General features: G+C 67.9%; 59 protein-coding genes (2 of these 59 cut by a window edge). 32 read left to right on the top strand and 27 right to left on the bottom strand.

Going from position 1 to position 55,197, the window contains the following annotated elements; translation table 11 throughout:
• The 3 genes from C5B90_RS09640 to C5B90_RS09630 all read left to right on the top strand — a co-directional run.
• A protein-coding gene (locus tag C5B90_RS09640; protein WP_115882478.1) for a hypothetical protein crosses the window boundary here: on the top strand, positions 1-77 show its 3' end. 832 nt of this gene lie to the left of the window's left edge; the window shows 77 of its 909 coding nt (coding positions 833-909); its start codon lies beyond the left edge, outside the window; it ends in the stop codon at positions 75-77.
• A gap of 15 nt (positions 78-92) precedes the next feature.
• Positions 93-617, top strand: a complete 525-nt coding sequence (locus C5B90_RS09635; protein ID WP_115881051.1) for a hypothetical protein — start codon at positions 93-95, stop codon at positions 615-617.
• Between the two features lie 89 nt (positions 618-706).
• Entirely contained in the window at positions 707-1,036 is a 330-nt protein-coding gene (locus C5B90_RS09630; RefSeq protein WP_004042747.1) for a transcription factor S, read from the top strand.
• 50 nt (positions 1,037-1,086) lie between these two features.
• Here the strand turns inward: C5B90_RS09630 and C5B90_RS09625 are convergent, their stop codons facing one another.
• Entirely contained in the window at positions 1,087-2,178 is a 1,092-nt protein-coding gene (locus tag C5B90_RS09625) for a hypothetical protein (protein ID WP_115881049.1), read from the bottom strand.
• 81 nt (positions 2,179-2,259) lie between these two features.
• Positions 2,260-2,898 (bottom strand): dienelactone hydrolase family protein, encoded by a 639-nt coding sequence (locus C5B90_RS09620; protein ID WP_115881047.1) that lies wholly within the window; start codon positions 2,896-2,898, stop codon positions 2,260-2,262.
• Between the two features lie 54 nt (positions 2,899-2,952).
• Here C5B90_RS09620 and C5B90_RS09615 point away from each other — a divergent pair, with 54 nt between their 5' ends.
• Both C5B90_RS09615 and C5B90_RS09610 read left to right on the top strand, forming a co-directional pair.
• Positions 2,953-3,780 (top strand): PspA/IM30 family protein, encoded by an 828-nt coding sequence (locus C5B90_RS09615; RefSeq protein ID WP_115881045.1) that lies wholly within the window; start codon positions 2,953-2,955, stop codon positions 3,778-3,780.
• Between the two features lie 135 nt (positions 3,781-3,915).
• Positions 3,916-5,004: a hypothetical protein gene (locus C5B90_RS09610; protein ID WP_115881043.1), complete on the top strand. Its 1,089-nt coding sequence runs from the start codon at positions 3,916-3,918 to the stop codon at positions 5,002-5,004.
• 53 nt (positions 5,005-5,057) lie between these two features.
• Here C5B90_RS09610 and C5B90_RS09605 read toward each other — a convergent pair whose 3' ends face one another.
• The 6 genes from C5B90_RS09605 to C5B90_RS09580 form a co-directional block, all read right to left on the bottom strand.
• Positions 5,058-6,095, bottom strand: coding sequence for a dipeptide epimerase (locus C5B90_RS09605; RefSeq protein WP_115881041.1), 1,038 nt, complete (start codon positions 6,093-6,095; stop codon positions 5,058-5,060).
• Entirely contained in the window at positions 6,096-7,121 is a 1,026-nt protein-coding gene (locus tag C5B90_RS09600) for a DUF1611 domain-containing protein (RefSeq protein ID WP_115881039.1), read from the bottom strand. It lies immediately after the preceding gene.
• Between the two features lie 138 nt (positions 7,122-7,259).
• Positions 7,260-8,192 carry a Vms1/Ankzf1 family peptidyl-tRNA hydrolase gene (locus tag C5B90_RS09595; RefSeq protein WP_115881037.1) on the bottom strand — a complete coding sequence of 311 codons (933 nt, stop codon included), beginning with the start codon at positions 8,190-8,192 and terminating at the stop codon, positions 7,260-7,262.
• 87 nt (positions 8,193-8,279) lie between these two features.
• Positions 8,280-8,687 carry a DUF5802 family protein gene (locus C5B90_RS09590; protein WP_115881035.1) on the bottom strand — a complete coding sequence of 136 codons (408 nt, stop codon included), beginning with the start codon at positions 8,685-8,687 and terminating at the stop codon, positions 8,280-8,282.
• Positions 8,688-8,889: 202 nt separating this feature from the next.
• Complete coding sequence (locus C5B90_RS09585; RefSeq protein ID WP_115881033.1) at positions 8,890-9,210, bottom strand: hypothetical protein; 321 nt, start codon at positions 9,208-9,210, stop codon at positions 8,890-8,892.
• Positions 9,200-10,240: a zinc-binding dehydrogenase gene (locus C5B90_RS09580; protein WP_115881031.1), complete on the bottom strand. Its 1,041-nt coding sequence runs from the start codon at positions 10,238-10,240 to the stop codon at positions 9,200-9,202. The genes C5B90_RS09585 and C5B90_RS09580 overlap by 11 nt, the downstream gene beginning before the upstream one ends.
• A gap of 236 nt (positions 10,241-10,476) precedes the next feature.
• Between C5B90_RS09580 and C5B90_RS09575 the strand changes: the two genes are divergently transcribed.
• From C5B90_RS09575 to ilvD, 3 genes are all read left to right on the top strand, one after another.
• On the top strand, positions 10,477-11,280 hold the full coding sequence (locus C5B90_RS09575; protein ID WP_115881029.1) for a winged helix-turn-helix domain-containing protein: 804 nt from the start codon (positions 10,477-10,479) through the stop codon (positions 11,278-11,280).
• Between the two features lie 95 nt (positions 11,281-11,375).
• Positions 11,376-11,990, top strand: a complete 615-nt coding sequence (locus C5B90_RS09570) for a molybdenum cofactor biosynthesis protein B (protein WP_115881027.1) — start codon at positions 11,376-11,378, stop codon at positions 11,988-11,990.
• Between the two features lie 96 nt (positions 11,991-12,086).
• Positions 12,087-13,841: a dihydroxy-acid dehydratase gene (gene ilvD, locus C5B90_RS09565; RefSeq protein WP_115881025.1), complete on the top strand. Its 1,755-nt coding sequence runs from the start codon at positions 12,087-12,089 to the stop codon at positions 13,839-13,841.
• Positions 13,842-13,898: 57 nt separating this feature from the next.
• Here the strand turns inward: ilvD and C5B90_RS09560 are convergent, their stop codons facing one another.
• The 3 genes from C5B90_RS09560 to C5B90_RS09550 all read right to left on the bottom strand — a co-directional run bounded on the left by C5B90_RS09560 (position 13,899) and on the right by C5B90_RS09550 (position 15,501).
• On the bottom strand, positions 13,899-14,159 hold the full coding sequence (locus C5B90_RS09560) for a hypothetical protein (protein WP_115881023.1): 261 nt from the start codon (positions 14,157-14,159) through the stop codon (positions 13,899-13,901).
• Positions 14,160-14,258: 99 nt separating this feature from the next.
• Complete coding sequence (locus C5B90_RS09555) at positions 14,259-15,218, bottom strand: D-2-hydroxyacid dehydrogenase (protein WP_115881021.1); 960 nt, start codon at positions 15,216-15,218, stop codon at positions 14,259-14,261.
• 55 nt (positions 15,219-15,273) lie between these two features.
• The gene (locus C5B90_RS09550) at positions 15,274-15,501 is read right to left on the bottom strand and encodes a hypothetical protein (protein WP_058569091.1); all 228 of its coding nucleotides are present in this window, start codon (positions 15,499-15,501) and stop codon (positions 15,274-15,276) included.
• A gap of 324 nt (positions 15,502-15,825) precedes the next feature.
• Here C5B90_RS09550 and C5B90_RS09545 point away from each other — a divergent pair, with 324 nt between their 5' ends.
• The 3 genes from C5B90_RS09545 to C5B90_RS09535 all read left to right on the top strand — a co-directional run bounded on the left by C5B90_RS09545 (position 15,826) and on the right by C5B90_RS09535 (position 19,674).
• Entirely contained in the window at positions 15,826-17,211 is a 1,386-nt protein-coding gene (locus C5B90_RS09545) for an NAD(P)/FAD-dependent oxidoreductase (protein WP_115881019.1), read from the top strand.
• 42 nt (positions 17,212-17,253) lie between these two features.
• Positions 17,254-17,697 carry a Tat pathway signal protein gene (locus tag C5B90_RS09540; protein ID WP_115881017.1) on the top strand — a complete coding sequence of 148 codons (444 nt, stop codon included), beginning with the start codon at positions 17,254-17,256 and terminating at the stop codon, positions 17,695-17,697.
• Positions 17,698-17,991: 294 nt separating this feature from the next.
• A complete protein-coding gene (locus C5B90_RS09535; RefSeq protein WP_115881015.1) occupies positions 17,992-19,674 on the top strand; it encodes an NAD-binding protein in 1,683 nt (560 codons plus the stop codon).
• A 198-nt stretch (positions 19,675-19,872) separates the two neighbouring features.
• Here C5B90_RS09535 and C5B90_RS09530 read toward each other — a convergent pair whose 3' ends face one another.
• Positions 19,873-21,498 carry a lipopolysaccharide biosynthesis protein gene (locus C5B90_RS09530; protein WP_199517471.1) on the bottom strand — a complete coding sequence of 542 codons (1,626 nt, stop codon included), beginning with the start codon at positions 21,496-21,498 and terminating at the stop codon, positions 19,873-19,875.
• A gap of 145 nt (positions 21,499-21,643) precedes the next feature.
• Positions 21,644-23,002 (bottom strand): NRAMP family divalent metal transporter, encoded by a 1,359-nt coding sequence (locus tag C5B90_RS09525; protein ID WP_115881013.1) that lies wholly within the window; start codon positions 23,000-23,002, stop codon positions 21,644-21,646.
• A gap of 149 nt (positions 23,003-23,151) precedes the next feature.
• Between C5B90_RS09525 and C5B90_RS09520 the strand changes: the two genes are divergently transcribed.
• On the top strand, positions 23,152-25,020 hold the full coding sequence (locus C5B90_RS09520; RefSeq protein ID WP_115882474.1) for a PAS domain S-box protein: 1,869 nt from the start codon (positions 23,152-23,154) through the stop codon (positions 25,018-25,020).
• On the opposite strand, the gene C5B90_RS09515 is transcribed toward C5B90_RS09520, so the two are convergent.
• The 3 genes from C5B90_RS09515 to C5B90_RS09505 all read right to left on the bottom strand — a co-directional run bounded on the left by C5B90_RS09515 (position 24,981) and on the right by C5B90_RS09505 (position 27,624).
• On the bottom strand, positions 24,981-25,352 hold the full coding sequence (locus tag C5B90_RS09515; RefSeq protein ID WP_115881011.1) for a tautomerase family protein: 372 nt from the start codon (positions 25,350-25,352) through the stop codon (positions 24,981-24,983). The two genes, C5B90_RS09520 and C5B90_RS09515, sit on opposite strands and share 40 nt — an antisense overlap.
• Before the next feature lie 17 nt (positions 25,353-25,369).
• Positions 25,370-26,482 carry an alanine--glyoxylate aminotransferase family protein gene (locus C5B90_RS09510; RefSeq protein ID WP_115882472.1) on the bottom strand — a complete coding sequence of 371 codons (1,113 nt, stop codon included), beginning with the start codon at positions 26,480-26,482 and terminating at the stop codon, positions 25,370-25,372.
• A 152-nt stretch (positions 26,483-26,634) separates the two neighbouring features.
• Positions 26,635-27,624 carry a VOC family protein gene (locus C5B90_RS09505; protein ID WP_115881009.1) on the bottom strand — a complete coding sequence of 330 codons (990 nt, stop codon included), beginning with the start codon at positions 27,622-27,624 and terminating at the stop codon, positions 26,635-26,637.
• A gap of 144 nt (positions 27,625-27,768) precedes the next feature.
• Here C5B90_RS09505 and C5B90_RS09500 point away from each other — a divergent pair, with 144 nt between their 5' ends.
• Together C5B90_RS09500 and C5B90_RS09495 are read left to right on the top strand one after the other, a co-directional pair.
• Entirely contained in the window at positions 27,769-28,653 is an 885-nt protein-coding gene (locus C5B90_RS09500) for an aldo/keto reductase (protein ID WP_115881007.1), read from the top strand.
• A 39-nt stretch (positions 28,654-28,692) separates the two neighbouring features.
• Entirely contained in the window at positions 28,693-29,439 is a 747-nt protein-coding gene (locus C5B90_RS09495) for a class I SAM-dependent methyltransferase (protein WP_115881005.1), read from the top strand.
• A gap of 9 nt (positions 29,440-29,448) precedes the next feature.
• Here the strand turns inward: C5B90_RS09495 and C5B90_RS09490 are convergent, their stop codons facing one another.
• The 4 genes from C5B90_RS09490 to thiE form a co-directional block, all read right to left on the bottom strand.
• Positions 29,449-30,246: an HpcH/HpaI aldolase/citrate lyase family protein gene (locus C5B90_RS09490; protein ID WP_115881003.1), complete on the bottom strand. Its 798-nt coding sequence runs from the start codon at positions 30,244-30,246 to the stop codon at positions 29,449-29,451.
• 75 nt (positions 30,247-30,321) lie between these two features.
• Entirely contained in the window at positions 30,322-31,179 is an 858-nt protein-coding gene (gene thiD / locus C5B90_RS09485) for a bifunctional hydroxymethylpyrimidine kinase/phosphomethylpyrimidine kinase (protein WP_115881001.1), read from the bottom strand.
• Positions 31,180-32,076: a hydroxyethylthiazole kinase gene (gene thiM, locus C5B90_RS09480; RefSeq protein ID WP_199517470.1), complete on the bottom strand. Its 897-nt coding sequence runs from the start codon at positions 32,074-32,076 to the stop codon at positions 31,180-31,182.
• Entirely contained in the window at positions 32,073-32,705 is a 633-nt protein-coding gene (gene thiE, locus C5B90_RS09475; RefSeq protein WP_199517503.1) for a thiamine phosphate synthase, read from the bottom strand. Before thiE ends, thiM begins: the two co-directional genes overlap by 4 nt.
• Before the next feature lie 148 nt (positions 32,706-32,853).
• Between thiE and C5B90_RS09470 the strand changes: the two genes are divergently transcribed.
• From C5B90_RS09470 to C5B90_RS09395, 16 genes are all read left to right on the top strand, one after another.
• Positions 32,854-33,429, top strand: a complete 576-nt coding sequence (locus C5B90_RS09470) for a flavodoxin domain-containing protein (RefSeq protein WP_115882468.1) — start codon at positions 32,854-32,856, stop codon at positions 33,427-33,429.
• Positions 33,430-33,459: 30 nt separating this feature from the next.
• Positions 33,460-34,272: a hypothetical protein gene (locus C5B90_RS09465; protein ID WP_115882466.1), complete on the top strand. Its 813-nt coding sequence runs from the start codon at positions 33,460-33,462 to the stop codon at positions 34,270-34,272.
• 134 nt (positions 34,273-34,406) lie between these two features.
• Positions 34,407-37,589, top strand: coding sequence for an FAD-binding and (Fe-S)-binding domain-containing protein (locus C5B90_RS09460; protein ID WP_115880997.1), 3,183 nt, complete (start codon positions 34,407-34,409; stop codon positions 37,587-37,589).
• Between the two features lie 179 nt (positions 37,590-37,768).
• Complete coding sequence (locus C5B90_RS09455; protein WP_199517502.1) at positions 37,769-38,905, top strand: alanine--glyoxylate aminotransferase family protein; 1,137 nt, start codon at positions 37,769-37,771, stop codon at positions 38,903-38,905.
• Positions 38,906-39,032: 127 nt separating this feature from the next.
• Positions 39,033-39,305, top strand: coding sequence for a hypothetical protein (locus C5B90_RS09450; protein ID WP_115880993.1), 273 nt, complete (start codon positions 39,033-39,035; stop codon positions 39,303-39,305).
• A 70-nt stretch (positions 39,306-39,375) separates the two neighbouring features.
• Positions 39,376-39,975, top strand: coding sequence for a hypothetical protein (locus C5B90_RS09445; RefSeq protein WP_115880991.1), 600 nt, complete (start codon positions 39,376-39,378; stop codon positions 39,973-39,975).
• Positions 39,976-40,062: 87 nt separating this feature from the next.
• Positions 40,063-41,343 carry a histidinol dehydrogenase gene (gene hisD, locus C5B90_RS09440; protein ID WP_394337543.1) on the top strand — a complete coding sequence of 427 codons (1,281 nt, stop codon included), beginning with the start codon at positions 40,063-40,065 and terminating at the stop codon, positions 41,341-41,343.
• 120 nt (positions 41,344-41,463) lie between these two features.
• Entirely contained in the window at positions 41,464-41,829 is a 366-nt protein-coding gene (locus C5B90_RS09435) for an iron-sulfur cluster assembly accessory protein (protein WP_058828359.1), read from the top strand.
• A 39-nt stretch (positions 41,830-41,868) separates the two neighbouring features.
• Entirely contained in the window at positions 41,869-42,117 is a 249-nt protein-coding gene (locus C5B90_RS09430) for a DUF5816 domain-containing protein (protein ID WP_004042840.1), read from the top strand.
• Positions 42,118-42,204: 87 nt separating this feature from the next.
• Complete coding sequence (locus tag C5B90_RS09425; RefSeq protein WP_013035460.1) at positions 42,205-42,549, top strand: hypothetical protein; 345 nt, start codon at positions 42,205-42,207, stop codon at positions 42,547-42,549.
• Positions 42,550-42,605: 56 nt separating this feature from the next.
• Complete coding sequence (locus tag C5B90_RS09420) at positions 42,606-43,319, top strand: hypothetical protein (protein WP_115880987.1); 714 nt, start codon at positions 42,606-42,608, stop codon at positions 43,317-43,319.
• Entirely contained in the window at positions 43,316-43,975 is a 660-nt protein-coding gene (locus C5B90_RS09415) for a hypothetical protein (protein ID WP_115880985.1), read from the top strand. The genes C5B90_RS09420 and C5B90_RS09415 overlap by 4 nt, the downstream gene beginning before the upstream one ends.
• Before the next feature lie 101 nt (positions 43,976-44,076).
• On the top strand, positions 44,077-44,886 hold the full coding sequence (locus C5B90_RS09410; RefSeq protein ID WP_115880983.1) for a winged helix-turn-helix domain-containing protein: 810 nt from the start codon (positions 44,077-44,079) through the stop codon (positions 44,884-44,886).
• 119 nt (positions 44,887-45,005) lie between these two features.
• Positions 45,006-45,218, top strand: coding sequence for a dodecin (locus tag C5B90_RS09405; RefSeq protein ID WP_115880981.1), 213 nt, complete (start codon positions 45,006-45,008; stop codon positions 45,216-45,218).
• Between the two features lie 118 nt (positions 45,219-45,336).
• On the top strand, positions 45,337-46,716 hold the full coding sequence (locus C5B90_RS09400) for a bifunctional UDP-sugar hydrolase/5'-nucleotidase (protein ID WP_115880979.1): 1,380 nt from the start codon (positions 45,337-45,339) through the stop codon (positions 46,714-46,716).
• Positions 46,717-46,808: 92 nt separating this feature from the next.
• A complete protein-coding gene (locus tag C5B90_RS09395) occupies positions 46,809-47,216 on the top strand; it encodes a universal stress protein (RefSeq protein ID WP_004974696.1) in 408 nt (135 codons plus the stop codon).
• A 92-nt stretch (positions 47,217-47,308) separates the two neighbouring features.
• Here the strand turns inward: C5B90_RS09395 and C5B90_RS09390 are convergent, their stop codons facing one another.
• Positions 47,309-48,448 carry a mechanosensitive ion channel family protein gene (locus C5B90_RS09390; protein WP_115880977.1) on the bottom strand — a complete coding sequence of 380 codons (1,140 nt, stop codon included), beginning with the start codon at positions 48,446-48,448 and terminating at the stop codon, positions 47,309-47,311.
• Positions 48,449-48,541: 93 nt separating this feature from the next.
• On the opposite strand from C5B90_RS09390, the gene C5B90_RS09385 reads away from it, so the two are divergent.
• Both C5B90_RS09385 and trmB read left to right on the top strand, forming a co-directional pair.
• The gene (locus C5B90_RS09385) at positions 48,542-49,282 is read left to right on the top strand and encodes a proteasome assembly chaperone family protein (RefSeq protein WP_115880975.1); all 741 of its coding nucleotides are present in this window, start codon (positions 48,542-48,544) and stop codon (positions 49,280-49,282) included.
• Between the two features lie 133 nt (positions 49,283-49,415).
• Positions 49,416-50,477: an HTH-type sugar sensing transcriptional regulator TrmB gene (gene trmB, locus C5B90_RS09380; protein ID WP_004974690.1), complete on the top strand. Its 1,062-nt coding sequence runs from the start codon at positions 49,416-49,418 to the stop codon at positions 50,475-50,477.
• A 60-nt stretch (positions 50,478-50,537) separates the two neighbouring features.
• Here the strand turns inward: trmB and C5B90_RS09375 are convergent, their stop codons facing one another.
• The 6 genes from C5B90_RS09375 to C5B90_RS09350 all read right to left on the bottom strand — a co-directional run.
• A complete protein-coding gene (locus tag C5B90_RS09375) occupies positions 50,538-51,338 on the bottom strand; it encodes a hypothetical protein (RefSeq protein WP_115880973.1) in 801 nt (266 codons plus the stop codon).
• Between the two features lie 42 nt (positions 51,339-51,380).
• A complete protein-coding gene (locus tag C5B90_RS09370) occupies positions 51,381-52,475 on the bottom strand; it encodes a Gfo/Idh/MocA family protein (RefSeq protein ID WP_115880971.1) in 1,095 nt (364 codons plus the stop codon).
• 154 nt (positions 52,476-52,629) lie between these two features.
• Positions 52,630-52,833, bottom strand: a complete 204-nt coding sequence (locus C5B90_RS09365; RefSeq protein ID WP_115880969.1) for a hypothetical protein — start codon at positions 52,831-52,833, stop codon at positions 52,630-52,632.
• Positions 52,834-52,934: 101 nt separating this feature from the next.
• Positions 52,935-54,122, bottom strand: coding sequence for an ABC transporter ATP-binding protein (locus C5B90_RS09360; protein WP_115880967.1), 1,188 nt, complete (start codon positions 54,120-54,122; stop codon positions 52,935-52,937).
• Positions 54,123-54,124: 2 nt separating this feature from the next.
• Positions 54,125-55,084, bottom strand: coding sequence for a carbohydrate ABC transporter permease (locus C5B90_RS09355; protein WP_115880965.1), 960 nt, complete (start codon positions 55,082-55,084; stop codon positions 54,125-54,127).
• A gap of 1 nt (position 55,085) precedes the next feature.
• Positions 55,086-55,197, bottom strand: the 3' portion of a protein-coding gene (locus C5B90_RS09350; protein ID WP_115882464.1) for a carbohydrate ABC transporter permease. Its footprint extends 836 nt past the window's final position; the window shows 112 of its 948 coding nt (coding positions 837-948); the start codon falls outside the window, past its right edge; it ends in the stop codon at positions 55,086-55,088.

Genomic DNA, 55,197 nt, shown 5'->3' with positions numbered 1-55,197 from the left:
GCGACCGATACGCCTCCCGGGAAGAGGAGTCGGCTCAGCAGGGTGCCGCGGCGGGAAGCGAACACGGCGACGACTGAGGACTCACGAGGACGATGACCGACGACAATTCAACAGATGACGCGGCGAGGGACGACCCGTTCGCCCCCGGAGACCACGACGACCCGGCAGCCGACAGCGCCGACGCCGCCCGCGCCCCGGACGGAAGCCGCGACGGGCGAAGCGACGACGCCGACTCGGCCCCGCTTTCGGACCTCGCGGGGCGCGTGGCCGAGCGCCGCGCCCGCTCGCGCGTCACCGACCGCGACGAGACGGACGAGCTCTTCGAGTCAGTTGAGGTCGGCGAACTCGACCGCGAGGACGTGTGGACGGCGCTCGTCGAAGGCGGGGACGAAGAGCGGGCGGCGGGCGTCGGCGTCGGAGCCGAGGCCACCCCCGTCGACGACGCCGACGGCGTTTCCGACCACGTCGTCCCCAAGACCGAGTTCTGCCAGCGCTGCGAGCACTTCGGCGAGCCCCCGAAACTCGCGTGCCACCACGAGGGGACGACCATCGTCGAACTCGAAGACAGCGACCACTTCCGGGTGCGGAACTGCCCGATGGTCGAGAAGGACGACTGACGGGGCGGCGCGGCGGGTCGGTTCTGATTTTCCCTCTCCCGACGGCTCGGAGTGACAGCTTCTTTGCCCTCGGTCCGCTACCGGCGGGTATGCAGTTCTGCGACGAGTGCGGTTCGATGATGGTGAGCCAGAACGGCGCGATGACCTGCACGAACGACGACTGCGGGGGGACCGCCGAGCGCGACGAGGAACTCGCGGCGGAGTTCGTCTCCACCGAGGCGCAGTCGGGCGACGAACTCATCGAGACCGAAGAGGGCGCGGAGTTCGAGGGCAAGCCGACCGCGAAAGACGTTCATTGTGATGACTGCGGCCACACGAAAGCGTGGTACACCATCAAGCAGACCGGGTCGGCCGACGAACCGCCAACGCGCTTCTTTAAATGTCAGGAATGTGGGTATCGGTGGCGGGAGTACAACTAAGAGACTGACAAGCCCTATTTACCGTTCTCACTAACTCCCTCAGAGCCGAATCAGCCCTCTCCCACGCCTAGCTCCTCGGCCGTCACCGCGCCCGGACCCTCCTCACGCTCGTCTTCCGAATCTTTCGCGAGCGCGTAGCCGTAAGGCACGAGCAACAGGCTCCCGAACCAGCCGACGACGAGTCCCAGAGCGCCGAAAATCGTCCCGACGATGCCGATTGCGACGGCGTCGGCCGCGACGACGACGACAGCGAGCGCGACGCTCCAGCCGACGAGCGACTTCCACGACCCGCGGCGGATGCAGAAGCCGGCGAACAGGCCGAAGGCGGTTACAGCGCCGATGCCGGGAAGCAGGGCGTAGCGCATGCCGAACGACCCCGTGTTGGTGAGCGTCGTCGCCAGCCACATCGCGACGAGCGTGCCGGGGACGACAGCAAGCGCGGTTCTGCGGTCCAACGGGCGAGCGCGCGGGTGAATCCGGAACGCGCCGAGGAGGCCGAGGCCCGCGATAGTGTACGCCCAGCCAAGGGGATTGAACAGGAACCCACCGATAACGGCGAGGAAGTTCCCGATAACCTCGCCCTCGTTCGTGGGATAGACGAGGTAGTGGGTATCGCCGCGCTCGTAGAGCCCCGGCACGACGAACGTACTGTTGGTGACGGTTCCCTCGTCGATGGCCTCACGCACGTCGGCGCTGGCGTTCGCGGCGGGCGACGACGCCGCGGCAGCGACCGTCTGCCAGTCGGTCGGGTCGAGTTCGATGGTCGCGCCGACGGGGTCGCCCGAGACGTTCAGCGAGAACCGATAGTACCGGCCGTCGTAGACCGCGAACTCGGCGTCTTCGTTCACGTCCGAGAGGGTCATGTACGCCTCGGGTTCGATATCGCCGTCGTACCGGCCGTTCCGGGCAGCGGTGGCGACCGGCTCTCGGAGTTGCGGCGTCCGGTTCACCGTCTTGTCGAGGTTGACCACGTCGGCGTCGTGGGAGGCGACGAGACCGGGCGGCGAGTCTGCTGTCACCGCGTCGGCTTCGTACGTCGATTCGAGCGTCGAGGTGGAGGTGGCGACGGCGAACGACTGGCTCAGCGCGACGCCGACGAGGAGGAGGGCGACGACGGCGACGAGTCGCTTGCGGGGGACCATGCAGGCGGCTTCGGAGCCGAGGCAAAAATGTCGTTCGGTCGATGAATCTCGGGCAGACGGTGCCGGGGACGACCCCGTTGCTCACTCGACGCCGAGGTTCGGGAGGAGGAAGTCGGCGACGGCGGCCGCGACCTTCGCCTCCTGCCCGACGAAGAAGTGGTCGGCCGCGAACTCGACGACCGGTTGGTGGTACTCGCGGGCGCGCTTGACGACGGGTTCCCAGTCGGCGATGTCGTCGCGAGTGCCGTAGACGACCTGCACGGGGACGGGGATGCGGTCGAAGGCAGCGACTGCATCGAGGTCGTCGGCGAGTCGCCCGGCGGGGCCGAGCGCGGAGACGGCGTCCACGGCCGCGCCCTCGGCGGCCGCGAGGAGCGCCATCGCGCCGCCGAACGAGAAGCCGAACAGGCCCACGCGGTCGTAGCGCCCCCCGGCCCACTCGACCGCCCGGAGGGTGTCGGCGCGCTCGCCGTAGCCCTCGTCCCACGGGCCGTAATCGAAGCGGAGGCAGTCCGCGCCGCGGGCGGTGAGCGCGTCGCTGACGGCGACGAGACGGCCGTCGCCGCGGTGGCCTTGGTGTTGTGGGTGGGGCGGGCAGGCGACGACGACGGCGTCGGTTCGGGTCGCTGGGTCGTTCGTGCCGTCCGGGTCGTTCTCGCGGGCGCGGTCGAGGGTCGCCCGCACGTCGCGCCCCCCGGGGACGAGAATCGTCTCGGTCATAGAGACAGGTTGCGCTGGTGAGGTTTTAAGCCGAACGTCGCGTAGTAATTGGGTATGGGAATTCTCTCTCGCACGTCGTACGTCATCCGGTCGAAGATAAACGCCCTCCTCAACCGTGCGGAGGACCCGACCGAGACGCTCGACTACTCCTACGAGAAGATGCGCGACGAGCTACAGCAGGTCAAACAGGGTATCGCCGACCTGACCACCCAGAAGAAGCGACTGGAGATTCAGAAGCGCCGCCTCGAAGAGAACGTCGAAAAGCACAACGACCAGGCCCGCGAGGCCGTCCAGCAGGACCGCGAGGACCTCGCCCGCAAGGCGCTCGAAAAGAAGCAGGCCAAGATGAACCAAATCGAGGAGTTGGAGACGCAGATCGCCAGCCTGCAGGAGACGCAGGACCAACTCGTCAACAAGAAGGATGAACTCCAGAGCCGCATCGAGGAGTTCCGCACCAAAAAGGAGACCATGAAGGCCCGCTACGAGGCCGCCGAGGCGTCGAGCCGCGTCTCCGAGGCGATGACCGGCGTCGGCGACGAGATGGCCGACGTGGGGCGCGCGCTCGAGCGTGCCGAAGAACGCACCGACGACATGGAGGCCCGCTCCGCCGCGATGGACGAACTCATGGACTCCGGCGCGTTCGACGACGCCCTCTCGGACAAGGACTCCATCGAGCGCGAACTCGAAGCCGGACGCACCAACGCCGAGGTCGACACGGAGCTTGAGACGCTCAAAGCCGAGATGGGCAAGTCCTCTGGGTCGTCGTCGAGCGAGAGCGCGGACGACGCCGACGTGGACGTCGAGACCGACGTGGCCGACGAGGAGGTCGAAGCCGAACTGGAAGAACTGAAGAACGAAGACGACTCTTCGTCCTCCTCCTAAGCGCGCCCGCCGTCTCAATCTCTCTCGCCGCCTCAACCGCCCCGTCTCCCTACCGCCTCCGCCATCCTGCGATTCGGCCGTCCCTGCGATTAATCGCCAGTACGCACTTGAACCCGCCGCGCGATAGCTTCGGTCATGTCGAACACCGGCGGCCCGTCGGCCGGCGAGCCCGACGACACGATGCGGGAGCGCGGGACGACGAGCCGCGCGAAACTACGCGCCCTCCTCGACGCGGACCGCCGCGTCGTCGCCGCGGCCCCGCTCGTCGTCGTCTTCTGTAGCGTCGTCGTTCTCGGCCAACTCGACCCGACGCCGCTCCGGGTCGCCGTCGAGTCCTCGGACCCCATCGAGACGCTCGCGCAGGGCCTTCTCACCGCGATTATCACGGGCGTCACGCTCGTCGTCACCATCAACCAGCTCGTGCTCTCGCGCGAACTCGGCCCGCTGGGCGACCAGCGCGACCGGATGGAGGGGTCGATGCGCTTCCGCGAGGACGTGGCCGACCTGCTGGACGCGCCGGTCGCGCCGCCGGAGCCCTCGGCGTTCCTGCGCGCGCTGGCCGAGGGTATCGCGTCGCGGGCGCGGGCGGTCGAAGACACGCTTGATGCGGACGGCGACGCGAGCGAGAGCGGCGACGCAGACACGAACGACGCCGACCCGACGACCCGCGTCCGCGAGTTCGCCGAGGAGGTCGAGTCCAACGCCGAGGCGGTCGCCGAGCGGCTGGAGGGCCGGCAGTTCGGGACGTTCGAGGTGCTGTCGGCGGCGCTGGACCTGAACTACTCGTGGAAAATCTATCAGGCGGCGCGGCTCCGCCGCGTCCACGACGCCGACCTCTCGTCGGAGACGAAGACGGCGCTGTCGGAACTTCGCGACGCGCTCGAACTGTTCGGCCCCGCCCGCGAACACGTCAAGACGCTGTACTTCCGGTGGGAACTGGTCGACCTCTCGCGGATGATGTTCTACGCGGCGGTCCCCGCGCTCGTGGCGAGCATCGGCGCGATTCTCTTTCTCGACGACCCGACCACGATTACGGGCGCGACGCTCGGCGTCTCGAACCTGCTTCTCACCGTGGCGTTCGTGGTGGCCGTCTCGCTCGCGCCGTTCGCCGTGCTCGCGGCCGCAGTCCTGCGAATTTCGACGGTCGCCAAGCGGACGCTCTCTATCGGGCCGTTCGTGCTCCGGTCGGAGACCCGCGAAGACGACCTCGACTGGGAGTCCTGAGAGAGTCGGAGGTTCCGCGACGGCGTCGTGGCGTCACCGCGTCCGCGTCCGCATCACCGACGCTGCGCGCCGGTTCCCGGGCGGTCGAGGGCTTCGAGGTCGATTTCGCCGTTCGGCATCGGGACGCCCTCGTAGGGGTCATCCGCGAGGAGGAGCGAGCCGTCGAGGTCGGCGTAGTCGAGCAGCGGCGCGAGGTGACAACCCGCCGCGATGGCGGCGTTCGTCTCTATCATGCACCCGAGCATGACCTCCAGCCCGTGGGCGCGGGCGGCGTGGATGGCGCGTTTCGCCTCCGTGAGGCCGCCGCACTTCATCAGTTTGAGGTTCGCGATATCGACGCGGTCGGCGATGCGCGGGATGTCGTCGGCCGTGATGCAGGACTCGTCGGCCGCGATGGGGAGCGCGCCGTGGTCGTAGACGAACTTCAGCCCCTCGTAGTCCTCAGCGGGGACCGGCTGTTCGACGAACTCGACGCCGTGGTCGGCGAGGAACTCGGTCATCTCGACGGCCTCGCGGGGCGTCCACGCCTCGTTGGCGTCGACTCGGATGGTCACCCCGGGGGCCTCGTCGCGAACGGCCTCGATAATCGCCCTGTCGCGGTCGGTGCCGAGTTTGACCTTGAGCACGTCGTAGCCCGCCTCGTAGGCCTCTGCGGTCTTCTCGCGCATCGTGTCGAGGTCGTCGAGACCGACGGTGTACGACGAGGTGGGCGTCCGCGACGGGTCGAGCCCCCAGAGGCGGTACAGCGGGACGCCGAGGCGCTTGGCCGCGAGGTCGTGGAGGGCGATGCTCACGGCGGTCCGCGCGGCCGGGTTGCGGCGGACCGTCTCGGCCATCTCGCGCTCGATGCGGTCGATGGCGTGGGCGTCGCCGACCGCCTCGACCACCGAGAGCAGGTCCGGAAGCACGGCCTCGACGGTGTCGGCGGTCTCGCCGTAGTGCGACGACGGGGCGGCCGCGCCGACGCCCGTCATGCCGCCTTCGTCCTCGATTCGGACGACGACGTTCTCGGCCTCGGTCTGGACGCCGCGGGCGATGCCGAACGGCTCCGCGAGCGGCATCGAGACGCGCTCGAACTCGGTCGCGAGCATCTAGAACACCTCGTCGACGAGGTCGGCCGAGCCGAACCGGACGGGGTCGACCGCGGGGACGCCGAGTTCGTCGGCGAAGGCGTCGACGGCCTCGGCCGCCTCCACGTCGTCGTCGACGTGGGAGGTGTTGAGCATCCCGGCGACCACGTCGGCTTCGTGGACCGGGTCGGCGAGATTCTCGTACAGCGAGACGTACTCCGAGAGGTCGGGCAGGGCGAACTCCTCGTAGCCGTGAATCGCCTCGCGGGTGGCCTCGTGACAGAGGACGAGCTTGTCGGCCATCGAGCCGTGGAGGATGCCGCAGGTGACCGCGGAGTACGCCGGGTGGACGATGCTCCCCTGGCCCTCGACGAACAGTACGTCGTGTTCGTCGCCTTTCTCCAGAATCATCTCCTCGACCGCGCCGGCGGTGAAGTCGCTCACGACGCGGTCGACGGGGTTGCCCCAGCCCGCAATCATGATGCCGGTCTGGCCGGTCGGGATGAAGCCCGCGTCGATGCCGCGCTCGCGGGCGGCCTCGACGAGTTCGAGCGTCGCGGTCATCTTGCCGACCGAGCAGTCGGTGCCGACCGTGAGGACGACTTCGGCGTCCACGTCGGCGGACTTGCCCTGCGCGACGCCGAGGTCGTCGTGGGGCTTGCGAACGTCGTTGATGTCGCAGCCGTGTTCGTCGGCGAGTCGGACGAACTCCTCGTCTTCGGTGAGGAAGTAGTGAAGGCCGGAGATGAGGTCACAGCCGCGTTCGAGGGCGGTGCGAACGTCGTCGCGCCACGTCTCGTCGAACGCGCCGCCGATGGGCGAGATGCCGATGAGGAGGGCGTCGGCGTCGGGCGCGTCGGCCATCGAGGCGACGACGGGCACGTCGGGGAGGTCGCGGCGGTGGTCGGCCGCGGAGGTGCCGGGGTTGTCGCGGTCGAGGACGGCCACCACGTCGTAGTCGGCGTACTTCAGGACGCCCGTGGCGGTCTTCGCGCGGTCGGGGAACTTCTCGTGTGCGAGGACGACGACTCGCTGTGGGTCGTTCATACAGGATGTCACTACGTGCCACCCTAAAAGGTGGGGCGATTCGGCGGCGACTGCCGGGTCATATCGCCGAGTTGTCTGCGAGTATTCGAGGACAGCTGGGAGAACGGCCGGGAGAATGGCCGCGGCGTCGTCACCGACTCAGAGCCGGTAGAGCCGCGTGGTCCAGAACTCTCTGGACGCCTCCGTGAGCGCCGCTTCGGGGTCGCCGCTGGCGTCGACGGTCGCGGTCAGCGCGGCCCGCTCGCGGAACTCGCCGAGGACGGTTCGCTCGCCGAGGACGACGAGGTCGGCGTCGCCGTCGGCGGCTCCCGTGCCCGCGCCAGAGTCGCCGCCGAGGAACTCGTCGAGCGCCTCGTGACAGCGGTCGATGTGGTCGTCGATTTGGCCCTCGCGGATGCGCTCGAACCGCCCCTGCGAGAACCCGCCTTTGGAGTGGGCGGACTTCACGTCGCTCTCGAAGCCCTCGACGAATTCGAGGTCGCCGTCCTCGTAGCGACCGAGGGCGAACAGGTCGCCGCGGACGAGGGCGACCACGGTGGTCTCGGTCGGGTGGAACCACGTCGGGTCGAGGTCGAAGCCGTCGCTCCAAGCGTCGAAGCCGTCGGGTTGGCGCGGGGGTGAGAGCGCGACGCTCACCAGACCGGCGTCGTCGGTGAGCGCGACGCAGGGCGCGCCCCGGCGGACGAGCGGGGCGCGGTCGCCGAACGCGGACTCGGCGGCCGAGGGAAGCGAGCGGTCGTCGGAGACGGCGGCGGTGAGCGCGCCCTCCGCGTCGGTCGAAAGCGAGTTCAGCCGGGACAGCACCTCGCGGAGGCGGTCGCCGCGGAGGTCCTCGGTCCCGCGGAAGTCGAGGGAGTCGTCGTCGCCTGAGAGGCGCTCCACGCGGTCTTCGAGTTCGGTGATGCGGTCTTCGAGGCGGTTGACCTCCTTCTCGGCCTCCTGTCGCGCGCGGGCAGCCTCCTTTCGGCGCTCGGACTCGCCCTCCAGACGCCCAGCTAGCGCGTCGCGTTCGTCTTCTAACTCGGCGATGCGCGCTTTGAGCTCGGCTCGACCCAACAACTCGTCCAGCATACACGGACGCGTGCGGGCCGACCACTTGAGCGTTCGGACGCGAGGCGGACGGCGCGGGAACCCGCTCGCCGCGACGACGGCCGGGCCTCAGGCCAGCCTGTCGTCGGGTCGGTCCGGGCCGGGACCGTCGGTCTCACCGGGACCGCCGGGGACGAGGTCGTCGAGGTCGTAGCCGGCGTACCGGAGCAACTCGGCGGCCCGCGGGGCGTCGGCGAGAAGCACCGGTCTGTCGTCCGGGAGCGCGTCTGCGTCCACGGCGTCTCGGGGAAGCGCGAGCGTTCCGGAGGGGACGCCGTCGTCGCCGACGACCGGGAAGTGGGCCGTATCGAGTTTCATCACGAGTGGGTAGTCGACTCGTTCGACGCCGCGGCCGTCGGTGTAGACGCACTCGTTGAGTCGCTCGTGTTCCGTTCGGTGAATCGCCGCCTCGGTCCCGTCGTACGGTTCGACGTACAATCGGCCGAGGAAGTAACTGCTGGAAAAGCGTTCGAACATCTGTGCGTGTGAATGTCAACCACGAAACGGGATAAGCCTTGTCGGAACCATTTATATCGGCACGCAATTCCACCGCTGAGAACCGGCGGCTGGGTGCGACACCGCCAGACGAGAGCGCGGCTCGGATGCGAGAGAATCGGGGGTGAAAACAGGCGTCGCGGTTCGGCCGGCCCGAGAGAACGGTCTCGACGGGTCGGTCGACTCAGCCGTCGCCGCGGGTCGCCGCAGTCATCGACCAGACGGCGACGAGGCCGAGCGCGAGCGCCGGGAGCATCGGCAGGGCCAGCATGGCCGCGAGGTACGGCAGGCCGGCCATCGCCGGGAGCGACGGCACGAGGTACACCGCGCCGGGGATGACGAGGAAACAGAGCGCGACGACGCCGACGAGCACCCAGCCGCGGTCACCGAAACCGGTCGCCTCCGGCTCCGAGCTATCGCCGCCGACGGCGACGCCGTCCGGCCGGTGGACGTAGGTGTCGGACTCGGCGGTCGCGTCGTCCCGAGTCGTGGTGTCAGAGCTCACTATCTGGGATTACGACCACCTTGCCAAAGCCCTGTCGCTCCTCGATGAGTTCGTGCGCGCGGTCGATTTCGCTCATGGGGAGCGTCTCGCGGATGCGGGGTTCGAAGGTGCCGTCCCACACGAGGTCGAGCACTTCGTCGGCCTCGCCGGGCGTCGCCATCGTCGAGCCGATGACCGAAAGTTGGTTCCAGAAGATGTAGTTGAGGCCCGCGCCCGGGTCGGGGCCGGTGGTCGCCCCGCAGGTGACGACGCGGCCGCCCTTGACGAGGCTCTTGAGCGACTGCTTGTAGGTGGCCTCGCCGATGTGGTCGACCACCATATCGACGCCGCGGCCGTCGGTGAGTTTGCGAATCTCCTTCGAGAAGTCGTCCTCCTCGTAGTTGATGACGTGGTCCGCGCCGCACTCCTTCGCGTACTCCAGTTTCTCGTCGGTGGAGGCGGTCGCGTACACTTCCGCGCCCGCGTAGTCGGCGATTTGGACGGCCGCGTGGCCGACGCCGCCGGACGCGCCGAGGACGAGCACCTTCTCGCCGGGGCGCAGTTCGCCGCGGTCGACGAGCATCCGCCACGCGGTCTGGAAGACGAGCGACGCGGAACCGGCGACCTCCCACGGCACGTCCTCGGGGACGGGCACGAGGTTCTCCTCGGGTATCGCCGCGAACTCGGCGTGGACGCCGCGAGTGTGCTCGCCGATGATGCGGAAGTCCGGTGCGAGCGTCGGGTCGCCCTTCCGGGAGAACTCGTCGCCGCCGTCGGCGAGGCCCGCAATGAGCGCGACGTGGTCGCCCGCCTCGAACCGGGTCACGCGCTCGCCGACCTCGGTGACGACGCCGGCCATGTCGCTGCCGGGGATGTGCGGCATCTCCAACTCGACGCCCGGGAGCCCCCGTCGCGTCCAGATGTCGAGGTGGTTGAGCGAAGCCGCCTTCACGTCGACGAGAACCTCGTCGGGGCCGACCTCCGGGTCCGGGAAGTCGCCGTATTCGAGGACGTCTCGGTCGCCGTGCTCCGTGAATTGGACCGCTTTCATCTCGACCTCACCGACGGAGGGTAGGAACTAAAGTGTGAGTTTACGCCAATCGTCTTTCCTCTTTTTCGACATACAACGAACTCCGCAGGTTCCAAAACCTATCGGTGCGAAGATATATACGACGCAGGGTTCCCAACACAGTCGGGTTTGGTAGTCGCGCACGCCGACGGATGCTCGGCGGGCCGAACGGTCGGGGCCGACGGTCGTCGGGTCCTGCTCGAAGGAGAATCACGTACGTGAACAGAGACGAGACTTCAGCACAGCTCTCGCGCCTGGTCGTGAGGCGGTCGTCGTTCGTCCGGTCGCTCGCGGAGCGACCGCGAGACAAGCGCGAACTCGCCGACGACCTCGACACGTCGCGGTCGACGGTCGACCGCGTCGTCCGCGAACTGCTCGACGCCGGGCTCGCCGAGCGCAGCGACGGCCAGTACCGACTGACGTGCGTCGGCCGGCGCGCGCTCGACGCGTACGACGAGTGTCTCGACTCGCTCCGCGGCGTTCACGCGGCTCGTGATCTCCTGTCGATGCTGCCCGCCGACGCGCCCTTGGACCCCGCGTTCCTCACGGGCGCGACGGTCCACACGTCGACGCCGAACATTCCGGACAGCGCGATTCAGGAGCTGTTTTCGAGCATCGAGCACGCGGAGCGAGTCTACGGCGTCGCCCCGGTCGCACTCGTCGGTCAGCTCCGGCCGTTCTACGAGACGGCGACCGCCGGCGGGACGGTCGTCGAGATGATTATCGCCGACGAGTTGTTCGACCGGCTCGTCGCCGTTCCCACGTCCCGGGCGGTCATCGAAGACCAACTCCGACACGAGTCGGTGACGCTCTACCGAGGAGAGGTACCGTTCCGGTTCGGCCTCTGGGTGACGGAATCGGAGGCGGGCATCGTCATCTACACCGACACCGGTGTCGGCGGGGTCGCCCGCAACGACACCGAAGCCGCCGTCGAGTGGGCCAACGAGCAGTTCGAGACGCTCCGCGAGAACGCGGAACGCCTGACGCTCGACTCGCTCGACGAGGTCACAGACGGCGAGTGAACCGCACCGCTCGGCGGTGAACCGTCCGGCCGCCGCGAGCCAACGACCGCCGGGGCGACGCGGGAACTTTATCGCCGGACGACGAAGCCGCGGCCGTGAGCGACCACGACCATCATCACGGTGAGGGAGACCACAACCACGGCGAGCACGACAACGGCCACCATCACGGTGAGGGAGACCACGACCACCATCACGGCGACCACGACCACGACCATCACCACCACGACATCGACGACCTCGACGCGGCGGTGCTGACGATTTCGTCCACCCGCGACGTCGACGACGACCCCGCCGGCGACGCGATAGCGGAACTGCTCCGCGAGGCCGGACATTCGGTGTCGGTTCGGCGGGTCGTCGACGACGACTACGACGAGATTCAGACCGCGGTCGCGCGGATGGCCGACCGCGGCGACGTCGACGTGACGGTTACGACCGGCGGGACGGGCGTCACGCCCGACGACCGGACCGTGGAGGCGACGGCGCAGTTGTTCGGGAAGACGCTCCCCGGCTTCGGCGAACTGTTCCGGCGGCTCTCGTACGACGAAATCGGCACCAAGGTCGTCGGCACCCGCGCGACCGCCGGCGTCGTCGACGGGATGCCGACGTTCTGCCTTCCGGGCAACGAGAACGCCGCCCGCCTCGGGACCGCGGAGATAATCGTCCCCGAAGCGCCGCATCTCACCGGGCTGGCGCGGCGCGACGCGGAGTAGGAAAAGCCCCTCAGAACCGTGGTTCGTCGGGCGAATCCGACTGCAACGTCTGCCCAGTCGCGGCCATTTAAGTTCGCGCACACGCTCCGAAGAGGTATGAGCCAGCAGTCCCCACGCGAGGAGGACCCGGACGACGTGTTCTCCAGCGGTAAGGACCCGAATCTCCGCAGCACGGAGGTCACAGAGGGTCCCGACAAGGCCCCGCACCGTGCGATGTTCCGCGCCATGGGCTTCGACGACGAGGACTTCTCGTCGCCGATGGTCGGCGTGCCGAACCCCGCCGCCGACATCACCCCGTGTAACGTCCACCTCGACGACGTTGCCGACGCCGCCATCGAGGGCATCGACGCCGCGGGCGGGATGCCCATCGAGTTCGGGACCGTCACCATCTCCGACGCCATCTCCATGGGGACAGAGGGCATGAAGGCCTCGCTCATCTCCCGCGAGGTCATCGCCGACTCGGTCGAACTCGTCTCCTTCGGCGAGCGCATGGACGCGCTCGTCACCGTCGCCGGCTGTGACAAGAACCTCCCCGGGATGATGATGGCCGCCATCCGGACCGACCTCCCGTCGGTGTTCCTCTACGGCGGCTCCATCATGCCCGGCCAGCACGAGGGACGCGAGGTGACCGTCCAGAACGTCTTCGAGGGCGTCGGCACCTACGCCGAAGGCGACATGAGCGCCGAGGAACTCGACGACCTCGAACGCCACGCCTGCCCCGGCGCGGGCTCCTGCGGCGGGATGTTCACCGCCAACACGATGGCCTCTATCTCCGAGGCGCTCGGACTGGCCCCGCTCGGGTCCGCGTCCGCGCCCGCCGAGTCCGACGAGCGCTACGAGAACGCCCGCCGCGCCGGCGAGGTCGTCCTCGACTGCGTGGAGAACGACCGCCGCCCCTCCGACATCCTCTCCAAGAAGTCCTTCGAGAACGCCATCACGCTCCAAGTCGCTACCGGCGGCTCGACCAACGCCGTGCTCCACCTGCTCGCGCTGGCCGCCGAGGCCGGCGTCGACCTCGACATCGAGGAGTTCGACGAGATTTCCCGGCGCACGCCGAAAATCGCCAATCTCCAGCCCGGCGGCACGCGCGTCATGAACGACCTCCACGAAATCGGCGGCATCCCGGTCGTCATCCGTCGTCTCGTCGAGGCCGGCTTGTTCCACGGCGACGCGATGACCGTCACCGGCCGCACCATCGCCGAGGAACTCGACCACCTCGACCTCCCGGACGACGACGGCCTCGAAGCGGACTTCCTCTACACGGTCGACGAGCCGTATCAGGAGGAGGGCGCAATCAAGATTCTCACCGGCAACCTCGCGCCCGACGGCGCGGTCCTGAAGGTCACCGGTGACGACGCCTTCCACCACACCGGCCCCGCCCGCGTCTTCGAGAACGAAGAGGACGCGATGCGCTACGTGCAGGAGGGCCACATCGAGGAAGGCGACGTCATTGCTATCCGCAACGAGGGTCCGCGCGGCGGCCCCGGCATGCGCGAGATGCTCGGCGTCACCGCCGCCGTCGTCGGACAGGGCCACGAGGACGACGTGGCGCTCCTCACCGACGGTCGGTTCTCCGGCGCGACGCGCGGCCCGATGGTCGGCCACGTCGCCCCCGAGGCGACCGAGGGCGGTCCCATCGGCCTCCTCGAAGACGGCGACGAGGTGACCGTCGACATCCCGAACCGCGAACTCTCCGTGGACCTCTCTGACGAGGAACTCGAAGCGCGGAAGGAAGACTGGGAACCCAAGCCGCCGGCGTACACCTCCGGCGTGCTGGCGAAGTACGCCCGCGACTTCGGCTCCGCCGCGAACGGCGCGGTGACGAACCCGGCGCTCACGCGCGACGAATAGAGACGAAGAGACGAGTCGTCGCGGCGTCTCCCGCGACGCGGACGCCGTCGTCCGTCGTCAAAACAGGTGCACGCCGGACGCCCGGTACAGGGCGAGTACCCCGATTCCGAGCGCGGTTCCGACCGGAATCAGCAGAATCACTTTTCGCGGCTGTTCGGTGAACCCGTAGACGCACAAGCCGAACGGGACGGAGACCAACACGTCTACCGTCCACGCCGGGAGAGCGGGCGAGAGCCCCGACCACGGAACCAAAAAGAGGAGTCCAGCGCCGCCGAAAAAGGCAAGGATTCGGTTCCACCGCCACGATGCAAACTGCACGGCGTAACCGACAGTCGCAACCGAATTGACAGTTTCGATGCGGAACCCGGTCGCGGCGTCACCGATTCCGCACTCGCGGAGCCGCCGGTTCGACTCGGGTTAGACCACGCGGTTCCGCAGGTCGTCGTCGCCGGCGTCCAGTTTGTCGAGGTTCTCGGCGATGATGTCGGCCATGCGCTCCCAGTACTTCGGGGTGTGGCCGGCGTTGTGGGGCGTGATGAGGACGTTCTCGAAGTCCCAAAGCGGGTGGTCCGAGGGGAGCGGTTCGGGGTCGGTCACGTCGAGTGCCGCCCCACGGATGCCGTTGCTCCGGAGTTGGGAGACGAGCGCGTCGGTGTCGACGACCGGGCCGCGGCCGACGTTGACGAGGACGGTGTCGGGGGCCATCGAGGCGAACGCGTCGGCGTCGACGAGGCCGCGGGTGGCGTCGGTCAGCGGGCACGCGATGACGACGTAGTCGGCGCGGGCGAAGGCGTCGTGGAGGCCCTGTTCGTCGTCGAAGCCGACGACCTCGTCGGTCGGGCCGCCCTTCTCCGGCGAGTAGCGCACGCCGACGGTCTCGACGCCGAACGGGTCGAGTCGGTCGACGATTGCCTCGCCGAGCGCGCCGAGGCCGACGACGGCGACCGTCGAACCCTGTAGTTCGACAGTCGGGTACGACTGCCAGACGTTCGCTTCTTTCTGTCGCTCCGCGACGTGGAAGCGGCGGGCGAAGTAGAGGAGGCTCCCGAGGACCTGTTCAGCGATGTTCGGGCCGTGGACGCCGGAGGCGTTGGTGACGGCCACGTCGCGGGCCTCGAACGCCTCGATGGGAAGGTGACCCGTGCCGGCGAACACGCAGGCGAACAGGTCGAGGTTCTCGGCGGCTTCGAGGTCGTCTTCGGTCGCGTCGAACCCGGTCGCGACTTGGACGCGGGAGAGGAGGTCGCGCTCCTCTGCCGGGGTCGTCGCGAGGGCGACCTCGCGGTCGGGGAGCCGCTCGCGGAGCGTTTCGGCGTACGCCTCGGCAGACAGTCCGTGAATCTTCTGCCGAAGCACCGCGATGTCTGGGTCGGACATGCTCGATGATTCTCGAAGGCGGTGATGAATCTGTCCGATTCGGCCGGGTGTACGCTCACTCGATGGGCTCGCGCCGCCGCGGGCGACGTTTCGAAATCGTCCGGGTGACCGCGACCGCATCGACTGTCGGGTCGACGACGAACCGTGTACCGTCTTCGCCGAGTTTCCACGCAACGGGCGCATACCCCTGGGGGGCGGGGCCGCCGTCGACGAAGACGAGGTCGCCCGTCTCGTCGCGAAACACGACGGGTTCTCGCGGTTCGTCCGGCTCGTCTGCGGTCATTGACTCGGAGCTACCGCGCACGTTGTGATAAACCTCCGTCTCTGGTTATCAGACGCAGTATTTAGTGGGTATAGCCCGGAAAAATCGATAGCAGTCGCGGACATCTTCGTCATCTTGAAATTATCTTTAACCATATCGTAATGCGCGGCGCGGAGGCCGTCGGGATGTCGCCCCCGGAGCGTGGTCGAGCGGCGACGCGCCGGGCCGCGGACGCGCCGCGCGACCGGAACGCGGCCGGAGCGGCGCTCGGACGCGCGGTCTCGAAACCGTCGGACGCCGCGTCGGTTCAGGGGGTTTAATACCCGAGCGAAGTGCTGTAGCGGTATGGAACGCGTAGATGTCGCCATCATCGGCGGCGGTCCGGCCGGCACGTCGGCGGCACACGCCGCGGCCTCGGCCGGAGCCTCCGCTCTGGTCCTCGAAAAGGGTGTCCCCCGAGCAGACCGACCGGGCCTCGGGCCCGATTCGACGGACGCGGCCGGTATCCTCGACTACTGGGTGGACATCATGGGCATCCACCCCGACGAGTTCCCCGACGACGTCGTGCTCGACATCCTCGACCGCGCGGAGTTCATCGGGCCGAACGAGTCGCTGACGCTTCGGAGCACCGGTATCGACTCCTCGTACGACGAGTTCGGCTACACCTTCCACCGCGCGAAGTTCGACGACTGGCTCCGCAGTCGCGCCGAAGACGCCGGCGCGGAGTACCGCGTGAAGGCCTCTGTCCGCGACGTGGAGACCGACCTCGACGCCGCCGGCGACGACCCCCGGCACGTCGTCCGCCTCGCCAACGGTGAGGACGTGGGCGCTGACTTCGTCGTGCTCGCCGACGGCCCCCAGCGGACGGTCACGAACAAGGTGCTCGACGACCTGCTTCCGTTCCCCATCACGGACCGCCTGTCGTCCACCGAGGCGAACCACATCGCCTACCAGGAACACCGCGAGTTCCCGCCGGAACTGTTCGACGAGGTCGACGGCGCAATCAAGTTCTGGTGGGGCTACATGCCCGGCCACACGGCGTACCCGTGGATTTTCCCGAACGACAACAACGTCTGCCGGGTCGGTCTCACGATGCCCATCGGCCTCGACATCGACGAGGTCGAAGACCGCGAGGCGTACAACCTCCTCCGCGAGGACGACGAGCGCATCCCGCAGGGCCGCGAGTACGTCCGTCGCCTCCTCGAACAGGAGTACGGCGACGAGTACGACATCGACGAGGACTTCCCGCTCGTCGAGGACCGCGGGAAGACGAAGGGCACCGAGACGTACGCCATCTCCTCGACGCGACCCATCGACTCGCCCGCGTCGGCCGGCATCGCCGTCACCGGCGGCGCGATGGGCGCGACCTCGGCCTTTCACGAGGGCGGCGACCACGTCGCCGTCCGGACGGGAGCCATCGCCGGCGAACTCGCCGCCGAAGGCGACCTGAGCGACTACAACGAGCGCTGGAAGGACGCCATCGGCGACGAGATTCTCCGCAACGTCGCCATGGCCGAAATCGTCCACGACTACGGCCCCGGTCAGTGGGACAAGACGTTCAAGGCGGCCCGGAAGCTCCTCGAGAAGGACGAGGGCTACAAGGCGTTCGGCGCCTCGAAGCTCAGCGCCGGGTTCAGCGCCGCCAAACTCGCCACGCAGTATCAACGGACGAAAGTGAAGTACCGCAAGGGCAAGTACGTCCAACTGCGCGAAGACGAGTACGCGCTGTAGCCGACGGAAGACTTATCAGTTTCTCCGAATTTCTGTCAGTCGATGGCCGGCCGAGCCTCTCGCCGTCAACTGCTCCGTCGCGGAGCCGCGGCCGTCGGCGTGGGGCTGACCGGCGGCCTCGCGGGCTGTTCGTCGCTTCGAGGGTGTACCTCGGCCGAAATCTTCCTCCGGGCGGAACTGGTCGGAAAGGCACCCGACGGGGCGACCGTCGTCGACGCCGCCGACCCGCGGGTCGCGAACAGCCCGTGGGTGCTGAAGGTGGTCGAGGCGGCCGCCGAGGGCCACCCGCGCGAGTCGAGCGTCTCCGACTGCCTGAGCGACTACGACGCCCTCCGAGCGGACCTCGATGCGCTCCCGTCTCTCGACCGGTCCGAAGACCGCCTCTACTTCGTCCGCGTCGACGGCCAAGTCGTCCGGCTTCGAGCCGTCTTCTTCGCCGGTGATGACGCCGGCCGGTCGGAACTCGTTTTACCCCCGGCGCGCTAGGGTCGAGTGCGTACCTCAAGTCCCCGTCCGAGTGTTCCCACTTTGGGAGCGATGACAGCACGGCGAACCCGGGTGCGCAATAGCTACTGGCCGGCTGACGCCGGCGTACTTCGGAACGTCCGCGCCCGAAAGACGGACCGCCCGGCACGAGGGTTTCCCGGTCGACGCGGCACGCCGCCTCGGGATGAGACCGGCCGTTAGTGTTCTGGGCGACATTCTACGCCCGAAGAGAGGTATCACTACGAGGAGGGCGTACTGTTTTCTTCGCTTCCGCACTACTGTACGTGTCTCAAAATGTCGCCACTCCCCGAGTCCATTCGTCGGTTCGAACCAAGCCGCCGAATCCGACACGTCATCTACTACCTCACCGGGCTCGTGTTACTCATCGTCCTCTACACAGTGGCATACAACTACGCACTGGCGCGGCTCGAAGGCGCCAATCAGTCCATCTTCGCCTCGTTCGAGTTCGTCATTCAGACGATGACCACCACGGGCTACGGGCAAGACTCGGATATCTGGAGCCATCCGCTGATGTTCCTGTTCGTCGCCTTGATTCAGATTTCCGGCATCGCAGTCGGGTTTTTCACCCTCCGTCTCATCATCATTCCCCTGTTCACCAGCGCCGAGGTCAACCTCGACGACAGACTCAGCCCGAAAAACGGCCACGTCATCATCTGTGAGTACCGCCGGGACTCTGCAATTCTCCTGGACGAACTCAGAGAATTTGGCATCGATTACGTGCTCATTTCGTCCTCACGGGAAGACGCCGAATCACTCTCAAATCGTGGCTACGCCGCCATTCACGGCTCTCCACAAACAACGACAACGTTTGAGCGGGCCAGCATCAAGACTGCACAGACGGTCATCACCGACGCCGGCGATGCGAACGTCAACACGATACTTACTGTCCGAGGAGTGCGGCCTGATATCGACGTCATCGCACTGACCGACGACAGCAGAATGGAGGAGATACTGCGCACCGTCGGCGCAGATACCGTGCTGTCACCGCACGGCGTCTTAGGACACCGTCTCGCAGAGAAAGCCGTCGCCTCGTTCAGCTCTGAACTGCGAGACACCATCGAACTCGGGGGAGACACGAGACTGATGGAGCTCCCAGTCTCCGAATCGAGCGAACTCGTGGGGCGTAGTATCAGAAAGACCAGGGTTAGAGAGCGAACCGGTGCCAATATCGTCGGTGCGTGGCTCGACGGCGAGCTACAGCTGCCACCCAGCCCAGACGCCGTCATCCGTCCGAACACCGTTCTGTTAGTGTCCGGGGAGGAAGCCGCACTCAAGAACCTGAGCGAGTTCACCCGACCACCCCGGTCGTTCACCGGACACGAGCGTTTCGTGCTCGTGGGGTTGGGAGAAGTCGGTCGCGCCGCAAAGTCGGTCATCGAGGAGTCCGGCGGTGAAGTCGTCACAATCGACGTCGAGGACCGCCCGGGCGTCGATATCGTCGGCGACGGAGGGGCCCGAGAAGTATTGCTCGCCGCAGGGATCGAAAACGCCGGGGCAATCATCATTGGCGTCCCAGACGACTCGATTGCGCTCTTGACGACCGTGCTCGCACAGTCGATCAACCCCGAGATAGAGGTCCTCGTCCGGGTTGGTGACGCAGAGGCCACCCAGAAGGCGTTCAGCGCCGGCGCCGACTACGTCCTCTCGGTCCCGCGAGTGAGCGCGAGGATGGTCGCAAAGGAGCTTCGAGGCGAGGACGTACTCGCGCCGGCGAGCCAGATTCGCCTCGTTCGCGTGCCGTCCACACCGTTTTCGGGGTCGACACTCGGAAACTCCCGCATCTACGAACAAACCGGCTGTCGCGTCATCGCTATCGAGGACGGTGACGGACAGACAGTTTCGGTCGACCCGCAGTGGCAGTTCTCCGGGGACGAGCGAATAACCATTGTCGGGGGTGACGAGGCGGTACAGAAGTTCCTCAAGCGATTCGACGTCACCCCAACTGACCTCTCCTGATAGTCGGCCTCGGTCGGCAGCGTGAGGCACGACTTTCGTCATCTGCGACGGTATCACGCTTCTCACACGACGCTTCGTGCTCTCTTCCGGACTGCGTCAGGTCGGTATCGGACTCGCCGCTGCGGTCCTCACGTAGGGCGTCGGGGGCATGATTGGCGTGACGCTCGTCGGCTGACGAATGAGGCCGTTGGGAGACCGCTATCGGTTCCCGAACGTACCGGACCGCTCGCCGAGGGCCCCGCGTATCGTCCGGCGGTATCGGGCGGCCAACGCCGTCACCACGAGTCGGTCGCGGTCGTTGACGCCGAGCGCGACGAGCGCGCCCACGTACGTCACCGCGCCCAGCGCCGCGCCGGCGACGACGACGAGGCCGCTGGGCCCGGACAGCGCCTCGCGGACGAGGAGCATGACACCGGCCGCGGCGACGCCCGCGCCGAGGGGTTTGAGAAACGTCGCGTCGAAGGGCCACAGCCCCTCGAAGCGCCGCAGAAGGACGACCTGAATCGAGTTCTGGACGGCGATTGCGACGGCCGTGCCGAGCGCCGCGCCGACGAGGCCGAACGCCCGGACGAACGCGAACGTGAGGAGCGTGTTCAGGACGGCCAGAAGCCAGTCGAGCGCCATCCGGGCGTACTGGTGGTCGGTCATCATGAGGAGCCACCCCGTCGCGCCGACGGCGCTCCCGACCAAGACGCCACCGAGGTAGACGACGAGCGGGACGTAGCCCGCCGTGAAGTTCGGGCCGAAGACGGAGAGAATCGACCGCCCGTACACCGCGAGCACGACCAGAATCGGAACGACGCAGGTGACGATGAGCCGGGTTACTGCGGTGTACACCGCGTTGAGGGTCTCCATCTCGTCGTCGGCGTAGAGCCCCGACGCGACCGGTGGCAAGAGCATGTTAAAGGAGAGGAGCGGAATCCACGCCAGCGTCACCAACACGAGCACGACGTTGTACACTCCCGCCGCCTTCGCGGTCAGGAGGAAGCCGACGAGCATCACGTCCACGCGGTTCTGAAACACCTTCCCGAGACTGCTCAGCGCGATGGGGGCCGAGTGGTTGTAGAACCGCCGGACTTCGGAGCGCACGCCGCGGAGACCCGGCCGGATGCCGCTCGCCGAGACGACCAGCGGAAAGCCCACCAGCACGAGCCCGGCCATGCCGACGACGAACGCGCCGGCGACGCCGACCAGCGAGTATCCGAGAGCCATCGCGCCGACGGCCCCCACCAGCCTGACCGCCGGGCGGAGGACGCGATTGAAAATCGCCTCGCCGCGGGCTGACTGCACCGCCCTGAGGACGCCGGCGTGAACCCGAACCAGTCCGATGAGGACGACGAGCGCCGCGAACAGGTGTATCGTCGGCGGGAAGTCGGGATGCGAGACGGTCGCGTCGTTGAGCCAGTCGCTCGTGAGGACCAGCCCGCCGGCGAATCCGAGACCGACGATGAGCGTCGTCAGATACGCCAATCCAACTACTCGTCCCTGCCGCGCGGGGTCGTCGTCGTCCGCGGAGAGGTACCGCTGGAGCGTCGGGACCGACCCGAAGTTCACGAGTCGGAACAGGAGTTGGGAGACGCGCCACGCGAACGCGTAGACGCCGTAGACGACGGGGCCGAGCCCCTGTGCGAGCGCGTACTCGGTCGCCGTCGTCAGCGCCCGCTGGAGCGACTGGCCGCCGGAGGCGACGACCGCGCCGTGGCCGATGGTCAAGAGCGCCTCGCGTTCGTCGTCGGGGATGTCGACATCGGGGGCATCGTCGGGCGTATCGTCGTCGAGAGCGAGGTCGTCGGGGACGCCGTCGTCGGCTGTTTCGGAGGGCACTGTCGCGTCCCTGTCGCTTGTCGGGGTCGAAAATAAGTCGCTTGGTTCCACCCGCGGTCCGCGAGTGACTGTCGGACACGCCGCCGCGGTCAGCCCCGGAGCGAGGCGTGTGCGAGGCGAGCCCGAACCGAGTGGCGACCGACCGTCAGGCCGCAGTCGGGCGACCAACCGCCTCGCGGACGGACTTGCCGAGCAGGCCGAGCGTCGCCGCTCCCATCGCCGCGGCGAAGACGACGACGAACACCGAAAGCGGGTCGCCGAGGTCCGAAAGCGCCCGCGAGCGGACGAAGTTCGCGGCGAGGACAGTCGTGATAGCTAGCAGGACGACGCCGCCGAGGTTCGCCAGCGTCGAGTTTGGCTCTGAGACCGCGTCGCTGTTGAGCAAGACGAGCACGACGGCGATGGCGAAGGGCGTGCCGACGAGGCCGAACGCCAGCACCAACACGAGAAGCGGGAAGAACGCGCCGCCGAGGAACGCCCCGACGCCGGAGAACAGCGCCACGCCCGCGAGGAGCGCGCGGTACCGGTCGTCCGAGAGGTCAGTCCCCCAACCGAGTTTGTCGGCGACGAGGTACGGCGGGACGACGGTGTTGCCGCCGAGCGTGGAGACGGCCGCGCCCAGGAGGCCGAGAAGGAACAGCCACTTGGCGTTCGCGCCCGCCAGCGGGCCGAGCGCCTGCGCGGCCGCCACCGCCGAGAGGTCGCTCGCGGCCACCTCGGGGGTGTGGAGGACGCCCGCCGCGACGACGAAGATGGCGAGGCTGTAGACGCCGAAGGCGACGAGCATCGACGCGCCCACGTCGAACGTCGCCAGTCCGTAGTCCCGGGTCGTCCAGCCGCGGGCGCGCATCGTGTACGAGTGCATCGTGATGAGCGTGATGTGGACCGCGCCCCCGAGGATGCCGGCGGCGACGAGCGCGCCGTCGACCCCAGCGGGGATGCGCGGCACGAGTCCGCCGGCCGCGGCCGCCGGGTCGATGGGGACGAAGAACAGCGACACGAGGAACGCGACGACGACCGCCGCGACGAGTCCCTTCGCGAGGAGTTCGACGAAGCGGTAACCCCGCCCGGCGAGACCGGCGGCGAGAACGACCGCCCACACGACGCCCCAGAGCCGGGCGTCGAGGCCGGTTATCGTCGCGCTCACGTCCGCGAGGCCTTTCATGATGACCAACTGCGCGAGCCCCGCGGCCAGCACCGCGTCGGCGACGAGCACCCACGCCCAGCCGTCGCCCAACTCGCGTTCGACCACGCTGACGAGTCCCGACTCGGTGAGCAGGCCGAGTCGCATCGAGAGGTACTGCGCCGACGCGCCGAGGACCGCCGAGAGCACCACGACCCACAGCATCGCGTAGCCGAACGTCGCGCCGGCCGTGAGCACGGTCGCCATCGTCGCCGGCCCCGCCGCGACCGCGCCCGCGACCCACGACGGGCCCATGTCCGAGAGATATCCCCGCCAGTCGCCGTCTGTCACCGCCGATACGTCGAGTTTGGGTTCGTTCATGCCGTCGTGGTCTCGGCGGTCGTTACAAAAGTGTTGCTACTGGGTGTTACAACCGAGTAATTTCGTCGGGAGCGCGGCGGACCGGCACGCTACCTTTTATTTGGCGCACCTGAGTGTCCTAGGTAATGAGCGATGGAGGTGGCGGAGCGGTGAAGCTTCTCGTCGTCGCCGACTCGGACGTCGCGAGGGCGATTACCGAGGCTATCCGCCGCCGAGACGCGCAGTTCGAGGTCGAGGCGGTTCGGACTGCGGCTGCGGGGCTGGACCTCCTCGGGCGCGCCGACACCGATTCCGACTTCGACTGCGTCGTCTCGGCAGCCGACGCGGGGGAGCCGGACGCGCTCGACTTCCTCGCTGCGGTTCGGAAGCGAGACGTGGGGCTTCCGTTTTTCGTCGTCGCCGGCGGCGAGCCCGAGATGGCGGCGGCCGACGCCCTCGACGCCGGCGTCACCGACTACGTCCGGGCGCGGGACACGGAGGGGTACGACGAGTTGGCCGTCCGGGTCGAGCGAGCGGTCGCGGCGTCCGGTCGGCGGCCGGTCGACCCGTCGCTCGTCTACGAGCGCGTCTTCGAACAGATACTGGAGGGGGCGTGCCTGTACGACCGCGACGGTCGGTTCGTACTCGTGAGCGACTACCTCGCCGGGTTCTACGGGATGACGCCCGCCGAACTCGAAGGCGAGCGGAGCCTGCTCGTCGAGACGGTCCGCGAGGAACGCCCGGGCGACCCATATCAGCGGCTCTTGGACGGCGAGACTGACTGCCTCGAAGGCGAGACTGAACTCGTCACGCCGGACGGCGAATCACGGATACTGAACTACCGCTTCGCGCCGCTTCGGGTGGCCGGTGAGGTGGTTGGCGTCATCGCCGTATCGAGGGACGTCACCGAACGACAGGAGCGAGAGCAGAAACTGAAACGCGCCCGCGAGGAGTATCAAGAGCTCATCGATGGGATGAACGACACCATCTGGGTACTCGGCCTCGACGACCAGATCCACACAGTGAACGAGACCGCGGTGGAACTGCTGGGCTACTCGCGGGACGAACTTCTCTCGATGACGGTCCACGACATCGACGCGGGACTCAGCGACGACGAGATTTCGGCGCTCATCTCCCAGATGCCGACCGACGGGTCGCAGGTGTTCGAAACGGTCCATCGGGCGAAAGACGGTCGGGAGATACCCGTCGAGATCAGTTCGAGCCTCGTGAGCTACCGCGGGGAGACGGTCGTGTTGAGCGTCGCCCGCGACATCACGACGCGGAAGCGCTACGAGGCGGAGCTCCGCGAACAGAATCGCCTCCTCGAAACGCAACGCGACGAACTCGCCGTGCTGAATCAGGTCGTCCGCCACGACGTTCGCAACGACCTGCAGTTGGTGACCGCCTATGCGGAACTGCTCGGCGAGCACGTCGCCGACCCCGAGGCGCAGGAGTTCGTCGAAATCGTCCGGAAGCGCGCCAACCACGCGGTCGAACTGACGGAGACGGCGCGGGACATGGCCGAGATGATGAGCAGTCGTGGCGTCGAAAACGAGACGGTCCAGCTCTGCCCCGTACTCGAAGCAGAACTCGCGTCGCTCCGGGATATGGCACCGGACGCGACCGTGACTATCGAGTCCGAGATTCCCCCGGTGGCAGTACTCGCCGACGACATGCTCGGCTCCGTCTTCCGGAACCTCCTCACGAACGCCGTCCAGCACACCGACAAGGACGAACCGAGCGTCGAGCTCTCCGTCTCGGAGTCCGAGGGAGGAGACCGCGTCGTCGTCCGCGTCGCCGACGACGGGCGCGGGATACCCGATGAGCGGAAGGACACCGTCTTCACCAAGGACGAAAAGGGACTGGAGAGCCGGGGAACCGGCCTCGGGCTGTATCTCGTGCAGTCGCTGGTCGAGGCGTACGGCGGCGACGTGTGGGTCGAGGACAACGACCCCTGCGGGTCCGTCTTCGCGGTCGAACTCCGGACCGCCGATGACGGTCAGGCCGACTCGGACCAGTCGCCGCCGACGCGGTCGTAGCCCATCATCTGGCTCCCCTCGTGTTCGGTGAAGACGACCTTCTGGTTCGACTCCGGCACGCCGAACCGCTCGGTGACGGCGTCGATGACCGCGAGGGCGAGGTCGCGCTTCCGGTCCGCCGACCGGCCCGCGCGGATGTCGGCTTGCAGCACGACGGTCTTCCCCTCGGTCGCCCGGCCGAGGTGAATCGCCCGAGCCTCGCGGACGCTGACGGCGGCGTAGTCGGTGTCGGCGTCCATCCGCTCGGCGTACAACTCGGCCATCTCGGTGGCGAACTGGTTCGCCTCTCGGTCCGCGACCTCGAAGTCGAGGTCGAACTGGAGGTGCGGCATCTGCGGCGCGTCGCGGCCTACAGGTCCGCCACGTCTTCGATGGCGTCGGTGAGCGCCTTGATGGACTCCACGTCGTGTTCGCCCATGTGGCCGATGCGGAACGTCTTCTCGCCGAGCGCGGAGCCGTAGCCGTTCGAGAAGGCCATGTCGTACTTCTCCGAGACCTCCTCGATGGTGGCGGCGACGTCGATGCCCTGCGTGTTCTCGATGCAGGCGACGGTCTGGGACTCGTAGCCCTCCTCGGGGAACATGTCGAAGTGCTCGTAGGCCCAGTCACGGGTGTACTCGGCCATCTCGCGGTGGCGCTGGTCGCGCCCCTCGTGGCCCTCTTCGAGCATGTACTTCATCTGCTTGCGGTACGCGAGCATGATGGGAATCGCGGGCGTGGAGTGGGTCTGACCCTTGCGGTCGTAGTAGTCGAGAGCGCGCTGGAAGCCGCCGTACCACGACGCCGAGTCCTTCGACAGTTCGCGCTCGTAGGCGTCCTCGCTGACGGTGCAGACGGCGAGCCCCGGCGGCATGGCGAACGCCTTCTGCGACGAGGCGAAGATGACGTCGATGTTGTGCTCGTCGATGTCGACGTAGTCGCCGCCGAGGGCGGACACCGCGTCGACGACGAAGTAGGTGTCCGGGTACTCGGCGACCACGTCGCCGATCTCCTCGATGGGGTTGCGGACGCCGGTCGAACTCTCGTTCATCACGGTGGCGACCACGTCGTAGTGCTTGTCGCTGGACTCCAGCGCCTCGCGGATGTCCTCGGGCTTGATGGCCTGCCCCCACTCGTACTCGATGCGGTCGACGTTCTTGCCGAGGCGCTCCGCGACGTTCGCGTGGCGCTCGCTGAAGCTCCCGCAGGTCGGCACGAGAATGTTCTCGTCGACGAGGTTGAGCGTCGAGGACTCCCAGATTTCGGTGCCCGACCCCGTGAGAATCATCAGGTCGTTGTCCGTGCCGAGGAACTCCTTCGTGTCCTCGACGATGGTCGTATAGAGGTCGGTCATGCGGTCCATCCGGTGACCGAACATCGGCTGGCACATCTCCTCGATGACGTCCTCCCGCACCTCGGTCGGACCGGGGATATACAGCGTCTTGTCCTGATAGTCGTCCGTGTATTCGCGTTTTTCCGTCACGTCATCCACCTGAATACGGACCACTGAGTCGCGGGCGATGATGGTACTTGTGATTGCGACACTCGTCGCAGTGGCTCACGGGGTGCTAACACGGGGCAGAAAGATTCGTCCGGCGGGCGGGTCGCGGTGCCGAAACGAGGTCGTTCCGAGGCTCAGTCGTCGGCCTCGGCCGACTCGGCCCGCGGGACCGTTACGTCCGTCAGTCCGGCTTCTATCTGCTCGCGTCGACCTTCGAACTCGCCGGGGAGGACGAGGCGGCCGCCGAGGTCGTCGAGGGGTTCGTCGGCTGTGTAGCCGGGGTCGCTCGTGGCGAGTTCGAACAGCACGCCGCCGAACTCGCGGAAGTAGACCGACCGGAACCAATGGCGGTTGATTTGGGCGGTCGGGCGCAGGCCCTTCGACTGGACGGCCTTGCGCATCGCCTCTTGGTCCTCGTCGGTCGGCGTCTGGAAAGCGACGTGGTGAACCGTGCCGAGACCCTGTCGGCTGCTCTCGATGGTCGGCAGCACGTCAACGTACTTCCCGACGGTGCCCGTCGCGGCGAATCGCGTCCGCTCGTCGCCGGGAGTGTCGCCCTGCGCTTCCTCGGTGCCGACGCGCTCGAAGCCCATCGTTTCGAGCAGGTCCTCCGTGGGTTGGGGGTCGGCCAGCCAGAGCGTCACGGAGTGGAAGCCGCGAATTGCGGCCTCCTCGGGGACGAACTCGGTCCACGGGACGGTCGGGTCGTCGTCGGGAATCTCGACTTCGACCAGCTCGACCGGGAGGCCGTCGGGGTCGCTGAAGGGGAGGACCGTCTCGCCGAATCGCTCGACTCGGTCGTCGTAGTCGACGCCGTACTCGTCGAATCGATTCTCCCAGTAGTCGAGGCTCCCCTCAGGCACGCGGAACGCGGTCCGCGAGACCTGCCCGGTGCCGACCTTCCCCCGCGAGAGGTTCTCCCACGGGAAGAACGTCATGCTCGTGCCGGGCGTCCCCTCCGCGTCCGTGAAGAAGAAATGGTACGTGCTGGGGTCGTCCTGATTGATGGAGCGCTTGGCGAGGCGGAGTCCGAGTGTCTCGACCCAGAAGTCGAGGTTCTCCTGTGGGTCGCCCGCGATGCAGGTGACGTGGTGGATGCCGGGTGTGGGCGTGATGTCTGCCATGACCGGTCCTACGGGCCGGAAGGACTTGAGTATCCGCTGACGCGAGTGTTACCGGGTCGCGGCGATGTCAGCGGCGTCGGCGCGGACCCGACAGTCGAGTCGGCGAGACACACGCTTTTGCCCGTCGGCGATGACACTCGACGTATGCAAACCCGCGCACTCGGCGACACCGGCCACGAGAGTAGCATCGCGACGTTCGGCGCTATCGCGCTCAACTGGCTCGAACAGGAGGGCGCGAACCAGATGGTCGAACACGTCCTCTCGAAGGGCGTCAACCACTTCGACGTGGCCCCGACCTACGGCGACGCGGAACTCAAACTGGGCCCGAAGCTCCGCCAGCACCGCGAGGACATCTTCCTCGGCTGTAAGACCCAAGAGCGGGGCTACGAGGGCGCAAAGCGGAAGCTCGACCGCTCGTTCGACCGCCTCGGCGTCGACTACATCGACCTCTATCAGGTCCACGGCCTCGAATACGAGTCCGAACTGGACGAAATCACGGCCGACGACGGCGCGCTCGCGGCCTTCCGCGAGGCGAAAGACGAGGGAAAAATCGGCCACATCGGGCTGACGAGCCACGGGAATCCGGGGCTCATCCGCGACGCCATCGACCGCATCGACGACCTCGAAACCCTGATGTTCCCGCTGAACCCCGTCGTCGTCGGCAAGGGCGACGACGAACACGACTACGCGGGCGTCTTCGAGGCGGCCGAGAAGGCCGGTGTCGGCACCCTCGGCATCAAGGCGTTCGCCCGCGGACCGTGGCCCGACACCGACGAACTGCCCGAGGCCGACCGACCGTTCCCCAACTGGTACGAGCCGGTCGACACTCCGGACGAAATCTCGGAGCGGTTCGACTTCGCGGCCGCGCAGGGCCTCACGAGCGTCGTCACGCCGGGCGACCCGAAGCTCGTGGCGATGGTCCTCGACGCCGCGACGCGGTACAACGGCATGGACGAGACGGCCCAGCGGTCGCTCATCGAGCGCCTCCGGCACGACGAGAGTCCGGTTCCGGAGCAACTGCACCACTAACGAACGAGACGGCCGCTCCTCGAGTTCCACCCGCCGCCAATGGACGTTCCAACGACCGTCACGGCCGCCCTCGACGACCGGCCGGTCCGGGGCGCAGTCTGTCTGGAGGCCGGCGCGGGGACCGGGAATACCACCGCCGGACTCCTCGACGCGGGCGCGAAGCGGGTCTACGCCGTCACGAACGACCCGGAGCACGCAGAACTCGTCCGCGACCGCGTGGCCCCGTCGCCGACGGACCAAGCGAGGACCGCGGTGCTGGAAGCCGACGTTCGGAGCCTCCCGCTCGCAGACGACTCAGTAGACATCGTCACCGCCCACGGGCTGTTCAACCTCGTCAGCCCCGAGTCGCTCGCCGCCGTCGCGGGCGAGCTAACCCGGGTCGCCGCGCCCGGCAGTCACCTCGTCGTCGACGACTACGAACCGCTCCCCGACGACGCCGCGATTCGGGAGCTGTTCGCGCTCGAAAACGCGGCGAGCCAGTTGGCCCGCGGGCGGGCCGCGCTGACGTTCTATCCGGCCGACGCGCTCAGGGCGCTGTTTTCGGGGTACGGCTGGCGCTTCGACCGCGAACTGACCCTGCTCGACCCGGTGCCGTGGTCCGAAAGCCACGTCGAAGCGCACGCGTCGCTGGCGACGTCGCTGGCGGCTGAACTCCCCGGCGAGACGGGGAAGTGGCTCGCGGACGAGGCCGACCGCGTCGCCGACGCGGTCGAATCGGAGTCCGCGGGCGAGATGTACAGCGTGGCGATGCGGCTGTCCGACTCGGGATCGGACGCGACAGGGTAGGCGTGGCCGCTACGTTTCGCGGTCGAACGTCACGGCGTCGAACCAGCCGTCGACGACGCCCTTGAGCGCGCCCGTGGTGCTGCCGAGGTTGATGAGCTGATAGCCGTTTTCCGCCTTCTGATTCACGTCGTCCATGCCGAACCCGAGGCCGCCGACGGGGACGCCCGCATCGACCGCGGCCGAGCGGACTCGCTCGACGGCCTCCTGCACCTCGGGGTGGTCTATCTCGCCGGGGTGGCCGAGCGCCACCGAGAGGTCGAACGGGCCGATGAAGACGAAGCCCAGTTCGGGCACGTCGAGAATCGCGTCGAGGTCCGAGAGCGACTCGGCGGTCTCGATGGTCACGCCAACGAGCGTCTCGCGGTCCTCACCTGCAACGTAGTCGTCTGCGAGTCCCCAGCGGCGGGCGCGGGGCGACGCGAGGCCGCGGTCACCGGGGCCGTCGCCGTACGTGAATCGGGCCGACCGAACCGCCTTGCGCACCTCCTCGGCCGACTCAACGCGCGGGAGGAAGACGTTCCTGACGCCGAGGTCGAGGGCCTTCCGGACGAACGCCGGGTCGGTCGTCGGGAGCCGTACCAGCGGCTCGATTCCGGTTCGTTCCGCCGCGCGGAGGAGGTCCTCCATCGCGCCCGAGTCGAGCGAACTCGGCCCGCCGTGTTCGAGGTCGAGCCACACGAAGTCGAGACCGAGTTCGCCGTAGAACTCGACGAGCGTCGGGCTGTAGGTGTTGTCGAGGACGCCGAGCGCGACGCCGCCGGCCTCGATTCGGGCGCGGAGCGCGTTCGCGGCTGCTGTCTCTTCCATGTTCGTGATACGACACGTGTCTGGAAAAAAGCGCGTGCCGCGGACACCGAGGTGGAGCGCTGGCCCGACCGGTGGTTAGTCGTCGCCGCCGGACGCGTCCGAGTCGGGCGTCCAGCCGTCGCCGACGCCGACGAGGTGGTTCACGCTCCCCGCGCCCTCGCCCACGTCGGCGGGTTCGGCGAGGGTCGCGCGCGTGAACTCGATGCCGTTCCGGACCGCGTCGGCAAGGTCGTCGCCGCGGGCGAGGCGGGCAGCGACGGCGCTCGAAAGCGTACAGCCCGACCCGTGAGTCGCCGTCGCGTCGATGCGCGGGTTGACGAACGTCGTCGTCTCGGTCGGCGTGACGAGCGTGTCGACCACGGTGTCGTCGTCGGTTGCGACGTGGCCGCCCTTCAAGAGCACGGCGTCGGCACCCCGCTCGAAGAACCAGTCGGCCGCGTCCGAGACGGCCGCCGGAGAGTCGGGGAACACGCCCGTCAGCGCCTCTGCCTCGTCGGCGTTCGGAGTCACGAGCGTCGCCTGCGCGAACAGGGCGTCGTAGGCGTCGACGGCGTCCTCGTCCAGCAGTCGGTCGCCGGAGGTGGCGACCATCACGGGGTCGAGAACGACCGGGCCGACGTAGTCGGCGAGGCAGTCGGCGACCGTCTCGACGGCCTCGGCCGTCGCCAGCATCCCGAGCTTCACGGCCGCGATGTCGAAGTCGTCTGCGACGGCCTCGTACTGGGCGCGAATCGACTCGGCCGGGAGGACGTGCGACCCCTCGACGCCGCGGGTGTTCTGGGCCGTCGCGGCCACGATGACCGACCCGCCGTAGACGCCGAGTCGGGTCATCGTCTTCAGGTCGGCCTGGATGCCCGCGCCGCCGCCGGAGTCGCTGGAGGCGATGGTGAGCGCGTACGGCGGCGTCTGCGGGTCGGGGGCGGTCCCCGGCATCTATCGCACCTCGATGGGGTCTATTCGGTCGGTGATGTCGGGCGTCGAGGCGTCCGCGAGTCCGGCGACCGCGTCGAGGAAGGCGATTTTGTAGCTCGCCGGGCCGCGGTAGTCGCCGAACGCGCCCTCGGCGGCGAGTTCGCCCGCGAGTCCGTACGCCGCGGTGCCGGAGAGCGCCGCCGAAAGCGGGTCGTCGATGGCGGCCGCGAACACCGCGAGCGTCACACCGAGCATACAGCCGGTGCCGACGACCGCGCCCATCATCGAGTGGCCGGCGTCGACCTCGAAGGCGGCCTCCTCGGTGGCGACGATGTCGGTCTCACCGGAGGCGACGACGACCGCGCCGGTCTTCCGGGCGCACTCGACGGCCGCGGCGGCGATTTCGGCGTATTCGCCGACTGACTCGACCCCGCGGACCTCGGCGTCGTCGCCGACGAGCGCGGAGATTTCGCCGTAGTTGCCGTTGAGCACGTCCACGTCGAGGTCGGTGACGAGTCGGTCTGCGACCCGGTCACGCGTCGGGGTTGCGCCGACGCCGACGGGGTCGACGACGAGGGGGACGCCGCGCTCGTTCGCGGCGCGACCGGCGGTCAGCATCGTCTCTTCGCCGGACTCGCTCACGGTCCCCATGTTGAGCAGACAGCCGTCGGCGATGCCGACCATGTCGCCGACCTCGCGCTCGTCGTCGGACATGACCGGCAGGCCGCCCCAGTAGAGCGTGATGTTCGCCACGTCGTTGACCGTCACGTTGTTCGTGACCGAGTTGATGAGCGGTTGTTCGCCCGCGACGGCGGCGAGCGCCTCGTCCAGCGCCACGTCAGGCACGTCGCCCGGACCGGTCGCGTCGTCCGAACCGCCCTGTCCACCCGCGCCGTCAGCGTCGTCTCGTCCGCTCATCGGCGGCCCCTCCCGGTAGCAACCGAGTCGGCGAGGTGGCGGGTCGCGTCGGCGGGGTCGTCAGCGGCGGTGATGGCCGAGACGACCGCGACGCCGTCGGCCCCAGCGGCGACCACGTCGGCGGCGTTGTCGGGTGTGACGCCGCCGATGCCGACGAACGGAATCGAGACGGCGTCCGCGATGGCCGACACCCGCTCGGTCCCGATTTCGGACTGCTCGGGGTCGGTGTTCTTCGTGTCCGTGGCGAACACCGCGCCCACGCCGAGGTAGTCCGCGCCGGCCTCCTCGGCGGCTCTCGCGCCCGCGACGGTCGAGACCGACCGGCCGACGATGGCACCGTCGCCGAGTTGCTCGCGCGCGACCGAGACGGGCACGTCGTCGTCGCCGAGGTGGACCCCGTCGGCGTCGATGGCGGCCGCGATGTCCACCCGGTCGTTGACGACGAGCGGGACGCCCGCGTCGGCCGTCACGGCGCGAACCTCGCGGCCGACTTCGTAGCGGTCGCGGGCGCTCGCGTGCTTCTCACGGAGTTGAACGATGTCGACGCCGCCGTCGACGGCGGCCTGCACCACGTCCGGCGTCGACCGCCCGCCGGAGCGGTCCGACTGCGTGACCAGATAGGTTCCCATCGGGATATTCATGAGTTGTATTCTGGGGTGATGCGGCGACGGGGAAAATAGTTCCTCCTCGCGGGGTCGTTTGGCCGGGTTCTCGGCGGTTGAGAGGCGTCGCGTGCCGTTATACTGTGAGCGAACCAACAGGTACGCGGTGAGCTGTATGGGGACGATACTCGTCGCGTACGGGAGCAAAGAGGGACAGACCGAGAAGATAGCCGGGCGCATCGCGGAGGCGCTGGCGGGTCGCGGCCACGACGCGCGGGCCGTCTCGGTCGCCGACGACGCCGCCGGTGAGACGCTCGCCGACGCCGACGCGGTGCTTCTCGGGTCGTCGATTCACCTGGGCGCGCACTCGAAGCCAGTGTACGGGTTCGTCCGCGAGCACCGCGACGACATCGAGGCGCGGCCCAACGGTTTCTTCCAGGTGTCGCTGTCGTCGGCGCTCGACGACGAGGACGCCCGCGCCGAGGTGGCGACGTACCTCGACGAGTTCGTCGAAAAGAGCGGCTGGCATCCCGAGCGGATGGCCGCGTTCGGCGGGGCGCTCCGGTACTCCGAGTACGGCTTTCTCACCCGGATGATGATGAAGCGCATCGTCAAGGACGCGACCGGGGACACGGACGCCTCGCGGGACTACGAGTACACCGACTGGGACGAAGTCGAGTCGTTCGCCGCCGACTTCGCCGAGTTCGTGGAGTCGACCGCGGGCACCGCCGCGGGAGGTGCGGCGGTCTAAACGGGCGGTCTGGCCCGCCCGGTGATTTCCGTGAATTTCCGTACACTCGGCATCGTCGTCGTCGCCGCGCTCGTCGTGGTCGCGGTCGCGGCCGGCGGGCTCTGGGCGTTCGGCCGGCTCTCGTATCTCGACTCCTACGGGAGCCAGTACGACTACAGCGTCCGCGTCTCGGCGGACGAACCGATTTCGAACGTGACGGTCTTGGTCCCGTTCCCGGTCAGCGACGGCTCCTCGGCAGTCGGCGACGCCGTCGAATCCCGTGAGTACCTGCTTCCGACGGGCTGGGCGTACGACGTGGCCGAGACGGAGTACGGGCCGATGCTTCGCCTCCGGGCCGACGAGATTCCCGCCGACCCGACCTACTACCGGGCAGTCGTCGAGAACGACCGACTCGTCCGCTGGGAGCCGATTCCAGCGAGCGAGTACAGCCAGAACGACTCCGACACGCTCCGCGTCGAACACGACGCCATAGACCTCAGCGCCGACGTGCGGGTGAACCAGTCCATCGACACGCTCGCGCCCGAGGGGGCCGAACCCCTGTTCGAACCGCGCGAGAACGCCCGGCTCGTCCCGTGTGACTGGCCGAGCAACAGCGACGACACTCGGTGTTACGACTACGAGTCGATGCTGTTCGTGCAGTACGACGGCCCCGAGACGACGAACGTCTCCGTGAGCGTCGAACTCCGCGGCGCGAACTCGTGGTGGGTCGGCGGCTGGAACTACAACGAGTACGTCGACCACGTCGCTGTCTACGACCTCCCGGCGGACCGGCAGGGCTGGGTCGCCGCCGACGGTGAACTCCGAACCGGCGTCGGGAACTACCCCCGGAACTCGCCGCAGTAGACGGGTTCTCACCCGGGTGAGAGCCCACTCAGCCTGCGCACGACGGGACAGGCCCGTCCCAGACGACTACCGCTTCGGGCAAACGTGGCGAGTCACACACAGGTTTTTGCTATCTTGCACGATTATACATGATAATGTCTGGCGACGGCCCGCTGCGGGCGACCCGAACTGCGACCGAGACGGACGACGAGGAACGAGGCGACTTCCGGCGGTTTCAGGAGTCGCGCGACTACGACGTGGCGGACGTAGCCGAGCACGCCGACCTCGCCGCCGACCTCCGGGAAGTCGTCTCCGGTGAGGTGCGGTTCGACGAGTACGCGCAGGTGCTGTACGCCACCGACGGCTCGATTTACCGGGCGCGGCCGGCGGGCGTGGTCATCCCCCGCGACGAAGACGACGTGCGCGCCGCGGTGCGGACGGCGGCCGACCACGACGTGCCCGTGCTCCCGCGCGGGGCGGGGTCGTCGCTGGCGGGACAGACCGTCGGCCCCGGCTGCGTCGTCATCGACTGCTCGAAGTACATGGACGAAATCGTCTGCGTGGACCCCGACGCGCGGCGGGCGCGGGTCCAACCCGGCGTGGTGCAAGACGACCTCGACGACCGCCTCGCCGACCACGGCCTCAAGTTCGCGCCGGACCCCGCTTCCTCGAACCGCGCGACCGTCGGCGGCGGCATCGGCAACAACTCCACCGGCGCGCACTCGGTCCGCTACGGCATCACCGACGCCTACACCGAGGAGTTGCGGGTCGTCCTCGCCGACGGGTCGGTCGTCCACACCCGCGACGTGGTCGTCGGGGGCGACGAGTGGGACCGCATCGTCGGGAAGGACGACCGCGAGGCCCACCTCTACCGGACCGTCCTCGGCCTCGTCGAGGACCACGAGGAGGAAATCGAGCGGAAGTACCCGAGCCTCAAGCGGTCGGTGTCGGGCTACAACCTCCACAAGGTCGTCTCCGAGACCGACGACGGCGAGACGGTCGTCAACCTCTCCAAACTGTTCGTCGGCGCTGAGGGCACCCTCGGCGTCGTCGTCGAGGCCACCGTGTCGCTCGTGACGGTTCCCGAGGAGACGGCGCTCGTCCTCTACGCCTACGACGACCTCGTCGAGGCGATGGCCGCGGTCCCCGACGCGCTCGACTTCGACGCCAGCGCGGTCGAACTCATGGACGACGAGGTGTTGCGGATGGCCGCCGAGTCGAGCGAGTACGCCCAGTACGTCGAGGAGATTCCCGACGGGACGGCGGCGACGCTGATGCTGGAGTTCGACTCCGAACTGCACGACGACTTCGAGGCGGTGATTCGCGAGGCGAACGAGCACTTCCTGCGAGACGGCGACGCCGAGTCGGCGGCAGGTGACGTGCCGGCGGCGGGCGACGACACCGACGCCAGCGACGGCGGTGCGTTCGAAGCCATCGAGGCGTACACGCCCGAGGCGCAGGCGGACCTCTGGAAGCTTCGCAAGGCGGCGATACCGCTTCTCATGTCGCTGCCGGGCGACCCGAAGCCCTACCCGTTCATCGAGGACGCGAGCGTCCCGCCCGAGGAGTTGGCGGAGTACGTCCAGTCGTTCGAGGAAGTGCTGGAAGACCACGGCACGTCGGCCGCGTACTTCGCCCACGCCGGCGCGGGGACGCTCCACATCCGCCCCATTTTGAACCTGAAAGACGGCGCGGGCATCGAGACGATGCGCGCCATCACCGACGACGTGACCGACCTCGTGTTGGACCACCGCGGGGCCTTTTCGGGCGAGCACGGGGATGGGATGGCCCGGACCGAGTGGAACCCGAAGATGTACGGTCCCGAACTCTGGGGCGCGTTCAAGGAGTTGAAGACGGCGTTCGACCCCGAGTGGCGCATGAACCCCGGGAACGTCGTCTATCGGGACGGGCCCGACGACCTCGGCCCGGACGGCGACCGCGGCGTCGGCGCGGACATGCGCGAGAACCTCCGGTACGGCGCGGTCTACCAGTCTATCGAGCCCGCGACGACGCTCGACTTCTCGGACGAGAACGGCTTTTCCCACCTCGTCGAACTCTGTAACGGCTGCGGAACCTGCCGACAGACCGGCTCGGAGACGATGTGTCCGACCTACCGCGCCTCGAAGGACGAGGCCGAGACGACCCGCGGCCGGGCCAACATGCTCCGCGCGGCCATCAGCGGCGACCTCCCGGAAGACGAGATTCACTCCGACCGCTTCCAAGAGGAGGTGCTCGGCCTCTGCGTCGGCTGTAAGGGCTGTCAGAACGACTGCCCGACCGGCGTCGACTTGGCGAAGCTCAAAGCCGAGGTGAAACACGCCCACCACGCCGAGGAAGGGGCGTCGCTCCGCGAGCGCCTGTTCGCCAACATCGACCGGCTGGCCGGCGTCGGAAGCGCCCTCGCACCCGTCTCGAACTGGGCGGCCGAGCTACCGGGCGCGCGGGCCGCGATGGAGCGACTCGCGGGCGTCGCCTCCGACCGGTCGCTCCCGTCGTTCACCCGCGACACGCTCGAATCGTGGATGGACGCGCGACGACCCCGCGTGCCGGCGAGCGAGGCCGACCACCGCGTCCTCCTGTTTCCCGACACCTACACGAACTACGTCACGCCCGAAATCGGGAAGGCGGCGGTTCGCGTGCTGGAGGCCGCCGGCGTCCACGTCCGACTCGCGGAGGGCGTCGGGGCGAGCGGCCGGGCCGCCTACTCCAGCGGCTTCCTCGACCTCGCGCGACGGCGCGCGGGCCACAACGTCGAGACGCTCCGCCCGTCGGTCGAAAACGGCTGGTCGGTCGTCTTCGTGGAGCCCTCGGACGCGGTGATGTTCCAAGACGAGTACGCCGACCTCCTGCCGGACGACGCGGTCGCCCCGGTCGCCGCGGCCGCCTACGGCGTCATGGAGTTCCTCGACACCTACCGGCTGGACGAGGCCCTCCCGATCCGCGGGCGCTCGGCTGACAGCGACGGCGCGGCCGGAACCGTCGCCTCCGCGGTCGCCGACGGCGGCGCACTCGGTTCGCTCACCTACCACGGCCACTGCAACCAGAAGGCGCTGAACAAGGACCACCACGCGGTGGGCGTCCTCCGACGGGTCGGCTACGAGGTCGACCCGCTCGATTCGAGTTGTTGCGGCATGGCCGGAAGCTTCGGCTACGAGGCCGAACACTACGACCTCTCGAAGGCCATGGGGGACATCCTGTTCGAACAGGTCGACGAGAGCCGGGGCGACGAAGTGGTCGCCCCCGGCGCGTCGTGTCGGACGCAACTCGAAGACAGAGACGATGCGGCGCGGCGACCGCCGCACCCGATAGAGAAGGTCGCGCAGGCGCTGTCGGGCTGAGCGGGCTACTCGAAGCACTCGACCGGCCGGACGGAGTTCCACGGGTCGGGGTCACGCGTCGAGTCCGGTTCACGGCGTTCCGCAATCACATCCCTTTTGCCGGTTTGCGTGGCACGTCAAGTCAGACCATGTCCGATGCACCCGATGTCGGCGAACTCACCCCGCCGAATCGCACGCTGATGGGCCCCGGCCCGAGCGACGTCCACCCGCGCGTCCTCCGCGCGATGTCCACGCCGCTCGTCGGTCACCTCGACCCGTCGTTTATCGACATCATGAACGAGGTGCAGGAGCTCATGCGTTACACGTTCCGCACCGACAACAAGTGGACGATTCCGGTCTCGGGGACCGGGTCGGCGTCGATGGAGGCCGCCATCGGCAACCTCGTCGAACCGGGTGACACGATGCTCGTCCCGACGAACGGCTACTTCGGCGGGCGCATGGAGTCGATGGCAGAGCGCGCCGGCGGCGAGGTCGTCCACGTGGACGCGCCGTGGGGCGAGCCGCTCGACCCCGCGGACGTACAGAACGCCTTCGACGAACACCAGCCGGACGTGTTCGGGTTCGTCCACGCCGAGACCTCGACCGGTGTGAAACAGCCGGGCGTCCCCGAACTGACGAGCATCGCCCACGACCACGACGCGCTCGTCGTCGCCGACACCGTCACCTCGCTCGGCGGGGTCGAACTCGAAGTCGACGACTGGGGCATCGACGTGGCCTACTCCGGCCCGCAGAAGTGCCTGTCGTGCCCGCCGGGCGCGAGTCCGCTGACGCTCAACGACCGCGCGATGGACAAGGTGCTCTCGCGGGAGGAGCCGCCCCGCTCGTGGTATCTCGACCTGTCGCTGCTGGAGGGCTACTGGGGCGACGACCGCTCGTACCACCACACCGCACCCATCACCAACGTCTACGCCATCCGCGAGGCGCTCCGACTGGTCGCCGAGGAGGGCATCGAAGAGCGGTGGGCGCGCCACCGCCGGGTCGCGGGCGCGCTGAAAGCCGGCGTCGAGGCGATGGGCCTCGGTCTCAACCCCGAAGAAGAGTACTGGCTGCCGAGCCTCAACGCGGTGCTCGTCCCCGACGGCGTGGACGCCGGCGCGGCCATCGACTACGTCCTCGAACACTACGACCTCGAAATCGCCGGCGGCCTCGGCGCGCTCGCGGGCGACATCTTCCGCGTCGGCTGTATGGGCCACTCGGCGCGGCCGGAGAACGTCTCGTTCCTCCTGACCGCCCTCGGCGAGGCGCTCGAAGCGCAGGGCGCGGACGTGGACCCCGAAGCCGGCTTCGCCGCCATGCGCGAGCAGTTGGGTCAGTAGCGACCGCGAACCGACGACAATTCGACGCGAACCGCGGCGAAACTCGGCGAAACCGACGCAAAACGCCCGCCACGGAGTCCCGTATTCATGAGCATCGCCCCGCGAGTGGCGACCGGAGCGACTCACCATGAACCGACGCAAACTTACCCTCATCGGCGTCGCGCTCGCGGCCCTCGTCGCGACTGCGGGCGTCGCCGCCGCCGCACCGAGCGACAACGCACACGAATCGTCTCCCGCGTCCGAGGCCGACCAGCGTGGACCGCCGGGTGAACTCCCCGACCCGGTCCCAGACTTCGTCTCGGACATCCACGACCTCGTTAGCGACTTCCTGAGCGGGGCCCTCGACGGGTCGCTTGGGGACACGCTAAGCGACCGCGTCAACGACTTTTCGGGTGCGTAACTAAGTGTGACCCGTCGGTAGCCGACAACTGCGCTAAACGACACCCGTCCAAACCGAATTTCCATTTCATATGAGACGCACACTCCTCGTCGCCGCGACAGTTCTGGTCCTCCTCACGGCCGGCATCTCAGCCGCGTTCGTGACCGGAGTCGGACCGTTCTCGGACGACTCCGCCGCCGAGTCCGACGAAGCGTTCCCCACGCAGACGACCGCGCCGCCCGACGACGACGGCGGTGACAGCGGCGGGAGCGACAGCAGCGACAGCGGTAGCAGCGATAGCGGAGACAGCAGCGACGACGGCGACGCGACCGAGAGCGAATCGGTGCCGCCGTTCGGCGTCGTCGTCGACAACATCGAGAAGTGCGGCCAGACGTGCCGCGACGTGACGAGCACGATAACGAACCAGCAGGACGCCGACAGTTCCGGCGTCACCGTCTACAGCCGCATCTTCGTCGGCAACAGCACCGACCCGGACGACGAGGTCTGGCGCGGGTCCCAAGCGGTCGGCGACCTCGCGGCCGGCGAGTCCTACACGACGACGAAGCGCGTCAAACTCTCGTACTCCGAGGCGTTCGCGGTCCGACAGGCCGACGGCTGGATTACGGTCCAGACGACCATCGAGACCGACGACCGAACGCTGACGTACACGGAACAGCGCGACGTGGCGTAGGTCGCGCGAGGCCGCGGCGCGGGATGCGAGCCGTCCCACCGCTTCCGCAACGACTTTTCGCGCCGGCCGCAAAGCCGGGGTATGAACATCGAGGTTCGCGAACTGGCCGACCTCGGCACCGACGCCCGCCGCGCCTTCTTCGAGCGGGACGCCGGTGTCGAGGAGGTCCGCTCCGACGTGCGCGACATCGTCGAGCGCGTCCGCCGAGAGGGCGACGTGGCGGTCCGTGAGTTCTCAAAGGAGTTCGACGGCGTCCAGGTCGGCAACATCGACGTGACCGACGCTGCCGAGCGCGCCTACGACGAAATCGACGACGACGTGCGCGAGGCTATCGAGGACGCCGCCGCGAACGTCCGCGAGTTCCACGAAACACAGGTCCCCGAGGACTGGCGCGAGGAGTTCGGCGACGCCGGCACCCGCGAACTCGGGCGTCGCTACCGCCCGCTCGACCGGGTCGGCGTCTACGCCCCCGGCGGCACCGCCGCCTACCCGTCGAGCGTCCTGATGGGCGTCATCCCCGCGAAGGTCGCGGGCGTCGAACACGTCGCGGTCGCCACGCCGCCCGCCGAGCCGATGAACCCGGTTACGCTCGCCGCGATGCACGTTGCGGGCGCGGACGCGGTCTACTCGGTCGGTGGCGCGCAGGGTATCGCCGCGCTCGCCTACGGCACGGAGACGGTGAAGGCCGTCCAGAAGGTCGTCGGGCCGGGCAACAAGTGGGTCACCGCGGCGAAGGCCGAGGTCCGCGGCGACGTGGACATCGACTTCCTCGCCGGTCCCTCCGAGGTACTCGTCGTCGCCGACGAGACGGCCGAAGCGCGGTTCGTCGCCGCCGACCTCGTCGCGCAGGCCGAACACGACCCGAACGCGTCGGTCGTCGCCGTCACCGACGACGCCGACCTCGCCGCGGAAGTCGTTGCGGAGGTCGAACGACAGGCCGGCGAGCGCGAGCGGACAGAGACCATCGAGGCCGCGCTCGAAAGCGACGCGTCGGGCGTCCTCCTCGCGCGGTCGATGTCCGAGGCGGTGCTGTTCGCCGAGGAGTACGCGGCCGAGCACCTGACGATTCAGGCCGACGACGACGAGGCGCTGTTGGACCGCATCGACTCCGCGGGGAGCGTCTTCCTCGGCCCGTACACGCCCGTCGCGGCCGGCGACTACGCCTCGGGGACGAACCACGTCCTCCCGACCGGCGGGGGCGCAAAGCGACAGGGCGGCCTCTCCGTAGACCACTTCGTCCGCTCGACGACGGTCCAGCGTCTCGACCGCGAGGGGCTGTCGGAGCTTTCGGAGACGATTACGACGCTCGCCGAGGCCGAAGGGCTCGACGCGCACGCTCAGAGCGTCCGCGAGCGGTTCGAAGAGTAAGCGAACGCGGCTCGTTCGACTCGTTTTCCGCCGACTTGCATCCGGTAGTCGCAGCCTACCGGGGCGGCTTCGGGTTCTGCCTGCGCCACAGTTAACCGTTCCCACAGTATAGTGGGGCGTATGAGCACGGAATCCGCGAGTGGCGGCGGCGATGTGGCGGTTGCGGTCACGCCCGCGGCCGCGGACGAAGCCGTCTCCCTCCTCGAAGGGGAGTCGATGGACACCGACGTGGCAGGCCTCCGGCTGTTCGTTCAGCAGGGCGGTTGCGCCGGACTGTCCTACGGGATGCGCTTCGACAACGAACCGGAAGACGACGACACGGTCGTCGAACAGCACGGCCTCCGCGTGTTCGTCGACCCCGCGAGCATGAACTACATCGGCGGCGCCACCCTCGACTTCGAGGGCGGCCTGCAGGGTGCGGGCTTCCACGTCGATAACCCGAACGCCGAGAGCAGTTGCGGGTGCGGCGAGTCGTTCCGGACGTAGGGACCAATTTCTTAAGCCACCCCCGCGCCAATCGGTGGCATGGCCGAACTCCAGACCCAGACCGTATCGAGCGGCAAGACCGTCTTCGTCGCTACCGACGAGCCAGAGCGAGGCTCGAAGGGGCCGTTCTACGTGGTGTACTCGACCGAGGACGCCGAGAACCGCTGGGGCTACCTCTGCGGTAACTGCGACTCGTTCGACACCGCGATGGACACGATGGCCCGCATCGAGTGCAACAACTGTGGAAACGTCAGAAAGCCCGAGGAGTGGGACGCCGCTCACGAGTAGTCGAGCGCCCAGCGCGGCCGTTCGTCAACTATTGGTATGTCATACCGTGGCAATCTTTATCAGGGGTGCGAGTGTACGTAGACGTGCATGGCCCAGGCTTCGATGCCTCCTGTTCAGGAGGCTCGGTCGATATTCGGCCGGCTCGGCTACTCCGTCTCGGGCGACGGACCCGATATGCTGGCCGAACGCAAGTGGCGTACGGTCCACGTGACCGCACTGAGTTCGCGCGAAGCGACCGAATGCCGTCCGGTGCTCGCAGACGGCGGAACCGAGACACCGTATCGGTTCCGCTGCTTCGTGACGTGGGACGACCACATCAGCGCGCTTCGAGAGCGGCTTCGCGGTATCGACCTTCCATACGAGTGGGCAATCATCGGCGTGTCAAACGGTGGTGGGAACGACTACGAGGTCGTTCACGGAACGAACACGTAATCGAAACGGGGCGTCTTCGCCCAAACGTTTTCTCAGCCCGTCGCTAACGGACGAGCATGTCGCAGGCCGCACAGACTGAGCTGGCGCAATTCGTCCGGAGTAGACGGCTCAACGCGGTACTTGCGTGGCTGTTCGTGGGGTTCCTCGTCGCGGTCGCCGTCGGGAGCGTCGTCACCGGCGGCGACCTCGTCTGGGGCGGGTTCGCGGCCGTCGTCGCCGCGGTCACCGTCGTCCCGGCGGTCGCCTTCCGCGAACCGCGAGCGATGCTCCCGTGGGAGGTCGTCGCGCTCGCCTCGTTCCCGCTCGTCGCCCGCGTCCTCGTTCGGGGACAGACCATCGGCGGTGTGACGTTCACGGGGCGCGTCTCGACCTACCTCGCGGTGGCCGCCATCGCGCTCATCGTCGCCGTCGAACTCGACGTGTTCACGCCGGTCCGGATGAACCACTCGTTCGCCGTCTTCTTCGTCGTCATCGCCACGATGGCCGCCGCCGGCGTCTGGGCGGTCGTCCAGTGGCTCTCGGACCTCTATCTCGGGACGCGCCTGCTGTTGAACGGCCGCCCCGACGAGGTTATCGAGACCGGACTGATGTGGGACTTCGTCGCCGCCACCGTCGCCGGACTCGGGGCCGGGTTGCTGTTCGAGTACTACTTCCGCCGCCGAGCAGGCTCGCGCGAGCGGCTCCCCGAGGAGGTGGCGGATGTCGCCGAGGACGTGAATCCGGGGGAGGCGGACGACTACTCCGCGTCGGAGGGAGGTGAGTCGTCGTGAGGATTCGCTCGCACCTCCACATCGACGCGCGACGCCAGCGCCAGCTCTCGCGGGCGATGCAAGTCGTCCTCGTCGGGCTCGTCTTCATCGGTCTCGACCGCGGGAACCTCGGCATCGTCGTCAACGCGCTCGTCGGCCTCGGGGTGACCTACCTCCCGGCGCTACTCGAACGCGACTACCGCATCCCGATGGACGCCGGGCTGACGCTCTGGATATCCTCGGCGGCGTTCCTCCACGCGGTCGGCACGGTTGGTTTCCCCGGTTCGGAGACCAGCTTCTACGCGGGCGTCTGGTGGTGGGACCACCTCACGCACGCGCTGTCGTCGTCGGTCGTCGCGGCCGCCGGCTACGCGACCGTCCGCGCGGTCGACGAGCACTCGGCGGATATCTACCTGCCGCCGCGGTTCATGTTCGTCTTCATCCTGCTTTTCGTCCTCGCGTTCGGCGTCCTCTGGGAGGTCATCGAGTTCGCCATCTCCGGGGTTGCCTCGCTCGCCGGCACCACGTCGGTGCTGACGCAGTATGGCCTCGACGACACGCTCCTCGACCTCGTGTTCGACGCCGTCGGTGGAGTCATCGTCGCTATCTGGGGGACTGCACACCTTTCCGACGTGGTCGGCGCGTTGCAGAAACGGCTCGAAGGGACAACTCGCTGACAACACCCTGCCGCCGACCAGCGCACCCGAATTCCCCGACAACGGGCGAATTCTGGCGATTCCCGATATACATTTGTACACGGACTGAGACGTTCATACCGATGTCGAGTTGGATTGGTGACGAGGACGAAGACGAGGGCGGAGACGCGGCCGACGCGTTCGAGGCGGTCGGCCGCCGCCGTCGACTCCTCCAGGCGCTCTCGTCGGAGCCGCTTTCGAAGGCCGACCTCGTCCGCGCGCTCTCGGTCTCTCGGTCCACCGTCGACCGCGGCGTCGAGCGCCTCGTCGGGCTCGGACTCGTCGAGCGGTCGAACGACGGCTTCGTCGCCACGAGCGCGGGTCGCGTCGCCTTGGAGACACACGACGAGGCGCTCCGGTCGATGGCGAACGTGCTCGACGCGGTGCCGATACTCGACCGCCTTCCCGAGTCGGTCAGTCCGCCGCCCTCGCTGTTCCGCGACGCGGTCGTCTGCACCAGCAACCTTTCGGAGATAGAACAGCGAGCCCCGCTCGATTTCGATATCAGCGAGGTGACGGCGCTCACCGGATTCAACGGCCCGTTCCTGTTCAGCATCTGGTCCGAAGCGCGCGAACAGCTCGCGCGGCTCGGCGACAGCGCCACGCTCGTCCTCTCGGCGGAGTCCCTCGACTGGCTCTCGAAGCGCTACCCCGACGGCCTCGACGCCATCGTCGACGCCGGCGTCCGCGTGTCCGCCGTCGAAGACGAACCGGGGTTCGGCGTCGTGGTCATGGACCGACCGACGACGGCTTCGGTCACGGTCGTCGTCTACGACCACATGGGCGGCCCGGAGGCGCTGGTCGTGAGCTACGAACCATCGGCCGTGGCGTGGGGCCGGCGGCTCGTCGCGGCGCGCGCCGAGACCGCCCGTTCGTACCGTCCCGACGAGTGAGTCCCGCGACGACGCGCCGCGGGTCGCTCCGTCCGCCCCGTTCACCTCCTTTTCTCCACCCGTCCCGCCGACGAGTCGGGGACGATTATTTGTGATAGTAAGACGAAGGGTCCGACGAGATGGTGTTCAAGAAAATCACCCTTGTCGGTCGGAGTGCAGAGAGTTTCGACGCCGCCGTCGACGACGCGATTAACCGCGCCGAGGAGACGCTCGCGGGCGTCCACTGGGTCGAGGTAAAGGAACTCGGCGTCGAACTCGCGTCCGTCGAGACCCGGGAGTACCAAGCCGAGGTCGAAGTCGCGTTCGAACTCGAAGGGCAAGACGGCGAGTAGAGACGACGCTCACCCGCGTCGAGGCGATGACGGCCGCGCCGCTTCCGCGCCGTCTCGCCCGCCCGCGGGCCGTCCCGACGGCTTCTTATCCGCCCGCACCGCCACATTCGAGAAGCGAATGCCTCGGCTCCTCCACTACTCCGACATCGAGAACGTCTTCGACGACACCGAGCGCGCCGGCCGCCTCGCGGGCTGTGTCCGCGCCCTCGACGGCGACGACACGCTCGTGGTCGGCACCGGCGACAACACCGCGCCGGGCGTCCTTTCGCTCGTCGAGCGCGGCGGACAGGCGCTCGACTTCTACGACGCCGTGGACGCCGACCTCGAAACGTTCGGCAACCACGACTTCGACTACGGGCCGAGCCGGACCCGCGAACTCGTCGCCGCGAGCGGACCGACGTGGGTCACGAGCAACGTGCACGGTGAGGACGGCGGCCGGTTCGCCGCCGCCGAGGGGAGCGTCCCACGGACGACCCGCGAGGTGGACGGGCTGACCCTCGGCTTCTTCGGCGTCACCGACCCCGCGACCGGCACCATCAATCCGGAAGCGGCCGACCTCGACTTCTCGGACCCCTACCCGGCCGCGTCGGCCGCGGCCGACGCGCTCAGAGCCGACGGTGCGGACCTCGTCGTCGCGCTCTCACACCTCGGCAGCGGCGACGACGAACTCGTCGCCCGGTGCGACGTGGACCTCGTCCTCGGCGGCCACGTCCACGCCGAGCGCGACGACGTGGTCGACGGCGTGCCAATCGTCCGCCCCGGCGCGAACGGCCACGTCGTCTGGGAGGTCCGCGTCGCCGCCGACCGAATCGAGACGGTCCGCCACCGGACCGCCGAGTACCGGGCCGACGAGGGGCTGGTCGTGGCGCTGGCGGGTCGGGTCGACGCCGCCGGTCTCGACGAGGTGCTCTGTCGAATCGACCGCCCGATGGACCGCGCCGAGGAGACCGTCGCGGCCGGCGAGTGCCGCGTCGGCAACGCCATCGCCGACGCCTACCGCTGGGCGACCGGCGCGGACGTGGGGCTGCAGAACAGCGGCGGCATCCGCTCCGGCCCGCCCGTCGGCCCCGACGTGACCCACGCCGACCTCGTGAGTCTCGTCCCCTTCGAGGAGCACCTCGTCGTCGCCGAGGTGACTGGCACGGAGCTACTGGCGGCGTTCGGGGCCGCCCGCGGGGCCGAGATGGGCTTCGGGGAACCGGACTGGTGGCACGCCCACGTCAGCGGCGCGCGCATCGTCTGGGACGACGACCGCGACGAGGTCATCGAGGCGTTCGTCGGCGGCGAGCCAATCGACCCCGAGGCGCGCTACACCGTCGCCACGAGCGACTACCTGCTCCACAGCACGCAAGAGTTCCCGGCCATCACGCAGGCCCACCGCGTCGGCGAGTTCGAGATTCAACACGACGCGCTGGCGCGCTATGCCCGCGAGGTCGGCTTCGACGCCGCGGTCGAAGGGCGCATCGAGCGCCGGTCGGCCACCCGCGCCGACGACTGAGCGCGGTCGGAGGGCCGAACCGGGCGCGCGTCCGTCGGCCAAGCCGACCGAGAGGGAAAGGTTCACGCACGCCCGGCGAGTGGTTTCGGAGTATGACACGGGTCGTGGTCCCGGTTCGGTACCCCCTCTCGAAACACTCCCGGGCGACGCTCGAAGAGGCCGTCCGCGTCGCGCGAGAGCGCGACGCCGAGTTGACGGTCCTCCACGTCGACCTCTACCAGTCGAACCGCGGCGTGACGCGGACCGAACTCAAGCGGGCGGTCGAAGCCGAGTTCGGGCCGCTCGTCCGCGCGCGCTACGTGGTCCGCCGAGGCTTCCTCGTCGAGGAGACGATTCTCGAAGAGGTCGCCGCCGAGGAGGCCGACATCGTCGTCATCGGGTCGAAACAGGCGAGCCGCTGGCGGCGGATGCTCCGGCGGTTCCTCGACGACCCCGATATCGACGTGTTCCTCCGCGAAAAGCTCGACTGCACGGTCATCACCGTCCGCGCGGACGACTGAGCCGGCGACTCTCGGGTTCGGATTCGGATTCAGTTTCCCGTTTTCCCAGTTTCGATACAGTTCCCAGTTCCGACTGTGTTCGCCGTTCCTCGTCAGTCGTCGGCGGTGTCCGTCGACTCGGCGTCCGTCGGCTCCGGGGCGTCAGTCGCGTCAGTTGGGGCTTGCGGGGCGTCGGCACCCTCGCCGTCAGAGACCGGATGGGTGGGCGCTCCCGGTGCCGGCGACGCGGTGGCGTGACGCCGGTTTGCGGCCTCGTTGTTGGTGACGTGCAGGCTCCCGCTGGTCTCGTCGAAGACGAGGTGTGTGTGCGGGTAGGCGAACTCGACGGTGGCCTCGGACTCCTCGACGAGCGTCCAGAGGCGCGTCTGGACCTCCGACTGAATGCGGCCGATTTTGTACGGCTTCAGCGCCCAGTAGCGGAGGCGCAGGAGGACGCCGTTGTCGGCGTAGGAGTTGATGTAGGCGGTCGGCTTCGCCGGGTAGCGGGCGCTTCCGATGCGGATGTCCGGCCCGCCTTCGACCACCGCGTCGCAGTCGCGGGCGGCGCGCTCGACGAGGTCGCGGGCGGCGTCGATGTCGGACTCGTAGGTGACGAGCACGTCGAGCGACAGGCGAGTCCGCTCGTCCTCTGCGGAGTAGTTGATGACGTCGCGGTCGCGGATGTTCGAGTTCGACATCACGAGAAAGGTGTTGTCGAGGGTGAATATCTTCGTGTAGCTCAGGGTTATCTCGTCGATGAAGCCCTTCGTGCCGTCGTCGAGTTCTATCATGTCGCCGATTTCGAACGGCTGGTCCGAGAGGACGAACACCCCGTTGATGATGCTCCCGACGATGGGCGCGAGAACGATACCGAGCACCGCCGAGAACACCGTCACCGAGAGGACGATGTCGCCGAGTTCGAGGCCGAGGACGTTCGCCCCGACGCCGACACCGACGAGGACGATGGCGAGACGAACGATTCGCAGGATGGTCTGGGCGACGCTCTGGCGGCGGAACTGCCGGGCGACCGGCCGACCGAGCAGCCGGACAGCGTACTTCGACAGCGCGACCGACAGGGCGACGACGACGAGGGCGACGGCGATGCGCCACCCCGGAAACAGGAGGTACTCCGGCACGAACGCCGGCGGTTCGACCGCCGTCGATTGGAGCGGGGCGACCGCAGCGTGGCTCCCCGCCGTCAGTGCCCCGCCGACCGCGCCCGACGCGTCGGCAACCCCCTCGACTCCGTGCATGGAAACCGCAACGAAGAGCGGCGAAAAAAGGGTTGTTACTCCGAGGGTTCGGTCGCGGTGAACGGCTAAGTGTCGGGGCGTCGCAGTATCTGCATGGTCAACGCGACGAGCGCCCACCCCGACTTCCGCATCACCCACGAGACGCCGCCCAGCCGAGCGCTCCTCTGCGGCTTTTCGTCGTTCGGACTCGCCGGCCTCACGGCCGTCGACTTCATCGTCGACCACCTGGGCCTCGAACAGACCGGCCACCTCACCGTCGAAGGCCTCCCGGCGGTGACCCCCTTCGAGAACGGTCGCCCCCGACACCACACCCGACTGTTCTCCCGCGAGGACCTCGACGTAACCGTCCTCGTCGGTGAACTGTTCGTCCCGGCGGTCCACGGCACCCAGTTCGGCAACGCCATCCTCGAGTGGACAGAGCGCAATCAAGTCGAGGAACTGGCCGTCCTCTCGGGGATTCCGATGGCCCACGGCCCCGACGAACACCGCGTGTTCTACATCGCCACCGACGACTACCGCGAGGCGCGACTCGCCGACAGCGACATCCCACCGATGGGACGGGGTTTCTTCGATGGCACCAACGCGGCGCTCGTCGAGCGCGGTATCGGGTCGCCCCTCGGCGTCGGCGTCTACGTCACGCCCGTCCACGCGCAGGTCCCCGACGTGGAGGCGGCTATCCGCCTCGTCGACGCCGCCAACGACGTGTACGACCTCGGCGTCGACTCCTCGCCGCTGGAGTCCTTTGCGGCCGAGGTCCAGCAGTACTACGCCGAACTCGCCGAGCGACTCCGCGACAGCGAGGCGGACCTCCCCGAGGACCGGATGTACATGTGAGCGCCGAGCCGCCCGCCCGTCGTCCCACGACGCTCGACGGCAGCCCTGCTACGGGTTGTGCCACTTGTTTTCGGAATTTTGTGCTACTCGGATTTCAGTAAATGATTTAGGTGATGCCGTACACGTCACGACTATGGCTGACGAACTGCGGCTCACCATGGAGCGAGTCGGTGAGCGCTTCAACCTCGGCGAGTACGAGATAGACGCGTATCTGGCCGTCCTCGAACACGGACAGTTGACGGCGAGCGAAATCGCCGACCGAACCAGCATCCCCCAGCCGCGGGTGTACGACACGGTCCGGAGCCTCTCGGACCGCGGCCTCGTCGAACTCCGTGAGTCGCGCCCGATGAAAATCGTCGCGGTCGACCCCGACGACGCCTTCGCGAACGTCAAGACCTCGCTGGAGGAACTCATCGAGGAACTGGAGGCGCGCTACACCGCCCCCGCCCGCGACACCGAGGCCGTCTCGCTCGTCAAGTCGCGGTCGACCATCCTCCGCTACATCGAGGAGATTATCGAGGCCGCCGAGTACGAACTCGTACTCTCTTTGACGCCCGACCTGCTTCGTCGCTTCCGCGACGACCTCGCGGCGGCCATCGACAGCGGCGTCAGCATCGACCTGCTCGTGACGCCCGCCTCCCGCGCGCCCGACCCGGACGAGTTCAACTACCTCGACGTGGCGACCATCGCCCGCGCCCGCCGCGGCATCACCTCGCCCGTTCTCGCGGTCGCCGACGGCGAGTACTCCATCTACGCGACGCAGGACGCCCTCCGCGACGACCGCGACCGCTACGGCGTCATCTTCAACCGCTCCGCGCTCGGCTTCCTCGTGAGCGGCTTCTTCGGGACCGTCCTCTGGAGTACCGCCGAGACCATCGTCGCCAACGGCAAGCGCCGGCCGTTCCCGCGCCGCTACGCCTCCATCCGCCGGGCCGTCAAGGACATCCGCGAGATAGAAGGCGACTTCTACGCCTCCGTCTCTGGCCGCGACATCGAGACGGGCGACCCCATCGTGGTCGAGGGGCGCGTCATCGAGACGGCCTTCGAGGACACGGAGGAGGTCGCGTCGCTCCACATCGAGACCGAGGAGGGCGTCGTCGAGGTCGGCGGACTGGTCGCCGCGCTCGAAGACGTGGAAGGACAGGAGATTCTGCTCGGCCGCGACGAGGTTCCGAACCGCGACGAAATCGTCTGAAGCCGCACCGTCAGTTTTCGCTTGCGTCTTTTCCGCCCGGCCAGTCCCGGCCAGCGACGGCTACTCGTCGGGGAACTCGTAGACGACCGCGCCGCAGTCCGCACAGCCGAGGACCTCGTGTTCCGGCGAGTCGTACAGCCCCGCGGTGCCGCCGCAGCAGTTGCGCGTCGTCGTCTCCTCGACCGCACCGCCGCAGTCCGGGCAGACCTCGGTGAACATCCGAATCGGCTCCGTGGCCGCGAGCGCGACCATCGGGTCGACCCCGCGCTCGACGACCGTGTAGAGCGTCGCTACGTCCGCGATAGCCTGCGGCCGGGAAATCCACACGGACATCGAGGGACCGTCGAGCGAGATGCCGTCGAACTCGGCGTCGACCGTCGCGTCGAACGGGACCGCGTTGGCGACAGCCTCGGCCAGTTCCTCGTCCGTGGTCTTCCGGAGCGTCGCCATCGTCGACTCCCACTCCTCGCGGGCGTCGTCGGCGAGGAACAGGCCGTCTTCCGCTTCGACGAGGACGCCCGCGTTCAGGAGTGTCGAGAGCATCACGTCGGGGTCGACGTTGGCGTCGAGCGACTCCGAGCGGCGGTCGGGAGCTGAGTCCTCATCGCCGTGGTCGAAGACGCCGGCGAGGCCGACGGCCGAGACCAACTGCGGCGCGAACGAGGGCGTGCCGGGGACGACGTAACCTCGGAAGTACACGGCAAGCGCGCCGCCGACGAGGACTACGAAGCCGACCAGCGGCGAGAGCACGCTGACCGCGAGGCCGACGAGGACGACCAGCGCGATATTGACGGCGGTACACGGCAGACAGCGGTTCTCGCCGGTGTGTTCCGGGCGCTTGAGTGAGTCGATGACGGACATGGTGTGAAAAGTGGGGCTGTGGGGTGTTCGCGTTCGCGGTGGTCAGTTCGCCGGGGGCGTCTCGGTCTCGGCCGCGTCGAGGCGGATCGCCTTCCCCGTCTCCGACGAGCGGTAGATGGCGTCGATGACGCGCTGGACGGCGAGGCCCTGTTCGACCGTGTTTCGGCCGGGGTGTTCGCCCTCGGCGACGGCCGCGAGGAACGCCTCCTGTTCGGTCTTGTGGGTGTCGTTGTCCTGCGTCTCAACGTCGGCGGTCGAGAGGTGGTTGCCGCCGCCGACGCCGTCCTCGTAGAACTGGAGGTCGTGGCTCGCGCGGTCGAAGCGCACGCCGCCCTCCGTGCCGCGGAGGAAGAACTCGTCGTTGGTCGGGCGGTTCGTCGCCCACGCGACTTCGAGGGAGATGGTCGTCCCCTCGTCGGTGCGGATGAACGCGCTCGCGGAGTCGTCCACGTCGAAGGCCTCCGGGCCCACGTCCTCGCCCCACATCTCGACGAAGGTGTAGTCGTCGCGGTCGCCGAACTCCGAGCGGGTGACGCCGGAGACCTCGACGACCTCGGGGAAGTCGAGGAAGTAGAGCGCGAGGTCGATTGCGTGGACGCCGATGTCGATGAGCGACCCGCCGCCGGCGACTTTCTTGGAGGTGAACCACGACCCGCGGCCGGGGATGCCGCGGCGGCGGACGTAGTTCGCCTCGACGTGGGTGACGTCGCCGAAACGACCCTCCTCGTAGTGGTGGCGGACGACCTCGACGGGGTTGGCAAAGCGGTTGTTGAAGCCGACCATACAGAAGCCGTCGGCCTCCTCGGCCGCCTCGGCGATTCGCTCGGCCGATTCGAGCGAGTGCGCGAGCGGCTTTTCGAGCAGCACGTCGAGGCCCGCGTCGAGCGCGGCGACCGCGTACTCCTCGTGGAAACGGTTCGGGGTGGTGATGATGACCGCGTCGACCTCCGCGAACAGTTCCGACTTCTCCTCGTAGGTGTTCACGTCGTACTTCTCGGCGAAGCGGCGACGGGCGTCCGCCTGGATGTCGAGGCCGCCGACGAGGGTCGCGCCGAGGTCGACGAGGCGGTCTGCGTGGTGGTGTCCGATGTTTCCGAGTCCGACGATACCGACTCGGACCGATGATTCCGTACTCATGATTCAATGATTAACTACAGGTGGTGTTAAGTTTCACGTTCTTTGGCCTGAATTGCCAGAATCGACCGCGAGCGCCCGATTAGCCAGCGTTCTCTGCGGTGGAGTAACGTGCGACTGAGCCGAGACGAGGCGACTGGCACGGGTCGAAACGGGTTCAGTAGAGCTGTTCTTCGCGCTCTTTTCGCTCTTCCTCGCGCCGCTTTTCCTCCTTGAGTCGGCGTCGCCCGCGGAGGTACTGCCTGCCCTTCGGGATGAACTTGTTCTTCAGGTCGAGGAGGAACGAGACGATGCCGTAGGCCCAGAAGAAAAACAGGACCGTCATCCCGCCGAGGTAGAACAGACCGAGTTCGTTGACCATGGATGTGTGATGTGGTGTGGCTCCGATAAGCGTTGTGCGGGCTGTGCGAGTGGCGGGCGGGCGAGCGAGGACGAACTGACGCGGGCCGTGTTACGGCCGCGTCAGTCGTCGCTTTCGGCTTCCGTGCCGGGCGCGCCGCTCGTCTGGACGGGCGTCTCGATACCGTGGCTGATGGCCTCGCCCGTCGCCGTGTCGAAGAGGTGGACGCGCGAGCGGTCGAGGACGACCGTCACGTCCTCGTCCTCCTCGATGTCGGTGTCGGGGGCGACGCTCATCAGCAGTTGGTCGTTGGCGACGCCGCTCGTGTCTTCGAGGTCCGTTTCGGCCGACTCCGAGAGCTTCAGGTAGACGAATATCTCGTCGCCCATCGGTTCGAGCACGTCGGTCACGGCCTCGATGCGGCGGCTGGGGTTCGAGACGAGCGCCTCGTCGCCGACGAGGTACACGTCTTCGGGACGGATGCCCATCGTGACGTCCGTTTCCGCCTCGATGCCGAGGTCCGCGGGGTCGAACTCCACGTCGATGTTGGTCGACTTGAAGCCGTCGGCCGTGACCTCGCCGTCGAGGAAGTTCATCGACGGCGAGCCGATGAAGCCCGCGACGAACAGGTTCGACGGTTCGTTGTAACAGACCAGCGGCGGGTCGATCTGCTGGAGTTGCCCGGAGTCGATGACCGCGATGCGGTCGGACATCGTCATCGCCTCCGCCTGGTCGTGGGTGACGTAGATGATGGTCGTGTCCAGTTCCTTGTGCAGGCGCTGGAGTTCGGTTCGCATGTGGACCCGGAGCTTCGCGTCGAGGTTCGCGAGCGGCTCGTCCATCAGGAAGACGCCGGGGTTGCGGACGATGGCGCGGGCGATGGCGACGCGCTGTCGCTGCCCACCGGACATCTCGTCGGGCATGCGTTCGAGCATGCCCTGCAGTTGGACGATTTCGGCGGCGCGTTCGACGCGGCGCTCGATTTCCTCCTTGTCGTAGTTGCGGAGGCGGAGCCCGAAGGAGATGTTGTCGTACACGTCCATGTGGGGGAACAGCGCGATGTTCTGGAACACCATCGCCACCCCGCGGTCCTTCGGCGGGAGGTTCGTCACCTCACGGTCGCCGATGAACACCTTCCCCTCGGAGGGGATGGTGAGGCCCGCAATCATCTCCATGGTCGTCGACTTACCGCACCCCGACGGACCGACGAGGCAGATAAATTCGCCGTCCTCGATGTCGAGGTTCATGTCGTCGACCGCCGTTACGTCGTCGTAGTGCTTGCTTACGTGTTCGAGTGTTACGTCTCCCATGGTTACTCCTTCAGCGCTCCTGCAGTCAGTCCACTCACGATGCGTTCCTGTGCGATGATGACAAGGATGGCCACGGGTAAGACACCCACGATGGATGCGGCGGCCATCAGGTTGTACGGGGTGTCGAACTGCCCCTGATACTTCAGGATACCCGCGACGATAGGCGCCCACGAGTCGGCCTCGCCGTTGTTCATCAGGAACGAGAAGAAGAACTCGTTGTAGACGCTGATGAACGTGAGGACGCCCGCGGTCGCCACGCCGGGTGCCGAAAGCGGCACGATGACGCGGAACAGCGCGCCCAGTCTGGTCGTTCCCTCTACCCGCGCCGCGTCCTCCAACCCGTCGGGAATCTGCCCGTAGAAGGTCGTGAGGATGAATATCGACAGCGGCAGGAACAGCGCGCTGAACGGGAACACCATCGGTGCCGGCGTGTTGAACAGGTCCGGCGTCGATATCGTCACCATCCCGATGCTAATCGCGGTGTTCCCGGTGAACAGCTCGAAAAGCGGGATGAGGAACGCCGCCGGCGGGAAGTAGCTGATGGCGAGGATGCCGAGCATCAGCACGCCCTTCCCGGGGAAGCGGAGGCGACCGAAGACGTACCCCGCGAGGCTGGCGATGAGCAACACGAGCACGGTGGTCGTGATGCCCAGCACGAAGCTGTTGAACATGTACAGGTGGAACGGCACCCGCTCGAACATCGCGATGAACACCTCGGGGTTGAACCCCTTCGGCACCAGCCCCATGTTGGCGATGAGGTTGTTCGGCGTCAGCGCCAGCACGAGCAGCCAGTAGAACGGGAACAGCGTCGTGACCAGGAAGAACAGCATCGCGACGTAGAACATCGCGCGGTACACCCGGTCGGGGTTCTTGATGGCCGAGTCGACCCAGCGGCCGAGCGGCCCCTGTTCCGTGTCGGGGTCGTCGGAGCCGATGCCGGCTCCGGGAGTTTCGCTGGACATCTTAGAGACCCTCGCTAGCGAAGTTCACGATGTACACCGAGACCACGACGGCGATGATGCCCGCGGTGACGAACGCCACGGTCGCCGAGGTCCCGTACAGCGGCGTGTTGAAC

This window comes from Haloferax sp. Atlit-12N, assembly GCF_003383095.1.
Classification (GTDB): domain Archaea; phylum Halobacteriota; class Halobacteria; order Halobacteriales; family Haloferacaceae; genus Haloferax.
The sequence above is the reverse complement of the archived record's forward strand: the minus strand, read 5'-3'. Positions and strand labels throughout refer to the sequence as shown.

Bases quoted from the DNA above. Each gene is read 5' to 3' on its own strand.
- C5B90_RS09425 (WP_013035460.1), top strand. From the start codon at position 42,205: ATGGCCCAGGCTTCGATGCCTCCTGTTCAGGAGGCTCGGTCGATATTC.
- C5B90_RS09460 (WP_115880997.1), top strand. From the start codon at position 34,407: ATGTCTGGCGACGGCCCGCTGCGGGCGACCCGAACTGCGACCGAGACG.
- C5B90_RS09400 (WP_115880979.1), top strand. From the start codon at position 45,337: ATGCCTCGGCTCCTCCACTACTCCGACATCGAGAACGTCTTCGACGAC.
- C5B90_RS09635 (WP_115881051.1), top strand. From the start codon at position 93: ATGACCGACGACAATTCAACAGATGACGCGGCGAGGGACGACCCGTTC.
- C5B90_RS09455 (WP_199517502.1), top strand. From the start codon at position 37,769: ATGGGCCCCGGCCCGAGCGACGTCCACCCGCGCGTCCTCCGCGCGATG.
- C5B90_RS09445 (WP_115880991.1), top strand. From the start codon at position 39,376: ATGAGACGCACACTCCTCGTCGCCGCGACAGTTCTGGTCCTCCTCACG.
- C5B90_RS09405 (WP_115880981.1), top strand. From the start codon at position 45,006: ATGGTGTTCAAGAAAATCACCCTTGTCGGTCGGAGTGCAGAGAGTTTC.
- C5B90_RS09435 (WP_058828359.1), top strand. From the start codon at position 41,464: ATGAGCACGGAATCCGCGAGTGGCGGCGGCGATGTGGCGGTTGCGGTC.
- C5B90_RS09375 (WP_115880973.1), bottom strand. From the start codon at position 51,338: ATGTCCGTCATCGACTCACTCAAGCGCCCGGAACACACCGGCGAGAAC.
- C5B90_RS09630 (WP_004042747.1), top strand. From the start codon at position 707: ATGCAGTTCTGCGACGAGTGCGGTTCGATGATGGTGAGCCAGAACGGC.
- C5B90_RS09615 (WP_115881045.1), top strand. From the start codon at position 2,953: ATGGGAATTCTCTCTCGCACGTCGTACGTCATCCGGTCGAAGATAAAC.
- C5B90_RS09515 (WP_115881011.1), bottom strand. From the start codon at position 25,352: ATGCCGCACCTCCAGTTCGACCTCGACTTCGAGGTCGCGGACCGAGAG.
- C5B90_RS09490 (WP_115881003.1), bottom strand. From the start codon at position 30,246: ATGGAAGAGACAGCAGCCGCGAACGCGCTCCGCGCCCGAATCGAGGCC.
- C5B90_RS09365 (WP_115880969.1), bottom strand. From the start codon at position 52,833: ATGGTCAACGAACTCGGTCTGTTCTACCTCGGCGGGATGACGGTCCTG.
- C5B90_RS09430 (WP_004042840.1), top strand. From the start codon at position 41,869: ATGGCCGAACTCCAGACCCAGACCGTATCGAGCGGCAAGACCGTCTTC.
- C5B90_RS09540 (WP_115881017.1), top strand. From the start codon at position 17,254: ATGGCCGGCCGAGCCTCTCGCCGTCAACTGCTCCGTCGCGGAGCCGCG.
- C5B90_RS09625 (WP_115881049.1), bottom strand. From the start codon at position 2,178: ATGGTCCCCCGCAAGCGACTCGTCGCCGTCGTCGCCCTCCTCCTCGTC.
- C5B90_RS09355 (WP_115880965.1), bottom strand. From the start codon at position 55,084: ATGTCCAGCGAAACTCCCGGAGCCGGCATCGGCTCCGACGACCCCGAC.
- C5B90_RS09550 (WP_058569091.1), bottom strand. From the start codon at position 15,501: ATGACCGCAGACGAGCCGGACGAACCGCGAGAACCCGTCGTGTTTCGC.
- C5B90_RS09420 (WP_115880987.1), top strand. From the start codon at position 42,606: ATGTCGCAGGCCGCACAGACTGAGCTGGCGCAATTCGTCCGGAGTAGA.
- C5B90_RS09470 (WP_115882468.1), top strand. From the start codon at position 32,854: ATGGGGACGATACTCGTCGCGTACGGGAGCAAAGAGGGACAGACCGAG.
- C5B90_RS09450 (WP_115880993.1), top strand. From the start codon at position 39,033: ATGAACCGACGCAAACTTACCCTCATCGGCGTCGCGCTCGCGGCCCTC.
- C5B90_RS09620 (WP_115881047.1), bottom strand. From the start codon at position 2,898: ATGACCGAGACGATTCTCGTCCCCGGGGGGCGCGACGTGCGGGCGACC.
- C5B90_RS09505 (WP_115881009.1), bottom strand. From the start codon at position 27,624: ATGGCAGACATCACGCCCACACCCGGCATCCACCACGTCACCTGCATC.
- ilvD (WP_115881025.1), top strand. From the start codon at position 12,087: ATGAGCCAGCAGTCCCCACGCGAGGAGGACCCGGACGACGTGTTCTCC.
- C5B90_RS09545 (WP_115881019.1), top strand. From the start codon at position 15,826: ATGGAACGCGTAGATGTCGCCATCATCGGCGGCGGTCCGGCCGGCACG.
- thiM (WP_199517470.1), bottom strand. From the start codon at position 32,076: ATGAGCGGACGAGACGACGCTGACGGCGCGGGTGGACAGGGCGGTTCG.
- C5B90_RS09410 (WP_115880983.1), top strand. From the start codon at position 44,077: ATGTCGAGTTGGATTGGTGACGAGGACGAAGACGAGGGCGGAGACGCG.
- C5B90_RS09580 (WP_115881031.1), bottom strand. From the start codon at position 10,240: ATGAAAGCGGTCCAATTCACGGAGCACGGCGACCGAGACGTCCTCGAA.
- C5B90_RS09605 (WP_115881041.1), bottom strand. From the start codon at position 6,095: ATGCTCGCGACCGAGTTCGAGCGCGTCTCGATGCCGCTCGCGGAGCCG.
- C5B90_RS09395 (WP_004974696.1), top strand. From the start codon at position 46,809: ATGACACGGGTCGTGGTCCCGGTTCGGTACCCCCTCTCGAAACACTCC.
- thiE (WP_199517503.1), bottom strand. From the start codon at position 32,705: ATGGGAACCTATCTGGTCACGCAGTCGGACCGCTCCGGCGGGCGGTCG.
- C5B90_RS09495 (WP_115881005.1), top strand. From the start codon at position 28,693: ATGGACGTTCCAACGACCGTCACGGCCGCCCTCGACGACCGGCCGGTC.
- C5B90_RS09390 (WP_115880977.1), bottom strand. From the start codon at position 48,448: ATGCACGGAGTCGAGGGGGTTGCCGACGCGTCGGGCGCGGTCGGCGGG.
- C5B90_RS09590 (WP_115881035.1), bottom strand. From the start codon at position 8,687: ATGTTCGAACGCTTTTCCAGCAGTTACTTCCTCGGCCGATTGTACGTC.
- C5B90_RS09595 (WP_115881037.1), bottom strand. From the start codon at position 8,192: ATGCTGGACGAGTTGTTGGGTCGAGCCGAGCTCAAAGCGCGCATCGCC.
- C5B90_RS09360 (WP_115880967.1), bottom strand. From the start codon at position 54,122: ATGGGAGACGTAACACTCGAACACGTAAGCAAGCACTACGACGACGTA.
- C5B90_RS09610 (WP_115881043.1), top strand. From the start codon at position 3,916: ATGTCGAACACCGGCGGCCCGTCGGCCGGCGAGCCCGACGACACGATG.
- C5B90_RS09555 (WP_115881021.1), bottom strand. From the start codon at position 15,218: ATGTCCGACCCAGACATCGCGGTGCTTCGGCAGAAGATTCACGGACTG.
- C5B90_RS09500 (WP_115881007.1), top strand. From the start codon at position 27,769: ATGCAAACCCGCGCACTCGGCGACACCGGCCACGAGAGTAGCATCGCG.
- C5B90_RS09600 (WP_115881039.1), bottom strand. From the start codon at position 7,121: ATGAACGACCCACAGCGAGTCGTCGTCCTCGCACACGAGAAGTTCCCC.
- C5B90_RS09370 (WP_115880971.1), bottom strand. From the start codon at position 52,475: ATGAGTACGGAATCATCGGTCCGAGTCGGTATCGTCGGACTCGGAAAC.
- C5B90_RS09535 (WP_115881015.1), top strand. From the start codon at position 17,992: ATGTCGCCACTCCCCGAGTCCATTCGTCGGTTCGAACCAAGCCGCCGA.
- C5B90_RS09525 (WP_115881013.1), bottom strand. From the start codon at position 23,002: ATGAACGAACCCAAACTCGACGTATCGGCGGTGACAGACGGCGACTGG.
- C5B90_RS09385 (WP_115880975.1), top strand. From the start codon at position 48,542: ATGGTCAACGCGACGAGCGCCCACCCCGACTTCCGCATCACCCACGAG.
- thiD (WP_115881001.1), bottom strand. From the start codon at position 31,179: ATGCCGGGGACCGCCCCCGACCCGCAGACGCCGCCGTACGCGCTCACC.
- trmB (WP_004974690.1), top strand. From the start codon at position 49,416: ATGGCTGACGAACTGCGGCTCACCATGGAGCGAGTCGGTGAGCGCTTC.